We start from the raw sequence: 57671 nt of genomic DNA, 5'->3' as shown, positions 1-57671 counted from the left end.
CCTACTCTTTTGTCGATTGGATTTGCTCTGCTTCCTTGTGGTTCGAGAGTTGAAAAAGCCGCAAAAAGAGCAAAAAAGTACCGATTATTCATGCTGTTGCCGTCCAGTATCTGGCAGAGAGGTGTTTGAGCTCACAAAGAGGGGAAAACAGTGCTGACAGGCGGATTGAAGCTTGATTATTGCGTGACTTGGCCACATGTTAGAGAACCATGAAGAGCTGCTAAAGCGGTCTGTTCAAGACCAAACAAGAGGTAACCGGGATGAATAACCCTTTGCTGTCAATGGATTCGCTGCCCCCTTTCAGCCAGATCCAGCCTGATCATGTACAGCCCGCCGTGACGCAGGCCATCGCCGATTGCAAACAGAAGATCAAGGATGTGCTGGCGCACACCGAGCCCCACACCTGGGACAGCCTGATCGCCCCGCTGGAAGAGGTCAACGACCGTCTGGCGCGGATCTGGTCACCGGTCAGCCACCTCAACTCCGTGCTCAACAGCGAACCACTGCGCGCGGCCCACGATGCCTGTCTGCCGCTGCTCTCCGAATTCCAGACCTATGTCGGTCAACATGAAGGGCTCTATCAAGCCTATCTGGCGCTCTCCGAGAGCGATGATTTCCCGCGGCTTGGCGGCGCCCAGCGCAAGGAGATCCAGAACACCCTGCGCGATTTCCGTCTCTCCGGTATCGGTCTGCCTGCCGAGGCGCAGCAGCGCTACGGCGAAATTCAGGCTCGCCTCTCCGAGCTGGCTTCCCGCTTCAGCAACAACGTGCTGGATGCGACCCAAGGCTGGCACAAGCTGGTGGCCGATGAAGCCGAGCTGGCCGGTCTGCCGGAGAGCGTGCTGGCGGCGGCTCGCCAGATGGCCGAACTCAAGGGCAAGGAGGGGTGGCTGTTCACGCTGGATATTCCCTCTTACCTGCCGGTGATGATGTATGCCGACAACCGCGAACTGCGGGCCGAGATGTATGAAGCCTTCACCACTCGCGCTTCCGATCAGGGGCCCAATGCTGGCAAGTGGGACAACTCCGCCATCATGACCGAGCTGCTCACCCTGCGCAGCGAGCTCGCCAGGTTGCTGGGCTTTGCCAACTATGCCGAGCTGTCGCTGGCGACCAAGATGGCTGACAAGACCAGTCAGGTGGTGGATTTCCTCACCGATCTGGCGGCCAAATCCCTGCCGCAAGGTAAAGCCGAGCTGGAAGAGATCCGCGCCTTCGCCGCCGAACAACACGGCCAGAGCGAGCTGGCGGCCTGGGATATTGCCTACTACGCCGAGAAGCTCAAGCAGCACAAATTCTCCATCTCCGACGAGCAGCTGCGCCCCTACTTCCCTGCCAACAAGGTGGTGAAAGGGTTGTTCGAAGTGGTCAAGCGGGTGTTCGGCATGAAGGTGCGCGAGCGCCTCGGCATCGACACCTGGCATCCGGATGTGCGCTTCTACGACATCTTCGATAGCGAGGATGAGCTGCGCGGCAGCTTCTATCTCGACCTCTACGCTCGCGAGCACAAGCGGGGCGGAGCCTGGATGGATGTGTGTCTGGGTCGTCGCTACCGTCAGGATGGGTCGCTGCAAAAGCCGGTCGCCTACCTGACCTGCAACTTCAACGGCCCGGTAGATGGCAAGCCTGCGCTCTTCACCCATGACGAAGTGGTCACCCTGTTCCACGAATTTGGTCACGGCATTCACCATATGCTGACTCGGATCGATGTGGCTGGCGTGGCCGGTATCAACGGCGTGGCCTGGGATGCGGTGGAGCTGCCGAGCCAGTTCCTCGAGAACTGGTGCTGGGAGTCGGAGGCGCTGGCCTTTATCTCCGGCCATTACGAGACTGGCGAGCCGCTGCCTGCCGATCTGCTGGAGAAGATGCTGACCGCCCGTAACTTCCAGGCGGCGATGCAGATGCTGCGCCAGCTGGAGTTCGCTCTGTTCGACTTCCGTCTGCATCAGGAGTTTGACTCGGCCAAACCGGATCAGATCCCGGCGCTGCTGGGCGAGGTGCGCAGTCAGGTAGCCGTGATGACGCCGCCAGCATTCAACCGCTTCCAGCACAGCTTCTCCCACATCTTTGCCGGCGGTTATGCGGCGGGCTACTACAGCTACAAGTGGGCGGAAGTGCTCTCTGCCGATGCCTTCTCCCGCTTTGAGGAGGAGGGGATCTTCAACCCGGCGACCGGCCAATCCTTCCTGCAGAACATTCTGGAGAAAGGGGGCTCGAAGGAGCCGATGGAGCTGTTCCGTGCCTTCCGCGGCCGGGAGCCAAAGGTCGATGCGCTGCTGCGCCATAGCGGGATTGCTGCATAACCTTTATCCCCGCCGTAGCGGTGAGCTTCAAGCAGATACGCTTTTGCGGCATAGTGGGATCAAGGCGTGATTTTTGCCATAAAAAGGGACCTTTTGGTCCCTTTTCTCATGCCTTTTTAATATCTTGCTGAATGCATGTTTGCACTGCCCGCGCCTCTTAAGTAGAGTCGTGTTCTACATCTTCAAGGAGAGAAAGCCCCTTGCCATGAGGCGAGCACTCGATTCCGTCTATCAAATCATCTCCAGTCTGGCTCATTCGAGTGGTCAGGGATATTTCGATACCTTTGTGAGTGAAATCGCCGCGGTTGTGATGGCTGATGTCGTCCTGATCACAACATGGGAACCAAACGCTGCCCAATTCAGGGCGCAGGCCGCTTATCCTTCCTGCCTTGAACCCGAATCCCTGCAACTGCCGCTAACCGGCTCGCCCGATGCCATCACCTGGCATGAGGGGGAAGCCTGGTTCAGCGACCGTTTGCTCCAGCTCTTCCCCCATGTGCCCCTTGCGCAGGAGTGGCAGCCGCAGGCTTATGCCGGCATTGTGCTCAAGAACGCCGATGGCGAACCCATCGGTATCTGCAGCCTGCTCTATCGCCAGCCACAGGCCAACATGGGCAAGGTAATGGGGTTGCTCAAGCTGCTGGGGCCGCTGGCTGGCCGCGAGCTGGCCCTCCTGCTGCAGCGCGCGCAGCAGCCGCTGCCCGATTCGCCTCATATGCTGCAGAGCATGCTCTCCCATGCGCCGGTCGGGATCGGCAAGCTGGACCTTGCCGGCCGCATCCTCTGGGCCAACCCGGCCATCGAGAAGATGCTGGGATACCCGCTCGACGAGCTGCTCCATCGCACCATCTCCGACATCAACCATCCCGAAGACTGGATGCGCAGCGCTGAATACTACGAGCAGCTCTATCGTGGCGAGCGCAGCAGCTTCACTCAGGAGAAGCGCTACTTCTGCAAGGGCGGGGAAGTGCTGTGGGGGCGGGTAACGGTGACCCTTATTCGCGATGCTCTGCAGCAGCCGGATTATCTGATGGTGCTGCTGGAGAATATCGATCCCCTCAAGCGCCACGCTGAGCAGCTCAAGCTATCCCACCGGGTCTATGACAACCTCTCCGAGGCGATCCTGGTGTGTGATGACGACAGTCGCATCATCTCGGTCAACCCGGCGTTCGAGCAGATCACCGGCTACAGCAGCGAGGAGGTGTGTGGCCAGCGCCCCAGCATCCTCAAGTCCGGTCTGCACGATCAGACCTTCTATGCCGACATGTACCACGCGCTGGAGCGGGTGGGGGTGTGGCGTGGTGAGGTGTGGAACAAGCGCAAGAACGGCAAGCTCTATCCACAGCAGCTGATGATCAGCACCCTGCGCGAAGGGGGCAAGATCCAGCAATATATCGCCATTTTCAGCGATCTTTCCCAGACCAAGCTCGCCGAACAGAAGATCGCGGCACAGGCCAACTATGACAACCTCACCAGCCTGCCCAACCGCTGGCTGTTTGGCCGCTGTCTCGGTCGTTTCTGCGAGCGGGGCGAACGCTTCGCCCTGATGGTGCTCGACCTCAACAACTTCAAGGCGGTCAACAACAGCATGGATCACCATGCCGGTGACGCCCTGCTGCGGGAGGTGTCGGATCGATTGGTGAGCCGGGTGCGCACCGAGGATCTGGTGGCCCGCATCGGTGGTGACGAGTTCGCCTTTCTGGTGCCGGGCATAGTGACCCGCCGTCAGGCAGAGGTGTTTGCCAAGCAGGTGATCGGCAGCTTTGCCCGCCCCTTCATGCTGGCGAACCAGCACCTCTACGTGACGGCAACCGTGGGGATGACCCTCTGTCCCATCGATGGCAGTGAGAGCGACGAGCTGCTGCGCAACGCCGAGCAGGCGCTGTTTGCTGCCAAACGGCAGGGACGCCTGATCGGCACCTACTGCTCCTCCATGCGAGAAGAGGTGCGCCAGCGTCACCAGATGCAGCAGGATCTGGCGGAGGCGATCAAGCAGGAGCAGCTGACCATGGCCTACCAGCCCATCTGGGACAACCGCAGTGGGCGGGTGGCCAAGCTGGAGGCGCTGGTACGCTGGTATCACCCCCAGTGGGGACAGGTTTCACCGGCCGAGTTCATCCCACTGGCGGAGGAGGCGGGGCTGATCCAGGGGCTGGGTTCATTGGTGCTGTGGCAGTCGTGCCGGGATCTGGCGCGTTTGCAGCGCTCCGGTTTTCCGGATCTACAGATGTCGATCAACCGCTCCACCATGGAGTTCCAGACTATAGATCCGGAAGCGAGCGAGTGGCTCAAGGTTATCCACCATTTTGAGCTCGATCCTGCCGACATCGTCATCGAAATTACCGAATCTCTGCTGATGGAGAGCAGCGATCAGCATAGGGTGCGGATCGATGCCCTGCGCGAGGCGGGCTGCAAGCTGGCCATCGATGACTTCGGTACCGGCTACTCGGCGCTCAACTATCTGCGCACATTCCCGGTTGATCTGGTCAAGATCGACCGATCTTTCGTGCGTCATATCCCCTTCAACGAGCAGGATCGGATGCTGCTGGACGGCATCATCAACATAGTGCACAACCTCGGGATGCAGGTGGTGATCGAAGGGGTGGAGACTCGCGAGCAGCTCAACTTCCTCTGCCAGAAGGGGTGTGCCTTTACTCAGGGTTATCTGCTCAGTCGTCCACTCGCCTACGACGATCTCACCGAATACTTGCAGCTCAACGACAAGAACATGTTTTTGCAGGCTCGTTCCAGCTGACCGTCACTGCGCCGGTTTCAATTTCTCCTGCTTGCCCCGCAGCGTCCGGTAATCCTCCCCGAGATAGCGCAGATAGATGCGATCCAGCACGCCCTCGTCCAGCATCTGCTGCAGCGCCTTGTTGTAGGCGGGCAGCAGCTCTGCTCTCTGTTTGCCAAAGCAGAGATAGAGCGGGGTTGAATCGATAAAGGGGGTGAGGGCGCGGATCTTGACGTCCTGCTCCTTGGAGAGGATGGGGGCCGAGAAGTAATCCAGCACTATCATGTCGACCCGGCTCTTCTCCAGCATCAGCAGCAACTGTTTGTCGGAGTGGGCCTTGATGGGTTCCCAGCCGGTGAAGTTCTTGATTTTGTCCGTGTAGTCATAGCCCCTGACCATCCCCACTTTCAGTCCCTTGGCCATCTCCCACGAGAAAGTCTGCAGCGGGCTGTCGGTGCGTACATAGGCGGCCAGCGGGTAGAAGGCGGTGGCAAGGTCAGAGTGGTAGCAGCCGGGCAGGGGAGCGTTGTCGAGAATACCGTCCGCCAGCTCGGTGTTGACGTACTGTTCGCAGCGTCCCCACGGCAGTTCGAGCAGGGTGAGGCTCATGCCGAGGCGGTGCGCCACCTCCTGATGGATCTCGACCGATATCCCCTCTTTCAGGTTGCCCTGTTCGGCATAGGAGAAGGGGGGCCAGTCCACGCCACAGACCTTGAGATGGGGGCTGCTCTGGGCGGCGAGCAGCAAGGCGATGAGCAGGTTCATGGGGTTTCCTCCCTACAGCGACGCGAAGGGGCTGTGGTACACTCGGTTCACTGAACTTAGAACGCATCCAGAGACCATGCAAATCCTCCTCGAAGACCCCGCCAAGGCCGCGCTGGCAGACGCGCTGGCCAGCCAGCTTGCCCAGATAGATCTTCCCCAGTTTGCCTTGGTATTTACCCCGGAGCGGCTGGAGCTGCGCAAGCTGGATGAGCCCAAGCTGGGGGCTGTCTACGTGGATTTCGTCGAAGGGGCCGTCGCTCATCGCCGCAAGTTTGGCGGCGGTCGCGGTCAGTCCATTGCCAAGGCGGTGGGGCTCAAGTCGGGGGCGACACCGACCGTGGTCGATGCCACGGCCGGGCTGGGGCGCGATGCCTTCGTGCTCGCCTCCCTCGGCTGCCGGGTGACCATGATTGAGCGCAGCCCCGTGGTGGCCGCCCTGCTGCAGGATGGTCTGGCACGCGCCGCAGAAGATCTCGAGATCGGCCCATGGGTACGCGAGCGGATGCAGCTGCTGCATGGCCCTGCGGTGGATACCCTGCTGGGGCTGACCGAACGGCCCGAGGTGATCTACCTCGACCCCATGTTCCCGCACAAGCAGAAGTCGGCGCTGGTGAAAAAAGAGATGCGAGTGTTCCAGTCGCTGGTGGGGCCGGATCTTGACGCCGATGCCCTGCTGCCAGCAGCGATCCAGATGGCAGAGAAGCGGGTGGTGGTGAAGCGCCCCGACTATGCTGGCTGGCTCAACGAACAGAAGCCGAGCATGGCCATCGAAACCAAGAGCAACCGCTTCGATGTCTACGTTATGGCGGCACTGGCGAGTTAAGCGGCGACTGGCATATCGTCCGGGCGACCAAAAAAGAGGGCCAACCTGATCGGGTTGGCCCTCTTGCTATTTATTGGCTGTCTGACTGGGCTGGTGGGGCGAAGCGGATCAGCTTCTCCTCTCCCTGCCAGCTGAATCTCATGGTCGCCAGATCTGCCAGACTGAGCTGCTCGCCGCTGTGCAGCTGGAGATACTCCACCCCATCGCGGGCCTCTATGGTACGGATCCGAGCCGCCCACTGACGTCCGTCCCGACTGGTCAGCTCGACCGGCAACTGCCAGCTCGCGGCAATCTCCAGCCAGTCGTAGAGGTCACAGCTGATGGGTTGGTAATCCGGCATGGTCTGCTCCTTGAGAAGGCAGAGGGATCAGGCTTCCTGCAAACGGGTCGGCCAGCCCATCTTCTGCTGGCGCTCCACTTCAAAGCGCAGTTCGCTGGCGCGCAGGTAGTGCTCTTCGAGCCACCCTTTGGGCAGGGTCAGGGTGAGCGCATCCTCGTTCGCTTCCAGCGTGAAGCCGGGCACGGTTCCCTGGGTACGGCGCATGCAGAGGATCAGCGCGATACGCAGGATGCGGGCCAGCCGGATCGCCTGACGAGCGGTGACCGCCCCCTGCTTCTCCAGCGGTTCCAGCTTGAATTCATCCCGTTGGTTGAACAGCAGGGCCGACAGCAGCTTCTTCTGCGCAGGGGTAAAGCCCGGCATATCGATGTTGTCGATGATGTAGGCGGCGTGTTGCGGCGCCTTCTTGTACTCGATACAGAGACCGATTTCGTGCAGCAGTGCTGCGTAGCGCAGGATCGGGCGACCATAGCGCTTGGAGAGCCGCCAGGCCGGCTGCAACTGGGTGAACGCCTCGATGGCGGTATCACGCACCCGCTCGGCGTGCTCCTTGTCCAGCTGGTAGCGGTTGATCAGGCTGTCGGCGGTGCGGTCACGGGCATCGCAGTCGTGATTGTTGCCGAGCAGGCCGTAGATCAAGCCTTCGCGCAGGGCACCACCCGCCAACGTCATGCTCTCGATATCGAGGGTTTCAAAGATGGCGATCAGGATGGCGAGGCCGGAGGGGAACACGGTCAGCCGTTCGGCCGCCAGCCCTTCCAGTTGCAGCTGGTCGAGCTTGCCGCAGGCGATGGCCTGACCCATCAGCTCCTGCAGTTTCGGCAGGGTGACCCGCTCGCTCTTCCCCTGCGCCAGCATGATCTCCTGCAGCGCCTGTACCGTACCGGAGGCACCGACGCAGGTGCGCCAGCCAAGGGCACGGTAATCATCCGCCACCTTCTCCAGCACCGCCTTCGCAGCGGCAATCGCCTGCTCGAAACGGGCTTCGGAGAGCTCGCCATCACCGAAGTGATTGTTGAGCCAGGTGACGCAGCCCATGTGCAGGCTGTTGAGCAGTTTCGCTTCGCTATGCTCGCCGATCACCAGCTCTGTACTGGCACCGCCAATGTCGATAACCAGTCGGTTGCCTTCACCGGCAGAGGTCCAGGAGACCCCTTCATAGATGGTCTTGGCCTCTTCCTCGCCCGAGATGATCTCGATGCTGTGGTTGAGCACCCGTTCCGCTTCGCTGATGAACTCGTCGACGTTGGTAGCCAGCCGCAAGGTGGCGGTACCCACGACCCGGATGTTGTCAGCCGGGATGTCCTGCAGCTGTTCGGCGAACAGGCGCAGACAGTCCCAGCCCCGCTCCATGGCGACACGGCTGAGACGGAAGTCGGCATCAAGCCCGGCGGCGAGGCGAACCTTGCGTTTGACCTTGGCAACGGTGCGCAGGGCACCGGCGACCTCGCGCACCACCAGCATGTGAAAGCTGTTGGAGCCGAGGTCGATGGCGGCATAGAGAGGCGAGTTGTGCAACGGGCCTATCCTTTAGCTTTTGCGCGGCGGACGACGGCGGTTGTTGCTGTTGCCACCCTGGCGATCCCGCATGTTGCGGTTCACCGGCTGGCGGTTGCGGAACACCCGTTTCGGCGCGGTGACATCATCCAGCAGTGCTTCGCGATCATACTTGCTGACCGGGATCGGGTGGTGGATGTACTCCTCGATGGCCGGCAGGTTGAAGGCATAGTCTTCACAGGCCAGGCTGATGGAGTGACCGCTCTTGCCGGCACGGCCGGTACGACCGATACGGTGAACATAGTCTTCGGCGTCGTCGGGCAAGTCATAGTTGAATACGTGGGTCACGTCGGGGATGTGCAGACCACGGGCGGCCACGTCGGTGGCGACCAGAATATCGAGCGCACCCTTGGTGAAATCCTCGAGGATCTTCATCCGCTTCTTCTGTGGCACATCGCCAGTCAGCAGACCAACGCGGTGGCCGTCGTTCTCCAGCCAGGCATGAACGTCTTCACAGACATGCTTGGTGTTGGCGAAGACGATAGCTTTTTCCGGCCACTCCTCTTCCATCAGGGAGAGCAGCAGCAACATCTTGTCTTCGTTGGAAGGGTAGAACAGCTCTTCCTTGATCCGTACGCCGGTCATCTGCTCCGGCTCTACCTGCACATGTTCCGGGTGGTTCATGTGTTCGTAGGCCAGCTCCTGCACGCGCAGGGAGAGGGTGGCGGAGAACAGCATGCTCAGACGCTCGGTGGCGGGCGGCATGCGGCGGAACAGGAAGCGGATGTCCTTGATGAAGCCCAGATCGAACATGCGATCCGCTTCGTCCAGAACCACGACCTGGATGTTGCTCAGGTCGATCACCTTGGACTTGAAGTAGTCGATGATGCGGCCGGTGGTGCCGATCAGGATGTCGACGCCCTGCTCCAGTACGGCCAGCTGCTTGTCGTAACCTTCGCCACCGTAGGCGAGGCCGAGTTTCAGGCCGGTAGAGGCGGCGATGCTGTCGGCATCGTTATAGATCTGTACTGCCAGCTCCCGGGTGGGTGCCATGATGATGGCTCTGGGTTGATTTACCAGACGGGGTTTGGTCAGCGGGTGGGTAAGAAGATAGTTGAAGGTGGCGGCCAGAAAAGCGATGGTTTTGCCGGTGCCTGTCTGTGCTTGCCCGGCGAGGTCATGGCCCTCTACCAGCAGTGGCAGGGACAGTGCCTGGATGGGCGTACAATAGTGAAATCCCTTTGCTTCCAGACCAGCCAGAACTTCGGGTTCGAGGCCCATTTGGGCGAATTTGTCGGTCGTTAAGTGTGTTTTGCTCATGGCGGTAGGTTATCAGGTTAGGCTTGCAATAATAAACAGGATCATTTCAAATAGGGCAACTATTGCCTTTATTGACGTGTCAATAAAGCCTTATTTACTGACTGGAGTTGGAGATGAGTGACAAGATTGTTCAGCTGAGCGATGCCAGCTTCGAGGCAGATGTAATCAAAGCCGATGGCGCCGTTCTGGTCGACTTCTGGGCCGAGTGGTGTGGTCCGTGCAAGATGATTGCCCCGATCCTGGAAGAAGTTGCCCAAGAGTACGAAGGTCGCGTGACCGTAGCCAAACTGAACATCGACCATAACTCTGATACTCCGCCCAAGTACGGCATTCGTGGTATCCCGACCCTCTTGCTGTTCAAGAATGGCGAAGTGGCAGCGACCAAGGTCGGTGCACTGTCCAAGACTCAGCTGAAAGAGTTCCTGGACGGCAACCTGTAATAATCGAAGAGGAGCGCATTGCAATAATGCGCTCCTTCTGTTTTATCACCTAGACGCTCATCCCGATTGGTGCTAGTTTATCGCTCGTTTGCTAACCTTTTTGCCTGACTCCATTGCTAGCCTGGCAAGTCAAATCCGATCAGCATCAATCCAGCAGACTGTCTCCTCATTTCAATCCTTGCTTACAGACTTTCACCACTATGAATCTGACTGAATTAAAGAACACTCCTGTGTCTGAGCTGGTCAAGCTCGGCGAATCCATGGGGTTGGAAAATCTGGCTCGGGCGCACAAGAAAGACATTATTTTCGCGATCCTCAAGGCGCACGCCAAGGGTGGCGAGGATATCTTTGGCGACGGTGTGCTGGAAATCCTGACCGACGGTTTCGGGTTCCTGCGCAGTGCTGACGGTTCTTACCTGGCAGGCCCTGACGATATCTACGTCTCCCCGAGCCAGATCCGCCGCTTCAACCTGCGTACCGGCGATACCATCTCCGGCAAGATCCGGCCGCCGAAAGAGGGCGAACGCTACTTCGCGCTGCTCAAGGTCAACGAGGTCAACTACGACCGTCCGGAAAACTCCCGCAACAAGATCCTGTTTGAGAACCTCACTCCGCTGCACGCCAACGAGCGTCTGCGCATGGAGCGGGGCAACGGTTCTACCGAAGACATCACTGCTCGCGTTCTGGATCTGGCCTCCCCGATCGGTAAAGGTCAGCGTGGCCTCATCGTCGCACCGCCCAAGGCCGGTAAGACCATGCTGCTGCAGAACATCGCCCAGAGCATCGCCTACAACCATCCCGACTGTGAACTGATCGTTCTGCTGATCGACGAGCGTCCGGAAGAAGTGACCGAGATGCAGCGCATGGTTAAAGGTGAAGTGATCGCTTCCACCTTCGACGAGCCGGCATCCCGTCACGTTCAGGTTGCCGAAATGGTGATCGAGAAGGCCAAGCGTCTGGTCGAGCACAAGAAAGACGTAGTGATCCTGCTGGACTCCATCACCCGTCTGGCCCGTGCCTACAACACCGTTATCCCGTCATCCGGCAAGGTACTGACCGGTGGTGTGGATGCCAACGCCCTGCACCGTCCCAAGCGCTTCTTCGGCGCCGCGCGTAATGTTGAAGAGGGCGGCAGCCTGACCATTATCGCTACCGCGCTGATCGATACCGGCTCCAAGATGGATGAGGTTATCTACGAAGAGTTCAAGGGTACCGGCAACATGGAACTGCACCTCTCGCGCAAGATTGCCGAGAAGCGTGTCTACCCGGCTATCGACATCACCCGCTCAGGCACCCGTAAGGAAGAGCTGCTCACCTCCGGTGACGAGCTGCAGAAGATGTGGATCCTGCGCAAGATTGTCCACCCGATGGGCGAGATCGACGGTATCGAATTCCTCATCGACAAACTGGCGATGACCAAGACCAACGACGAGTTCTTCGACGCCATGCGGCGCCAACAGAAGTAAGTCAGGTCAGAAAATGACGAAACCGCGGCCAAGGTCGCGGTTTTTGTTTATCTAAATTTCGGCCGACTGGGTAGTATGAAGCTTCGATGTCACAAGGATAGGGACGTCATGAAACCCGTTTACTGGTTACTGCCGGGATTGCTGTTCGGTATCCCGGCCTTTGCGCAGAGCGTGCCAGAGCCTCCTTCGGTGGAGGCCGCCGAGCTGGGCACTGATTTGCGCTATCTGTCGAATTGCCTGCAACAGGGGCAGTTTGCCGCTGTCGATTCCCTGCTGGCGACCCAGAGCCGCGAGCAGCGTGAGTATCTGCTGCTGCAACTGTTGCGCAATATCAACGTGACCCGGCCGGCGTCACCCGAACTGCACGCCTGGGTGGCAGCCCAGGCAGACAAGGCACCCCGGTGGCTGGTCGAGCAGCGGGTGGACGGCTTTCTGGTACAGCAACCCGCCTACGATTTTGCCGCTCAGGCCCGGCTGCTGCTGGGTCAGTGGCAGCAACTGGCGTGGCAGGCTGATTATCGCCAGCAACTGGAGCAGGGCATTTTCGGTTTCAAGTCGATCTACTACCGCGGCAACCCCGAGCTGGCTCGTCAGCAACAAGCGCTGCTGCAGGCCCTCGAGCAGCTGCCGGTTTCCCTGCTGCAGCGCGAGAGCCGGACGCTGGCCGCCCAGAACATCTATTTGCCTGACAACCGTCTACTGAGTTACCTGCTGCAGCGTACCGGCGAGCCGGCACTCTACAGCCGCCTCTGGCGCCAACCGGTGGATCAGGATGCTCTGGCTGCGCTGGCCACCATCAACCGCTTTCATCAGGGTAATGAGGCCAGCGAGTTGCTGATCGCTGCGAGCACCAATCCCCATCTGAAAGAGCCAGCCCTGCGCCAGCTGAGCGCGCTTTCCCCCCTGCCGCAACAGGCAAGAAGCTACCTGCTTGGTGAGCTGGCCAACCGGCAGTATGGATCTCTGGTGGCCGATCTGTTGATGGAGGTGGATGAGCCATTGCTGTTGTCGGCGCTGGCCAAACGCCTTGGGCAGCATGATCAGAATCCCATGACTCCGACTCTCTTCCCCGATTCGGGTACACCGGAGAGGCGGCCAGGGTTATAATGCCTCACCTCCTGAATCTGGTTGGGAACCTGCATGAAATACAAGGACTTGCGTGATTTCGTCGCGCAGCTGGAACAGAACGGACAACTCAAGCGGATTACCCGCGAGATAGACCCCTATCTGGAGATGACCGAAATCAGCGACCGCACCCTGCGTGCGGGCGGCCCGGCTCTGCTGTTTGAAAATCCCAAAGGCTACACCATGCCGGTGTTGACCAACCTGTTTGGTACCCCGGATCGGGTCGCCATGGGGATGGGCCAGCCCGATGTGAACGCCTTGCGTCAGGTCGGGGTATGGCTCTCCTATCTGAAGGAGCCGGAACCGCCCCGTGGCTTCAAGGAGCTGATGGAGAAGCTGCCGATATTCAAGCAGGTGCTCAACATGCCGACCAAGCGGCTCTCTTCCGCCCCCTGCCAGCAGGTGGTGCAGGAGGGGGATGCGGTCGATCTCGACCAGATCCCGATCCAGCACTGCTGGCCGGGCGATGTGGCGCCGCTGGTTACCTGGGGTCTCACCATCACCCGCGGCCCCTACAAGAAGCGACAGAACCTCGGCATCTACCGCCAGCAGAAGATCGCCAAAAACAAGCTGATCATGCGCTGGCTGGATCATCGCGGCGGAGCCATCGATTTTCGCGAGTGGCAGGAGGCCCATCCGGGCGAACGCTTCCCGGTGGTGGTGGCGCTTGGTGCCGATCCGGCGACCATTCTCGGCGCCGTGACGCCGGTGCCGGATACCCTCTCCGAATACGCCTTTGCCGGTCTGCTGCGCGGCAGCCGTACCGAGGTGGTAAAAGCCATCAGCTGTGACCTGGAGGTGCCCGCCAGCGCCGAGATCGTGCTGGAAGGCTATCTGGAACCCGGCGAGATGGCGCCGGAAGGCCCTTATGGCGACCACACCGGCTACTACAACGAGGTGGACGAGTTCCCGGTCTTTACCATCACCCACATGACGATGCGCAAGGATGCCATCTATCACAGCACCTACACCGGCCGTCCGCCCGATGAGCCGGCGGTGCTGGGTCTGGCGCTGAACGAGGTGTTCGTGCCGCTGCTGCAGAAGCAGTTCCCCGAGATCGTGGACTTCTATTTGCCGCCGGAGGGGTGCTCCTACCGGATGGCGGTGGTCACCATCAAGAAGCGTTACCCTGGCCACGCCAAGCGGGTGATGCTGGGGGTCTGGTCTTTCCTGCGCCAGTTCATGTATACCAAGTTCGTGGTGGTGTGTGATGACGACGTCAACGCCCGCGACTGGAAGGATGTGATCTGGGCCATTACCACCCGGATGGACCCGGCTCGTGATACCACCCTGATCGAACACACCCCGATCGACTATCTGGACTTCGCCTCGCCCATCTCGGGCCTTGGTTCCAAGATGGGGCTGGATGCCACCAACAAGTGGCCGGGGGAGACCAACCGCGAGTGGGGTCAGCCCATCGTGCAGGATGAGGCGGTGAAGCAGAAGATCGATGCCATCTGGGATGAGTTGAATATCCTCGGTTGAGGCGAAAATAGCCCGTTTGCTGCAAAAATGGATGAGATCCGCAGCGATTTGGGTATCCTCGACGAATGGGGCCAGCAGTGCTGGTCATCACCTGACAGTGAAACAATGAGCGAAGCGGGTCGAGCGAACCCGCCACAAGGACAAGAATGCAACGTATCAAATGCCGCGTAGAGGAACTGCGCGAATATGTCGACACCATCTGGCATGTGGCCCTGACGCCGCAGCAAGAGGTCAGCTTCAAGCCGGGCCAGTATCTGCTGGTGGTGATGAGCGATTCGGACAAGCGTCCCTTCTCCATCGCCAACTCGCCGACCCGCCCGGGCGTGCTGGAGCTGCAGATTGGTGCGACTCCCGAAAACGCCTATGCCGGTCAGGTGCTGGCCCGCATGCGCGAACAGGGGGAGATCGAGGTCGAGCTGCCCGCCGGCAAGGCGTTCCTGCGCAACGAATCCCCCCGCCCGCTGATCCTGATGGCCGGCGGCACCGGTTTCTCCTATGCCAAATCGATTCTGGAGTACCTGATCGACAGCGGCAGCAAGCGCCCGGTCTTCTTCTACTGGGGGGTGCGTCAGGCGCACTGGCTCTACGAGCTGGAGCAGATGCAGCAGTGGGAGCGTGACTACGCGCCGCTCACCTTCATCCCGGTGGTGCAGGAGCCTGAGAGCGACTGGAGTGGCCGTACCGGTCTGGTACACAAGGCGATCATGGATGATTTCGTCAGCCTCCATGAGTACGACATCTATGTCGCCGGTCGCTTCGAGATGGCGGGGGCGGCCCGTGAGGAGTTCAAGATCCTCGGTGCCGAGCCGGAACGCATCTTCGGCGACGCTTACGAGTTCATCTGACAAGCCGTTTGTGCTGCCAAAACCCCCGGTCAAGCCGGGGGTTTTGCTATGGTGGCGCGACCAGTTCGGGATATTGTGGAGTTCGTCATTCAAGTCCAGTTTTTTTCGCAATTTCAGGTATGAATGGCTACTAATTCCCTGCAGCTGGTGGCATCTTTGTGCGTGATTGTCGGCGGCAGGATAAGGATATTCCGGGATGGGGCGAGGAGGCGCTGTGTTGAGCGAAGAGGGAAGATCATCGACAGAAGATGCAAGGGGAGAGCTGGGTTCTGCGGAGCCAGCGGCGACTCTGATCTCCTCCTCCCGTATTAGTGAACTGACCCGGCTGCAGGCAGAAATTGCCGCTCTGAAGCATGAAAACAGCTTGCTGCAGGAGAAGCTCAACGCCGCCCTCGATGGCACCGGCATCTGTCTCTGGCAGGGGATTATCCCGACCGGTGAATTGCGGGTGTTCAATCTGCAGAACTTTCAGGTTGGCGACATGGCTCCCCACTTCGACCAGTGGAGCGCCAAGCTCCACCCCGACGATCGCGCTCATGCCATGGGCAGCTATTTCGATCATCTCGAGGGGAAAACCCCCTTCTATGAAGTTGAATACCGCACTATCAACCCGCAAGGCGAGGTCACCTGGCTCTGGGATCGGGGGCGGGTGGTCGATCGCGACGCCGATGGCAAGCCACTACGGATCATGGGTTCCCATATCGATATCACCCAGCGCAAAGCCTATGAGCAGAGGCTGGCGGAGCGGGCCAACAGCGATGCCCTGACCGGCCTGCTCAACCGGCAGGGGTTTGGCAAGGCCTTTGCTCAGCAGCAACATGACGGAGCAGGAGCGCTGCTCTTTATCGATCTGGACGATTTCAAGGGGATCAATGACCAGCTAGGTCATGCCTGTGGCGATCAGGTTTTGCAGCAGATGGCGGAGTGGCTGCGTCTTATCATGCCGGGCTCGGCCCTGTGTGGTCGCTACGGTGGCGACGAATTTGTGGTGCACCTCAGCCGGGGGGTTTCGAGCCATGCCCTGGCCGAGCTGGCCGATGCCCTGATTGGCCGGATGCAAAGCTATGTGCCCAGACCCGGTTGTTCGCAACGGGTCGGGCTCAGTATCGGTATCGCTTTGTGGGAGGGGGCATCGCTGTCGTTTCGGCAGGCGCTGGAGGTGGCCGATCAGGCGATGTATGAGGCGAAGGCGCGCGGCAAACGGGCCTGGCACTTGCTGCGGGTGTGACGACAACTCGAGTCCCGTAAAGCAGAAACCCCAGCCATGCTGGGGTTTCCGTTATTCGCCTTTGGCGCCGAGCTGCTCTTCGAGTTGAGCCAGCTTGCTTTCGAGGGCGGCCAGTTTTTCCCGGGTACGCAGCAGAACCTTGGTCTGCACATCGAACTCTTCACGGCTTACCAGATCCAGCTTGTTGAGCTGTGCCTGCAACACCTGACGGATCTTCTTCTCGGCCTCTTCGCCCATACTGCGGATGCCGGGCGGCAGGGAGTTGTGTACCTGTTTGGCGATCTCTTCCAGTTTCTTCGGGTCGATCATGATGTCCTCCTTAAGCGTTGGTGGACATTCTACCGACAATTCCCTCATTTTGCCGAGATCGCGGCAGCTTTTTACACCGCGCTGCCCGTTATTGCTGGTCGGGTCTGGTGATGTGCCAACTGCTGCTACCCTTGCGCCCCCTTGTTGACCTGAAACCATGATGCAGAGCACAAACCTGATTGGAATATGACCGGTGTGAGTCTGTGTGTTGTTGTTATTATGTTAACTTTGTGCGGTCGAAGTGATGATTGCTTCGTTGGTTTGTGATGGATAACAACCTGATAAAGAGAACAAAAAATGAAGAAGAAGCTAATTTATGCAGCCGTCATCAGTGCCTTGCTGGCCGGATGTGGTGGTGAGAATGACAAGATGGGGGATACCACCAGTACCCTCGACTACGCCCTGAGTGGGATGAGTGGTGCGCGCCCCAGCGTACTGGCGCCCCGTGCCAGCGATGGCACCCTGAAGTTTTCGACCGAGACTCAGGATCTCTCCAACCCGGTATCCGCTCTCTCCACGCTGGATGGCTGGTCTACTACCCAACCCATTCAGCTGAACCCGGCCACTGTGAGTGGCGTGTCGGTTCCTGCTCCTGCTGACGCAGACTTTGCCACCTCTGTCGCCCCCATCTATCTGCTGGAGCTGACACTGGATCCGACGACTCTGCAGCCAAATGGCGTGAAGAATAACCAGCCGCTGGTCTATGGTACGGATTTTGTTGTTCGTGCTGCCGGTGGTACTCTGAATCTGGTACCGCTCAAGCCGCTGAATCCCTCCTCCTATTACATGATTGTCGCCACCGATTCGCTCAAAGACAGTCGCGGAACACCGCTCAAGGCTGGCAGTGACTACAGCACCTACAAGACAAACAGTGGCACCACGACTCAGGAGCAGAGCATCAGCAATCTGGTTGCGCTGCAAGAGGGGCTGTTCAAATCTGCCACCGGCATTACCAGTGATCGGGTGATCTTCTCCGACTGGTTTGCCACCCAGTCCGGCGCAGATGTGCTGCTGGCGGTGAAAGGGGCTGCAGCCAAGGTGGCACAGAACGGTCTGGACGCCGCCAAGGTATGGAAACAGGATGCCAAGGGCAATACCAGCCTGCCTGGCGCTTATACAATTAATGGCCTCAATGGTGGGGTGCCCTTCCTGACCCAGCTGGCCGGTGAGCCGTTCCTGCCGCAGGATCAGAAAGATGCACTGACTGCCGCCTTTGGTTCTGGCACGCCGCTTAACGGGGTTGCCCAGCTGACCAAGGTGTACACCGGCACCGTCAAGCTCCCTTATTTCCTCTCTACACCGTCAGTAGCCGGGTCATGGGACAAGGCCAAGACCCAGTCCTGGCATGGTGCCATCCCCAGCCTCTATGCCATAGCCAACGCCCTGAAGGCCGGTGATAGCGAAGTAATCGGCGGACTGGTTGGTGCCGGTGTTGACCCGACTCTGCTGGCAACACTGATCGCTGACCCGACCCGCCAGAGCGAGCTGCTGACCGAGGCGAGCAAACTGATTGGGGTGACTCTCACCTCTGGTGGCAAGCCGCTGGATGCCGAGCGCAATATCGGCCGCTTCAATCCCCTGCCGGCATTGACCGAAGTACAATCCGTGCCGATGCGAATTTTTGCCCCGACGACAAACCTCAGCACTGTCACCGATGTGGTCATCTATCAGCATGGGGTTACCTCCATCAAAGAGAATGCCTATGCGCTGGCGCTGAGTCAGATTGGTGCAGGCTTAAACCCGTCAGTGAACAAGGTTGTTGCGGTGGTGGTGATCGATCATCCGCTGCATGGTGAACGTGGCTTCGCTCTTAGCGGCAGTATGGCGACGGTGACCACCTCGGCAAACCCGACTCCCTACCTGAATCTGGGTTATCTGACGGTAGCGCGGGACAACCTGAAACAGAGCGTGGCCGACCTGCTGGGCCTGCGTCTGGCGGTGGGTTTGGCCAACAGCGGCAACGTGATCGGCAGTGCTGGCAATATCAAGGTGCACTTCCTCGGTCACTCTCTCGGTGCCATTACCGGTGCCAATCTGCTGGCGGTCGCCAACCAGACAACCGGAAATACCCAGGCTGATGCCCTGTTCAAGTTCGATACCGGTGGTCTGGCGATGCCGGGTGGCGGTATTGCTCCATTGCTGCTCGACTCCCCCAGCTTCGGGCCGACCATCAAGATGAGCGTGCTGACAGCAGGCAGCCCCGAGTTGAAAGCGGGCTTTGCGGCCTATGAACCCAACTGCAAGACAGTCAAGGCAACCTGCTTCGTCAACGAGTTCCTGCCCAGTCTGAATGCGACCACTCAGGCGGCCGCAGCCACGACGCTGCAGAGCTACAGCTTTGCTGCCCAGACAGTGCTCGACTCTGCCGACCCGATCAACCTCGGTCGCGGCATCAAGAGCAACTTCCCGCTGTTTGCTACCGAAATCGTGGGCGATGGTGCACTCAATCTGCCGGATCAGGTGATCCCGAACCGCATTGCCTCTGCACCGCTTGGTGGCACCGAGCCGCTGTTCAAGGTGTTGGATTTGCAGGCGTTGCAAGGCGGGCCGGGTGTGATCCCTGCCAGCCACCATGCAGCCCGCTTTGTGGCCGGTGGTCACAGCTCGCTGTTGGCGCCTGATGGCAATGACAGCAACGCGCTGGTGACCAGCGAGATGCAGACCGAGTTTGCCAGCTTCTTTATGAGCGGTGGCGCGGCAGTGCAGGTGACTGACAATACCCTGCTCAAGCAGTAACTGCGCAGACCATAAAAAACGCCGCCCTTCGGGGCGGCGTTCTCGTTTCTGCAGCAGCTGAAAAATCAACCCGGCTGGTGGTTGCGATCCAGCCAGCCTTGCAGCAGGCCGACCAGCAGACCGGTCAGGTGGGCGATATTGGCGGTGCTGGTGCCGAGCATGTCGAAGAAGCCGAGCACCATCCAGAACAACATAAAGCCCATCAGCGCCGGTGGCAGAGTCAGGCCACAGGCCGGTTGCAGCTTGCTGCGCAGCCAGCAGTAGCCGAGCAGGGCATAGACCACGCCGGAGAGGCCGCCAAACAGCGGGCCGCTGGCGAAGAACTCGGCGATATTGGGCAGGGCGGCGCCCACCAGCAGCAGGATCAGCAGCTTGCCGCTGCCAAGACGCTGCTCGATCTGGCCACCGAGATACCACCACCACAGCAAGTTGAACACCAGATGGAGCACCGAAAAGTGGATGAAGGCCGGGGTAAAGTAGCGCCATGCCTGCCAGTCGGTGAACTGTGCCAGGGTCGGGTGGAATGCCAGTTCGTCGTAGATGGGCAGGCCGATGGCATCGATGCCGTAGACGGCGAGACAGGCGATGATGACCACCAGCGTCAGTGGCCCCGCCTGATGGAGGAAATCAGTGACGGGATCCGTCATCCCCTTGCTGTAGTCGATGCGGGCATCGGCCCGGCCGGATTGCCAGGAGGCCTCCATATAGCGAGGGTGGTTCGGCTCGGCGAGGAAGCGTTTCACCTCCAGCTGGGCCTGAGCAAGGCGCGGCTCGTCAGCCAGCCAGATGGTGACCCCCAGCTCGGACTGGGTCAGCTCGCAGGAGATGCCCAGCGTCGCCAGATAGTCCACCAGCGCCTGCGCCATGCGGGCGTTGTCGAGCACCAGCAGCTGGATCATGCTTCGCCTGCCTCGATGGGAAACTCGCGGCGCCACGCCTCGAAGCCGCCATCCAGACTGTAGACCTCGTCGTACCCCTGTTGCAGCAGGTACTGGGCGGCGCCCTGACTGCTGTTGCCGTGGTAGCACATCACGATGACCGGGGTGTCGAACTCCACCTCGTTCATGAAGCGCACCAGAGTGCCGTTGGTGAGGTGGAAGGCGCCGACCGCGTGGGCTGCCGCGAAGGATTGCGGGTCGCGAATGTCCACCAGGCGGGCTTCGCCTGCACTCAGTTTCTGGTGGGCATCATGGGCATTGATATGGGCAAACTGGTCCATCTGGATGTCCTGCGAATAGGTTGATTGCCGGTCAGTGTACCGCAAGCTTGGGCGCAAACTAACCCCACAAAAGATAAGGGAGCCTGTGGCTCCCTTGTCGATATGGCATGCGGGTCAGTGGGTTAACCGCCGAGATAAGCCTGTCGCACCGCCGGGTTGGCCAGCAGTGCTGCTCCCGTGTCCTGCAGCACCACACGGCCGTTCTCCAGCACATAGCCGCGATCGGCCAGCTTGAGCGCCTGATTGGCGTTCTGTTCCACCAGAAAGATGGTCATTCCCTTCTGGCGCAGCTGCTCTATGGTGTCGAAGATCTGCTGGATGACGATGGGGGCCAGCCCCAGCGAGGGCTCATCCAGCAGCAGCAGGCGCGGCTTGCTCATCAGGGCGCGGCCGATGGCCAGCATCTGCTGCTCGCCGCCGGACATGGTGCCGGCGCGTTGCTCCAGTCGCTCATGCAGGCGCGGGAACAGGGTAAACACCTGATCCAGCAGGCCATGCTGCTCGGTCTTGTCGACGAAGAAGGCGCCCATCAGCAAGTTCTCTTCCACCGTCAGGCGGGCAAAGATGCGGCGCCCCTCCGGCACCACGGCAATATCCTTGCGCATGATGCGGGCGGTGGAGAGGTCGCTGATCTGCTCCCCCTCGAACCAGATGGAGCCGCTGCTGGGCTTGGGCTCGCCGCAGAGGGTCATCAGCAGGGTGGTCTTGCCGGCGCCATTGGCACCGATCAGGGTGACGATTTCCCCCTCTTTCACCTCGACGCTGACGTCGTGCAGTGCCTGAATTTTGCCGTAGTGGGTCGATACGTTGCGAAGTTCTAACATCTTGTGTTCCTTACGACTCGCCCAGATAGGCCTTGATCACTGCCGGATTGTTGCGGATTTCGTCCGGCTTGCCGTGGGCCAGCGGGGTGCCCTGACTGACCACGAAGATGCGGTTGGAAATACCCATCACCAGCTTCATATCGTGTTCGATCAGCAGCACCGAGACCCCGAATTCATCCCGCAGGCTCATGATGAGCTCATCCAGCTCGTCGGTCTCCTTCGGGTTGAGGCCGGCAGCCGGTTCATCCAGCATCAGCAGCTCGGGGCGGGTCGCCATGCAGCGGGCGATCTCGAGCCGGCGCTGCTGACCGTAGGCCAGATTACCGGCGGCGCGGTTGGAGAGATCCTTGAGCCCCACCTTATCCAGCCAGAAGGCGGCCTGCTCCAGCCCCTCCTCTTCAGCACGGCGGAACGAGGGGGTCTTGAACAGCCCGGCCAGAAAGCCGGTGTTGAGGTGCCTGTGCTGGGCCACCAGCAGGTTCTCCACCGCCGTCATCTCCTTGAACAGCCGGACGTGCTGGAAGGTACGCACTATCCCCTTGCGGGCGATGAGGTGACCGGGCAGCCCCTGGATCTCCTCACCCTTGTAGCGGATGGTGCCGCCGCTCGGGCGGTAGAAGCCGGTCAGGCAGTTGAAGATGGTGGTCTTGCCTGCGCCGTTGGGGCCGATGATGGAGATCACCTCGCCCTTGTCGATATCCAGCTTGACCCCGTTGACTGCCAGCAACCCTCCGAAGCGCATCGACAGATCAGAGACTTCCATTAACTTCTGATGAGTACTCATTTCTTCAACTCCAGATGCGGACGGGTCATCGGCAGCAATCCCTGTGGCCGCCAGATCATCATGAACACCATCAAGAGGCCGAACATCAGCATGCGGTACTCGTTGAACTCGCGGGCCAGCTCGGGCAACACAGTCATCACGATGGCCGCCAGCACCACCCCGATTTGCGAGCCCATGCCGCCCAGCACCACGATGGCGAGCACGATGGCCGACTCGATAAAGACGAAGGATTCCGGGCTGATAAAGCCCTGCCGGGAGGCAAAGAAACTCCCCGCAAAACCGGCAAAGGTGGCACCTATGGTGAAGGCGGTCAGCTTGATGATGGTGGGGTTGAGCCCCAGCGATTTGCAGGCGATCTCGTCTTCCCGCAGCGCTTCCCAGGCGCGGCCCAGCGGCATGCGCAGCAGGCGGTTGATGACGAACAGGGTGGCGATCACCAGCACCAGCGCCATCAGGTAGAGGAAGATCACCTTGTGGTTGGCGTTGTAGGCGATGCCGAAGAACTCGTGGAAGGTCTCGAAGCCGCCATCCTTGACGGTGCGGTTGAATTCCAGACCGCCCAGGGTCGGTTTGGGAATGCCGGAGATACCGTTGGGGCCGCCGGTCAGGCTGGTCATGTTGTTGAGCAGAATCCGGATGATCTCGCCAAAGCCGAGGGTGACGATGGCCAGATAGTCCCCCCGCAGCCGCAGCACCGGGAAGCCGAGCAGGAAGCCGAACAGGGCCGCCAGCCCACCGGCGATGGGCAGACACTCCCAGAAGCTCAGTCCGAAGTAGTTGTTGAGCAGGGCGTAGCTGTAGGCGCCGACCGCATAGAAGCCGACATAGCCGAGATCGAGCAGACCGGCGAGGCCGACTACCACGTTCAGACCCAGCCCCAGCATGATGTAAATCAGGGTGAGGGTGGCCAGATCGATGGCACCGCGAGAGGCCATAAAGGGCCAGCTCACCGCAAACAGCAGTACCAGAATGGCGGTGGTGTTGTAGAGGCGCGGAGCTTCTTCCTGACTCGGCAGCACCAGCTTGCCGAAGCCGACCGAGAAGCCGCTGATGGATGCCTGGAACAGCTTGGCAATCTGGCCGCGCAGCAGCTGGAACCAGAACACCAGAGTTGCGCCGCCCAGCAGCCAGGCCAGCGACACATCGAGGCGACTAACCACCAGCAGACGGGAGCCATCGGTCTCCAGCTTGAAGCCGAGCAGCCAGAAGGAGAGCACCAGCAGCACCAGGCTGGCGATGCAGGCATGGATGAATTGGCGTTTCATCATACTTTCTCCACTTCCGGGCGGCCCAGAATGCCAGTAGGCATAAAGAGCAGCACAAAGATGAGCAGGGCGAACGCCATCACATCCTTGTATTCGGTGCTGAGATAGCCGGCGGTGAGCGCTTCCACTACGCCGAGCAGCAGACCGCCCAGCACAGCGCCGGGAATGCTGCCGATACCGCCCAATACCGCGGCGGTGAAGGCTTTCAGCCCGGCCATAAAGCCGAGATAGGGGTTGATGACGCCGTAGTACATGCCGAGCAGCACTCCGGCGACGGCGGCCAGCGCGGCCCCCAGCACGAAGGTGATGGAGATGACCACGTGGGTGTCGATCCCTAACAGGTTGGCCATCTTGATATCTTCCGAGCAGGCGCGGCAGGCGCGTCCCATGCGGGAGCGGCCGATGAACTGGGTCAGCGCCAGCATGGTGACGAAGGTGATGACGAAGATGATGAGCTGCATATAGGAGAGGCTGGCCTGAAAGCCGTCAGCCTCGCCCAGGGTCCAGCCACCGGAGATGAGGCTGGGCATGGCGATATCCCGCGAGCCCTGCGCCATTCGCATCATATTCTGCAGGAAGATCGACATGCCGATGGCGGAGATGAGGGGGATCAGCCGGTTGCCACCGCGCAGCGGCCGGTAGGCGACCCGCTCTATGGTCCAGCCATAGGTACCGGTGATGACGATGCTGACCAGAAAGGCGCCGCCCAGCAGCAAAACGGTGCTGTCGATGCCCATCATCATGAGCCCCGCCATCACCATGAAAGCGACATAGGAGCCGATCATGTAAACCTCGCCGTGGGCGAAGTTGATCATGCCGATGATGCCATAGACCATGGTGTAGCCGATGGCGATCAACGCATAGGTGCTGCCTATGGTTAACCCGTTCAGCAACTGCTGAACGAGATAAAGGAGGTGTTCGGACATACTGCGTTCCCTGTACTTGCCCGCAAAGAGAGGAGGGGGCGAGTTGGCTCGCCCCCGATCGGCAGATTATTTGAGTTGGGTAGAGGTACCGTCAGCGTGCCACTGGAACACACCGAATTCGAAGCCTTTAAGGTCGCCGTTCGGTGCCCAGTTGAGCTGGCCCATCACGGTATCGACCGGTGCAGCCTTGATGGCGGCAGCAACGGCAGCCGGATCATCTTCACCCGCCTTGGCGATACCGGCCGCCAGGGTTTGCACCGCGGCATAGGTAGTCCAGACGAACGGGCCGGAGGAGTCCTGACCCTTGGCCTTGAACGCCGCAACCAGCGGGGCGTTGGCCGGCACCAGATCATACTTGTTCGGCAGGGTCACCAGCAGACCTTCGGAAGCCGGGCCACCGATGGCGGAGATGTCCTTGTTACCCACCCCTTCCGGGCCCATGAATTTTGCCTTCAGACCCTTCTCGCCAGCCTGACGCAGGATCAGACCCAGCTCCGGGTGATAGCCGCCGTAGTAGACGAAATCGACGTTCTCTTTCTGCAGCTTGGCGATCAGGGCGGAGAAGTCCTTGTCACCGGCAGTGATGCCTTCAAACGCCACCACCTTGACGCCAGCCTTGTCCAGCGCCGCTTTCACGCTGGAGGCGATGCCTTCGCCATACTGCTTCTTGTCGTGGATAACGGCGACGCGCTTGGGTTTGACCTGCTCGATGATGTATTTGGCGGCAGTCGGGCCCTGATCGCTATCCAGACCTATGGTGCGCAGGGTCAGCTGGTAGCCACGCTCGGTGATCTTGGGGTTGGTGGAGGCGGGGGTGATCATCAGGATCCCCTCGTCTTCATAGATGTCGGAGGCGGGCAGGGTGTTGTCGGAGCAGAGGTGGCCGACCACGAATTTGACGCCGTCGTTCACTACCTTGTTGGCTACTGCCACCGCTTGTTTGGGATCGCAGGCATCGTCATAGACGATCGCTTCGATCTGCTTGCCCTTGATGCCGCCTGCCTTGTTGATCTGCTCGACCGCCATCTTGCCGCCGGTGAACTGCATGTCACCGTACTGGGCGACCGGACCGGTGACCGGACCGGCGATGCCGATCTTGATGGTATCGGCGGCATGGGCCATGGAAACTGATCCAAACAGAGCCAAAGAAACCGCTGCCTTTACTGCCATTCTTCCAAAATTATTCATTGATTCATCCTTTAATCAGTGGATTGTTTCATTCCCGTGTGCCTTTCCGGATCCAGGTCCTGCATGTCCGGCAGTAGATAAGGTTCTATCATTCCTCGCGGGGCAATAACAAGATGTTAAAGATACTAACCAGAGGGGGTTGTGAGCGGGTATTTTGAAAGAAATGACCTGTTTTAAAACACCATTTAGAGTTTAATTTTGAAAGTTGATATTAACATCTCGATAACCAGAGGCGGTGTGGATAAACGCCAGAGGATTAATCTGACGATATTTTACCCTGATGCTGCTCCCATTTTGACCACAATCCGTTTGCGCAAACAAAAATGAGCGCCTAAATTAGCCAGCATTGACAATTCCGTGGCAGAGCTCGTTAAAACCAAGCCTTTATTCGGGAAATCTGCTAATGTTCCGCCTTTGAAAGTCAGGAGACAGAGATGGCAACAATCAAGGATGTCGCCTCCCGTGCAGGCGTATCCATCTCCACCGTCTCACATGTGCTCAACCACACTCGCCGGGTCAGCGAAGACGCGACCCAGAAAGTGATTGAGGCGGTGGCAGAACTCAACTACGCGCCCAACTCGGTAGCGCGCAGTCTTAAAATAAATTCGACCAAAACCATCGGCATGCTGGTCACCACCAGCGTGAACCCCTTCTTTGCGGAAGTGGTGCAAGGGGTGGAAGCCTACTGCTTCGAGCAGGGCTACAGCCTGATCCTCTGCAACACCGAAAACCAGCCGCCCCGTCAGCAGCACTATCTGCGCATGCTGATGGAGAAGCGGGTGGATGGCCTGCTGGTGCTTGGTACCGACATCGACGCTCAGCTGCGCGACATGCTGCGCATCCACAAGAACGTGCCGCAGGTGGTGCTGGATTGGGGAACCGAGTGCGATTTCGCCAACGTTATCAATGACAACGCCCGTACCGGTGCGCGCATGGCCATGCGCTATCTGATGGAGCAGGGCCACCGCGACATCGTCTGCATCACGGGTCAGCTCTCCAAGCCGACCACCCAGCAGCGACTGGACGGGGTGCGCGATGCGCTGGGCGAACATGGTCTGACCCTGAAAGAGGAGCAGATCTTTGAAGGGGATTACGAGAGCCAGAGCGGTTTCGATGCCATGCAGCGCATCCTGACCCTGCAGCCTCGCCCGACTGCGGTGTTTGCCTTCGACGATCCCATGGCGATCGGCGCCATCTGCGCTGCCTGGGAAGCCGGGATCAAGGTGCCGGACGATATCTCCATCATCGGCTACGACGACGTGGAGATGGCGCGCTTCTCCAGCCCGCCGCTGACAACCATCCGCCATCCGAAGGCCGAACTGGGCCAGCTGGCGGTGAAACATCTGGTCAGCCGGATCCGCAACAAGGAGCTGGAAGTGGAGTCGATGACGGTACAGCCAGAGCTGATCGTCCGTCGCTCGGTCAAGCCGCTGCGCTGATCCTGCCCTGTTTGCAACGAGAAACCCCCTCCATCGCGAGGGGGTTTCTGTTTATGGGCGGTTTACTTCAGTTCCGGCCAGTAGGCTTTGTTGGCCTCTATCAAGTCATCGAGAATGGACTTGGCTACCGATGCACTGGGCACTGTCTTGGATAGGGTGATCGCTTGCCACAGCTTCTGGTAAGAGTGCTCGACCCAGGCTTCGACCACCAGTTTCTCGACCGCGACCTGCTGGCCCATCATGCCCTGCTGGAACAGCGGGATGCTGCCCACTTGCAACGGCTCTGGCCCGCTGCTGCCGACTAGGCAGGGGATCTCGACCATGGCTTCCGGGTCAAAGTTGGGGATGGCGCCGCGATTCGGAACGATCAGCAGCATCCGCTCCTGGGTGTTGAAGGCAATGGCGGTTGCCAGGTCAACGATATAGGAGGCGTGCTCATCTATCTCCAGCTCGCCCGCTGCTGAATTACCTGCCTTGACTATGTCGCTACAGGCGGTGAAGACCTGCTTCTCGCGGTGCTCCATCACCTCGTTGGCACGGGTGTGTTCCGGGTTGGAGTGTGCCACCACATAGTCCGGGTAGAGGTAGTACTTCAGATAGGTGTTGGGCAGGGTATCCGGGTCGAGCGCCCATACATCCCTGGCCTTGGCGAAGGTATCGTTCCAGCTTGCTTCGGCATGGCTGGCGCTATTGGGCACATAGCCGTGGCGGGCGACGTGCTCCTTGATCTTCGGCATCAGGTCGTTGCCTTCCAGATCCTCGATGCGGGTCCACCAGCCAAAGTGGTTGAGGCCGTAGTAGCGTACCCGCATCTCTTTGCGGGATTTGAGACCGGCAATCTGGGCCATGCGCCCCTCGATCCCGATCGGCATGTCGCAGATGTTGAGGATTTTGGCGTTGGGACGCAGGCGACGGGTCGCTTCAGCCACAATGGCGGCCGGGTTGGAGTAGTTGAGCATCCAGGCATTGGGTGAGTACTGCTCCATATAGTCGACCAGCTCCAGCACCCCGCCGATGGAGCGCATGCCATAGGCGATACCGCCCGGGCCGCAGGTCTCCTGACCGACCACGCCATGACGCAGCGGGATCTTCTCGTCCAGCTCGCGCATCGGATATTTGCCAACCCGGATATGGGCCATGACGAAATCTACATCGCTAAACGCTGCTTTGGGGTCGGTGCCATAGCTGAAGGCGATCTCGGGAGCCTTCTCTTTCAGCAGGATTTTGCAGGCTTCGGCGATGATCTCCTGGCGGGCACCATCGTTGTCGTAGAATTTGATCTCCTTGAGTGGGAAGCGATGCTGATTTTCCAGCAACATCAGAACGATACCAGGAGTAAAAGTGCTGCCACCACCGGCAATGACTACAGAGAATTTTTTCATGATCATGACTCCATTACTAAAGACGATTGTTGATGACTGTTGTTCATAATCGATTCCATATTTTCACGTACCTGAGGTACATGCAGACCGATAATTACCTGGATACTATCGCCATGGCGGACGACCCCATGGGCACCCAATTTAATAAACTCCTCATCTGCTGCGGACAGCTTGCTGTTAGCCAAAGATATTCTTAAGCGGGTAGCGCAATTATTCAGGCTGCGTATATTTTTGACTCCACCAAGCGCTTCGATAATTTGCGCTGCGCTATCACTACCACGCTGTTTTTTGGCTGCCTGATAATCTGATTTTGAATAAAGCTTTATTTCACTGTCTTCCCGCCCCGGTGTTTTTAGATTGAGGCGGATAATCAGTGCGCGAAATACCAGGAACCAGATTCCGGTAAAGACCAACCCGATTGCGATCTGAGTGAACATCATTCCCGCATGGTTGTGGAACATGGGTATCCAGTTCTGCGGCAGGAACTGGTCGAGCAGCCCCCCGCCCATGTTGCCGACCACACCAAACAGATACATTACCGTCGACATGGTTGCTGCCAGCAGGGCGTGGATGGCAAACAGCAGCGGTGAGATGAAGAGGAAGGTGAACTCCAGCGGCTCGGTGATACCGACCAGAATGGCGGTCAGGGTGGCCGGGATCAGCAGGCCTGCTACCTTGGCCTTGTTCTCTTTGGCTGCTGTGGCGTAGATGGCCAGAGCAATCCCCATGGCACCGAAAATCTTCGAGTTGCCATGCAGGGCAAAACCACCCTGAGGGAACTGCTCAATCAACGGGCGAGTGCTCTGGCTGAACTCCAGCATGTGCTGTGCCCAGTAGAGTTGAATGCCACCCTCCACTGCTGCAGGGCCGAAGATGAAGGGGCCGTAGATAAAGTGATGCAGGCCGGTCGGGATCAAAATTCGCTCGAGGAAGGTGTACACCCACACCCCGACCGGACCCGAAACCAGCATGAAGTTCTGCAGGGAGGCGATGCCCATCTGTACTTTTGGCCAACCGAGCAGTGTCAGCCAGGCACAGGGGATCATCACGAAGAAGGCGACAATGGTGACAAAGGAGCTGCCCTGAAAGATGCCGAGAAAGACCGGCAGTTGGCGATCAAACAGACGGTTGTGCAGTGCCGTCACGATGCCGGAGATGGCGATGGCCCCTATGATGCTGGTATCCAGGGTCTTGATTCCCGCGACCATGGCGAGGCCACTTTCGCCCCCTACATCTTGACTGAAGTCGACCCCAAAATAATTTCCCCAGGTCATCCCCATGGCGTTGATAAAATAGTTCCAAGTCATGAAACTGACCAATACAGCCAGACAGGCTCTGGCTTGTGCCTTATTTGCCAGGCCGATTGGCAAGCCAATTGCAAATATTAGCGGCATATTTCTGAATACTGTCCAGCCACCCTCTTCAATAATATGGATTATCTGGAAAAACAGTCCTTGTGGATTTGCCAGTGATTCACCGACAAACATCGGGTTTTTCAGCATAATTGCAATGCCTACTACCATACCTGCAAAAGGAAAAAGCAGTACAGGAGTGAACATTGCTCCGCCAAAGCGTTGAATTTGACTGAGCATATATTATCCCTTGGTTGAAATAGCTAATCGAATCCTTGCCGGTGTTGCCAGATGCAAATTAGCAACGATAAAAAGATACCTCATGAAATATCTTGGAATTATGTGATCTGACGCATGCAGTTATTTAGACAAAGATGTCTAACTTTTGAGATATTGTTGTACCTCTTTATTTGGTAGTGTTTTTACAGCTTTTTTTGAACGATAAGTGGTTGTTTTAACTTGCTTATATAAATTCATAAAAGGGAAGGTGGTGGGTGTCAGTGCAACAGGGGATGTCTAGCAGTGATCTATAAATCGGTGGCTGATCGACTCAGGATCAGGGTAAACGGTGCCGAGTGCCGGGTGGGAGATGTGTTGCCAGGCGAAAAAGCGCTGGCAGAACAGTATGGAGTCTCCCGCATGACCATCCGCAAAGCGGTAGACATGTTGATCGAGTGGGGATTGGTCGAGCGGCGCCACGGCAGCGGCACCTATGTGACGAAAAAGGATGTCCAGCATGAGACCAAAGGGCTGAGCGGATTTACCGAACTGATGCGCGAGCAGGGGCGCACTTTGACCAGCCAGGTGTTGGAATTTCGCACCATGCCTGCGCCACCAGCCATCGCCAGTCAGCTGCGGGTGAAGGTGAATGAACCCGTCTATTACTCCAGCCGGATCCGCTCGGTGGATGGCCGAGCTCTGCTGCTGGAAGAGAGCTACATGCCGGTCAGGCTGTTTCGCAATCTGTCGGTCGCCCATCTGGAAGGGTCAAAATTCGACTATATCGAACGGGAGTGCGGCATCGCGATTGCGGGTAACTATGAGTGCTTCAGTGCCGTGCTGGCCGATCGGGTGACTGCCGAGCTGCTCCATATTGAGCAGGGAGCCCCTATCCTGCGGCTCACCTCACTCTCATACAGCGAGAGCGGAGAGTTCCTCAACTACTCCATCATGTTCCGCAATGGTAACGACTACCATGTCGACTACCACCTGCATCGTTTTCGTTAATCTGCTCGCCAGCCTGCGGGCTGGGTATTGCAGGGATGCCTGGTACCTTATGAAGCAGGAGATGACCGGGCTAGAACGTTAGTCATGGCGCTGATAATCAAAGGGCTGACAGCGATGTCAGCCCTTTTTCATTGCGTGGTTACTCGGTCATAGCTGAGCCGGAAAGAATTACTGGATAGAGACCGACAGGGTATGGGGCACCTGCTCGCCACGGCGGGCGGAGGCGCGCATCTGATAGACCTGGATCAGATATTTGCCGGAGGCAGGCAGCTTGCCCTGCCACTGCTCGCCGACTGCGCCCGAGCTGAGCGCTTCGGCCTGACCGGGCACCGCGCCGGGGGCAAAGACGTTGAAGTTGGCATTGCTGCTGCCGGAGATGCCGACAGTCATGGTCTGGCCCGCTTTGGCGACCAGCGTGTAGTTGATGGTGTCATAGCCTGCGAAGGTGCCCTTGATCTGGGCACTGTGGGCCCCCTTGGTGAACTGCACCGGCACGGTCGTCACCTTGTCGGCCGCCTGAGCACCGGTTGCCATGGCCAGAGTCAGCAAGACGGCCATTATGGATCTCTTCATCTCTCAACCCCCTGTTTATTAACTTTTTAATCAACAAAGCCTGCGGTTTTACGCCGGTAGCTTACCAGATGCTGCGTCATGACCCGGTAACATCACCAAGTGTGGTCGTTTATGGTCAACGGGTCGCGATCTTTATGCGGCCAGTTATCCCATGGAGGCAAACGGATATGTGATCAGGGCCGTGCTCCTGATACAGGCCGATCCGCAAAAAGGTCGTTTGGCCGCTAAGATGAGGTGAAGAGGAAAAATGGGAAATTAACCCTCTAAACTCAACACTGACACCGAACATGGACATGGACTCAACCTGACGAGGACGTTGTATGCTGTATCGCTGGCTTGCCCTCTACTCCCTGCGAACCTTCACCCTGTGGTGCGTTGCCCTGATAGTGTTCACCCTGTTTGCGACCAGCGCGCTGGATCAGCGCTTGAGTCGACAGATGGCCGCCATGGATGAAGAGACCGCCCACCTCAATAGCACCCAGAACCTGTTGCAGGAGCTGCGCTACCACACCACCCAGATCCAGCAGTTTCTGACCGATGCCTCCCTGACCGGCGATGCCGGCTCAATGTCCGAGGCACGCAGCCACTCAGAAGCTGCGCAGGCTCTGTTGCCTTCACTGGCGGAGGACAAGCTTGATCTGCAGCAACTGCTACAACAGCAGATGGCGGTGGGCCAACAGATGGTCACCGCCTATCAGCAGCAGGGGGCCGAAGCGGGCAACCGGGTGATGAAAGCAGAGGGGAGCGGGTTTGACGTGATCTCCGCGTCCATTGCCGATCAGGTTGGCGGGGCGTTGCAGCGCCACGGGCAGGAGTTGGCAGCCGACCGTGCCTCCAACCTCGCGCTGCAAGATAGTTTCGAGACCCAGATGGTGGCGCTGCGTCTGCTCACCTGCCTGCTGGTGCTCGCCATTCTGGGCGTTCTGCTGCTCAAGGTGCTGGTGCCGCTCAAGCAGCTGGATCGCAACCTCGAGAACCTGGCTCACGGCAGCAAGAACCTCACCTTTCGCCTGCCGGTGATCGGGCGGGATGAATTTGCCAAGCTGGCGCTCACGTTCAACCACTTTATTGGTGATGTGGACCACATCATAGCCACAGTGCAGGGTGTGGCGGAGCAGAACAACCACAGGATCGGTGGCCTGAAAGAGCAGACCGATCGCACCCGACAGGGGATGGTTCAGGTGCAGACCAATACCGACATGCTGGCCACCGCCATCAACGAGATGGCCAGCACGGTGCAGGAGATCGCCCGCAACACCGAAGAGGCGCGGCTGGAGACCGAGCAGACCCAGCGTGAGGCGCTGACCGGGCAGGGTCGGGTCGAAGAGGCGATGGAGATGATCCACAAGGTCGCCAGCGGTATGGAGCAGGCGGCTGGCACCATCAACCGGCTGGAGCAGGAGAGCAACCAGATCGGCGAGATCGTCAACGCCATCCGCGCCATCTCCGAACAGACCAACCTGCTGGCCCTCAACGCCGCCATAGAAGCGGCCCGCGCTGGCGAGCAGGGACGCGGCTTTGCGGTGGTGGCCGACGAGGTACGCACCCTGGCGAGCCGTACCCAGAACGCCACCGTCGAGATCCAGCAGAAGATTGAGCAGCTGCAGCGGCGCACCAGCGAAGCGGTCAGCACCATGCACGAGACCACCCGTCAGAGCGAACAGGCGGTGGTGCAGGCGGGCGAAGCGGGGCAGACCCTGCACGCCATCGTCTCGGCGGTCGAGCGCATCACCGGGCTCAACACCCAGATTGCCACCGCCGCCGAGCAGCAGTCACAAGTGGCTGAAGAGACCAACCGCAGCGTGGTACAGGTGGCCGACATCGCCCACCAGACGTTGGCGCTCACCCTGCAAAGCTCCCGCAGCACCAAGGAGGTGGGCTTTGGCAGCGAAGAGATCCGCCTGCTAGGCAGCCAGTTCCAGGTCAGCCACCGCACCGAGCACGCCAATAACGAGGATATCGTCCACTGGAGCGAGGCCTTCAGCGTGCAGGTGGCCGAGATAGATCGCCAGCATATCGGCCTGTTCGATGCCATGAACCAGCTCTACCGCGCCATTCAGGATGGCAGCGGCAGCGATCAGGTGAAACAGCGGCTCGATCGGCTGGTGGGGCTGGCCAAACAGCACCTGCTGGACGAAGAGAAGCTGATGGAGCGGGCTGGTTACAGCCAGCTCACTCCCCACAAGGGGGTTCATGTCAAACTGCTGCAGGATCTGGAGCGCCACCTCGGCAGCTTTGCCCGCGGCGAGCCCGATGCCGACCTCAATATCGTCATGTTCCTCAAGAGCTGGCTGATCGACCATATCTTCCGGGTCGACAAGCAGTATGTCACCGAGCTCAACGCCGCCGGGATCCACTGATCCCGCCGCTTGCCCAACAACCAAACGAATCGAGGTGCCCATGGCGCCTCGATTCGTTGATGGCAAAGCAGGAGTAGCAGCAGCCGCTTACAGGCTGGCGAAATCCACCTCGGGCAGGGTTTCGAAGCCGGGGCGGGCAAACAGATAGCCCTGCATCAGGCTGACGCCCATCTCCCGCAGGCAGGTCATCTCTTCGCGGGTCTCGACCCCCTCCGCCAGCGGGGTGATCTGCAACTCTGCAAGCAGGGCCAGAGAGTGGCGCACTATGGCTTGCCGGGTCGGGTCATGGTCGATGCCGCGCAGCAGGTGCATGTCGAGCTTGACGATGTCGGGGCGAAAATCGGCCAGCAGGCTGAGGCCCGAGTAACCGGCGCCAAAGTCATCGATCGCCGTCTTGAAGCCGAGCGCCTGATAGTGATCGACGATGCCGCGAATATGGCGGTTATCCAGCACCTGCTCCACCTCGGTGAACTCGAACATGATCTGCTCGATGGGAAAGAGATGCTCACGGGCCGCCTGCAGGGTGGTGCGGATGCAGCGCTCCGGGCGGTAGACCGCATTGGGCAGAAAGTTGATGCTCAGCATGCCCCGCATATCGAGCCGGGCGGCCAGTGCGATGGCCTTGATCCGGCACAGCTGGTCGAAGCGGTAGCGATTGCCGTCGTTGACCCGGGCAATCACGCTCTGCGCCGGCTCATTGTTGAGCCCCCGCACCAGCGCCTCGTAGCCGAAGATGGTGCGCTTGCTGCAATCGACGATGGGCTGAAAGGCCATGGTGAAGTCGAAGTCGAGATCTGCTTTCTCCTGACACAGCTGGCAGATGGCGGGGGACGGGGCGGCAGGTATATCCATGACTCTCCTCTCGGGGCGTGGCGGCGCTGGGAACTGACTCAAATGATAACAGCTCGGCTTCGCCAGCAGGGTAATTTCCCGGTAATACGCAGCCACTCCCCCTGAGGTACCAAACGTTACCCCGTTTTCTGCAAGATATGCGGCAAGGGCGGATGAGTGGGGGCTCCGCTTATTTGCCAGAGATCGGGCGATGCCCCGCAGGCACCCGTTATCGCCGCTGGTGGCCGCCAACTCCGCCAAGGTAGTCGGTATAAACAGAATTTATGGGTTTTCGGATAATGACCCAATTTTTACTTATGCAAGCTTGCGGCTTGCTCTGATGCCGCAGTTTGGCCCGTCCACGGCCCGCAAAGGGCAATGGCCGATCTTGATCAACCGGCATAGAGCGCCAGCCAATGCCCTGTTGGTTCGATTAGCCCTGTAGGTTCGATTAGCGCAGCGTAATCGGACGATAGAGAGGCTTTGATTGCGGTTGTTGCCGTGCAACAGGAGCGGCCAGTCGGAGGGGGAAATTCGGCTGGCCGTGATGGCGGGAGAATCTATTTACGCGAACGTCCGATTACGTCGAACGGCTAATTGAACTAACATGCTATAAGCTAAGCGTTTGAAATTTTAATGTGGAGATATACCACGGAGATCATTTTTAATATCCACCCATGCTTTTTCTAATGTCTGACTGACTAAAATCTGTAGGTTATTCATTTCGTTAGTAAAGGCATCGCTATCAATACCTTGAGCAAGAGTTAATACTTTTTCTATGGACTGCTCAATCTTTTTATTATCATCCTTATTTTTATCGAGCATTAATTCCATCCTGACTTGACAGTGTGTTAGCTCGCTAATTTTTTCAGGTGTTAATGTCTTGTTTGCATGTGTTATGTCATAGTGGACACGCATAGCGCAAGAGAAAAACTCAGCAGAAGCACTACGTAACTCTTCTTGCCACTTTTGTCTAAAAGCTGCAATGTTAGATCTTATTTGACTGCGTTGGTTTATGTAGCTTATCCGTGCCACAATGGCGCTTGTAAGAATACTCCCAAAACCTACTATAAGAGTCGCAATTACAATGGGCCAATCAGTGGCTGTTTCTACTGAAATCTTAAGGGGCTGACCGTTATCGTCTACAACGTTTAAAAGAGCCTCTGTTTTATATGATGGTTTTTCATATATTAGTTTTACATCACCATTGCCTTTTAATAAAAGATTAACTTTTTCTTCAGAGTCGTCACTCATATATATTTTTCCCTTTTCAAAAAACGGCGCCTTTACGGCGCCGTTTTTAATATCACTGATTCAACCAGAATCACTGCAGCAGCGAGATATCCGCGACTTGCAGGAACAGGTTGCGCAGGTTGTTCAGCAGCGCCAGACGGTTGGCCTTGAGGGCCTCGTCATCGGCCATCACCATCACCTCGTTGAAGAAGGTGTCGACCGGCTCGCGCAGGGCGGCCAGACGGGTGAGGGCAGCCTGATAGTCACCGGCAGCGAACAGCGGGGCCAGTTCGGCTTGCAGTTCGGCAACCTGGGTGGCCAGTGCCTTCTCGGCGGCATCGACCAGCAGTTCTGGTTTGACGGCAGTCGGCAGTTCGCCTTCGACCTTGGCCAGAATGTTGCTCACGCGCTTGTTGGCGGCAGCCAGTGCCAGCGCGGCATCCAGCGTGCGGAAATGGCTGACGGCCTTGACGCGACGATCGAAGTCGAGCGGACGGGTCGGGCGGCGGGCCAGTACGGCCAGCACCACGTCGGCACCGATGCCTTCGTCCTGATAGGCGGCGCGGAAGCGGCCCAGCATAAAGTCGACCACGTCGGTAACGACGGTTTTGTTGGTCAGCTTGTCGCCGTAGACGCGTACCGCTTCTTCAACCAGTTCAACCAGATCCAGATCCAGCTGCTTCTCGGTCATGATGCGCAGGGCACCGATGGCGGCGCGACGCAGGGCGAACGGGTCTTTGTCACCCTTCGGCAGCATGCCGATGCCGAAGATACCGGCCAGGGTGTCGAACTTGTCGGCCAGCGCGACGGCGCAGGCAACCAGACCGGACGGCAGGGCATCACCGGCAAAGCGCGGCATGTACTGCTCGTTGAGGGCCACAGCTACTGCTTCGTCTTCGCCATCGTGACGGGCGTAGTGCATCCCCATGACACCCTGGGTGTCGGTGAACTCGCCGACCATGTTGGTCATCAGGTCACACTTGGAGAGCAGACCGGCACGCTTGGCCTGAGCCACGTCGGCGCCGATGCGCTCGGCGATAAAGCCGGCGACGGTCTCGATGCGCTCGACCTTGGCCTTGACGGTGCCCAGCTGTTGCTGGAACAGCACGGTTTCAAGGCGCGGCAGGCGGGAGGCCAGGGTTTGCTTGAGGTCGGTCTTGAAGAAGAACTCGGCGTCAGAGAGACGGGGGCGAACCACCTTCTCGTTGCCGCTGATGATCTGGCTCGGGTCTTTGGACTCGATGTTGGTGACGAAGATGAACTTCGGCAGCAGCTTGCCGTTCTTGTCGTAGACCGGGAAGTACTTCTGGTCACCCTTCATGGTGTGAACCAGCGCTTCAGCCGGAACGGCCAGGAACTTCTCTTCGAAGTTGGCGGTCAGCACCACCGGCCACTCGACCAGTGCGGTCACTTCTTCCAGCAGGGCGTCGTCCAGATCGGCTACGCCACCGAAGGCGGCAGCGGCCGCTTCGACGTCAGCCTTGATCTTGGCCTTGCGCGCCATGAAGTCGGCAATCACCATGCCGCGCTCCTGCAGGATCTGCGGGTACTGGCTGGCGTTGTCGATGGTGAACTCGCTCTCGCCCATAAAGCGGTGACCGCGAAGGGTGCGGGCAGAGTCGATACCCAGAATGTGAGCAGGAACCAGCTCGCCATCCAGCAGCAGGGTCACGGTGAAGACCGGACGCACGAACTGGATGGTCTTGTCGCCCCAGCGCATCATTTTCGGGATCGGCAGTTTGGCCAGTGCGGAGGCGACCAGTTCGCCCAGCAATTCTTTGGCCGGACGGCCTTCGACCTTGGCGGTGTGAACCAGCCACTCACCCTTGTCGGTGACCAGACGCTCGGCCTGCTCAACGCTGATGCCGTTGCCACGGGCCCAGCCTTCGGCAGCCTTGGTCGGCTTGCCTTCGGCATCGAACGCCTGAGCCACGGCCGGGCCGCGCTTCTCGACGCTCTTGCTCGGCTGTTCGCCAGCCAGCTCGCTTACCTTCAGCGCCAGACGGCGCGGTGAAGCAAACCACTCAACGTCGCCAAAGGCCAGATCGGCCTTGGTCAGTTCGGCTTTGAAGTTGTCGGCAAAGGCTTCGGCCAGGGAGCGCAGGGCTTTGGGCGGCAGCTCAGCAGTACCGATCTCTACCAGAAATGTATGTTGTGCCATGTCCGTTCCTTAACCTTGCTTGTTCTCACTGCGCTGACACATAGGGAAGCCCAGCGCTTCGCGGGAGGCGTAGTATGCCTCTGCCACGGCCTTGGTCAGGGTGCGAATGCGCAGGATGTAGCGCTGACGCTCGGTGACCGAGATGGCCTTGCGGGCATCCAGCAGGTTGAAGGAGTGAGCGGCTTTGAGAATGCGCTCGTAGGCAGGCAGCGGCAGCGGTTTTTCCAGTGCCAGCAGATTCTGGGCTTCCTTCTCGTACTGCTCGAAGCAGTGGAACAGGAACTCCACATCGGCGTGTTCGAAGTTGTAGGTGGATTGCTCCACTTCGTTCTGGTGGAACACGTCGCCATAGGTGGTCTTGCCCAGCGGGCCGTCAGACCAGACCAGATCGTAGACGCTGTCGACGCCCTGAATGTACATGGCCAGACGCTCGAGACCGTAGGTGATCTCGCCGGTGACCGGCTTGCACTCGAGGCCGCCAACTTGCTGGAAGTAGGTGAACTGGGTCACTTCCATGCCGTTCAGCCACACTTCCCAACCCAGACCCCAGGCACCCAGAGTCGGGTTTTCCCAGTTGTCTTCCACGAAGCGGATGTCGTGGATTTCAGGATCCATACCCAGCTCTTTCAGGGAGCCCAGATAGAGTTCCTGAATGTTGTCGGGGGAAGGCTTGATGATCACCTGGAACTGGTAGTAGTGCTGCAGGCGGTTCGGGTTTTCACCGTAGCGGCCGTCAGTCGGACGGCGGGACGGTTGCACGTAAGCGCAGGCGATGGGCTCCGGGCCCAGGGCACGCAGACAGGTCATGGGGTGGGAAGTACCGGCACCCACTTCCATATCCAGCGGCTGAATGATGGTACAGCCCTGGCGGGACCAATAGTCCTGCAGCTGCAGGATCAGGCCCTGAAAGGTTTTGACATCGAATTTTTGCATAATTTTTTTCGCGCGAAATGAAAATCAGAGCAAGATTTGCTGAATGTGAACCGAGGGAGTATACCGTCTGGCATGGTCGGATAATAGGCGAAATTGCAGCGGATTCGCGGGATGGTGCTGCGCTCTGGCTGGTCGGGCGGGCTGTCCGGTATATGATGTGAGCAGTGCCGCCTGCTGAGTGGGCAGGGTCGGGCAAACCGCTGAAATAACAGGGGAGAGGAAATGGAACTGCGCTGCGCCTGGGTGACCAAAGACCCGGAATATATTGAATACCATGACAAACAGTGGGGCAGGCCGGTCTATGACGCCCGCGAGCTGTTTGCCAAGCTCTGCCTCGACGGCCAGCAGGCGGGACTGTCGTGGATCACTATTCTCAAGCGCACCGAGAGCTATTACCGCGCCTATGCCGACTTTGATCCGCAGCGTATCGTGCAGTTCGACGAGCAGGATGTGGAGCGGCTGATGCAGGACAGCGGCATTATCCGCAACCGGCTCAAGGTACAGTCGATCATCAAAAACGCCCGCGCCCTGCTGGCGCTGGAGGCCGAGGGCATCGACTTCGTCGATTATCTGTGGGGCTTCGTGGGCGGCGCCCCCATCGTCAACCAGCGCCAGGGCAATGGCGATATTCCGGCGACCTCGCCGGAGTCGGATGCCATGTCGAAAGCGCTCAAGAAACGCGGCTTTACCTTCGTCGGCAGCACTATCTGCTACGCCTTTATGCAGGCGGTGGGGATGGTCAACGATCATCTGGTCAGCTGTCCTTGCCACGCCGAATGCCAGCAGGCCACCCGTCAGCCCCGCACATAGTTCTGTCAAACCGGCCCCGAAAACAACAATGCCAGTCATGGCTGACTGGCATTGTCCGGTTGCTGGCAAGGTGAAGGAGGGTTACTTCACCCCCGCCTTGATCATGCAGTCGCTGTACTGCTTGTCCACCCGGAAGATGTGGTTGAGCAGCCAGTTCTTGAGGAAGATGATCATCTCCATATTGCGCTCCTGCTCGTCGCCCCCTTCGCGGCGGATCAGGGCGCCCAGCTCGGCCAGCAGCTTGGCATGCTCCTGCTTGTGGCGTTGCAGGTCGGGGTAGCAGGCCTGCTCCATGCTCTTCTCTTCATCGGCAAAGTGCTGGGTCGCCAGCTTGAGCAGCTCGTCCAGCCGCTGTTTGCGCTGCTGGGGCGAACTGTTGTCACGGACGGCGTGGTAGAAGCGGTTCATCGCCTCGAACAACCCCTGATGCTGGCGGTCCACGCTCGGTACGTTGACCATAAAGGACTCGTTCCAGTGCAGCAGGTCTTGCTCGTTACCATTGTGGGGGTTTGAGTTGACCTCGAACTGATCGCTGACCAGACGGATCTCCTCATTGGCCTGATTGAGATCCCGGGTGTGGGTGCGGCTCTCGCGCGAAAGGTCCAGACACTCGCGGGCGATGTTGGCGACCAGCATTACGTTGCGGTTGGTCTCTTCGGTCACCTTGGCCTGCTGCTCCGCGGCGGTGGCGATCTGGCCGTTCATGTCGGCTACCCGGGTGATCGCCTCGACGATGGCTCCCAGAGTTTCGCCGGTGCCGGCCGCCTGATTGACCGCCTGCTCGCTGACATTGCGGGTAGTGTGCATGGTGTTGACCGCATGGCGGGTGTTGTTCTGCAGCGCCTCGATCCGCTGCTGGATATCGACGGTAGCCGCCTGGGTACGAATAGCCAGCTGGCGCACCTCGTCGGCCACCACCGCAAAGCCGCGCCCCTGTTCGCCGGCCCGGGCCGCCTCGATGGCGGCGTTGAGGGCCAGCAGGTTGGTCTGTTCCGAGATGGTGCGGATCACCTGCAAGATGTTGCCGATCTGGGTGCTCTCCTGATCCAGCTGGGTTACTTCTCCGGCGGATTGCTCAATATGGTCGGCGACCTGACGGATCAGGGCGATGGTCTGGCTCACCTGCTGTTGGCCATCGTGGGCCTGCTGTTGGGTGAGCAGGGTATCCTGACTGGCCTGCTCGGTGTTGTGCTCGATGTTGTGGACGGTGGCGGTCATTTCGTTGATGGCGGCCGCCAGCATGTCGGTGTTTTGCTGAGCCTGCTGCATGCTGTTGAAGGTGCTGCCGGAGTGGTTCATCAGCAGAGCCATCTTGTCATGAGTCTTGTGGGAAACCTGCTGCACCGAGCCGATCAGGCTGTCGATATTGTCGAGGAAGCGGTTGAACACCTTGGCCAGATAGGCGAATTCGTCCTGCCCCTGAATGCGCAGCCGGAAGGTGAGGTTGTGGCTGTGATTGGCCAGCTCGACCAGCTGGGCCATCAGTTGTTGTAACGGTTTGACGGTTTTGAAGTGGATCAGCAGCAGCATCAGCATGATAACGGCCAGGCTGACGACCAGCAGGATCATATCCTGGCTCTGCAGGGTATGGTTCTGATTTTCAATGACGAGCTCCTGCTGCTGCAGTTGTTGCCGCTGCTGTTCGAGCGCCTGTTCGACCGCGCTGGAGATGCTGTCGGTCAGCGCATCGAAGCCCTGATCCGGCTCCTTCATCAGGCGGTTGCCCGCCTCACGCCCCTCTTTGAGATAGGCATCGACCATCCGCTTGCCCACATCCAGCTGACGGGTCAGCAGGGGGGTCAGGGCACTCTGCAACCGCGGCAGGGTGTCGAGTAGCTGACGAGCCGCCTGGGCATGCTGCTCTGCCTCGCCGATGGAGTCCTGCTCCCCCGATACGGCGGCATCGGTGAGGAATTGTTGTACCTGGGTGGTGTGGTAGCGCAGCTCCTGCAGCGTTATCTGGGCGTTGGTGATCTTGATGACTTCGCCCGGTAGCAGTCCGAGCTGGCTGGTCAATGTGCTGCGCCAGATGTTGCTCAGTACCATGGTCAGCAAGATGATGAGGCTTGCCCCCAGCAGCAGGCGCCGGATCGATATATTGCGAAGCAGTGAAGACATGGAACCCTCGGATGCCCTATTGACAGTACCTTCAATAGTAGTCAATGGAGCCACCCAACGGCCTGCCTTTCATCACATATCCTGTCTTGTCATCAGGTTTTCCCCTCTGGTTCAGGGAAGAGCAAGTTCAATGACCGATACTGCCCTTTTCTGCCCGGTGTCACTCTCTTTCTGCTGACGTCACACCTTGGCACACCTCTGGGGTAGAATGCCGCCCTTCAGTTTATCGAGTTGTTTCTTTGAGGTTTTTTCATGCATTTCAAGACTCTGGTTCCCGCTGTTGCCCTCGCCGTTGCCCTGAGTGGCTGTACCACCAACCCCTACACTGGTGAATCCCAGACCTCCAAGGGCGCCTGGGGCGCACTGGCCGGTGCCGCTGCCGGTGCCGCAGTAGGCGCGCTCTCCTCCAGCAAGGGTGACCGCAAGAAGGGTATCCTGACTGGCGTGGCCGCCGGTGCCGCGCTGGGTGGCGGTATCGGTTACTACATGGATGTGCAGGAGGCCAAGCTGCGCGAGAAGCTGCAGGGCACTGGTGTCAGCGTTACCCGTAATGGCAACGATCTGATCCTCAACATGCCGAACAACGTCACCTTCGACAGCTCCAGCTCCCAGCTGAAAGCGGCCGGCGCCAACACCCTGTCCGGCGTGGCTATGGTGGTTGCCGAGTTCGACAAGACTCGCCTGAACGTAGTCGGTCACACCGACAGCACTGGTTCCCGCGATCTGAACATGAAGCTCTCCCGCGAGCGCGCCGACGCCGTTGCCGCCCAGCTGATCGGTCAGGGTGTTGCAGGCAGCCGTATCTCCACTACCGGTGTTGGCCCGGATCAGCCGATTGCCAGCAACAGCACCGCAGCCGGCAAAGCCCAGAACCGCCGCGTCACCATTACCCTGACCCCGACTGCCTAAGTCGTTCAGGTTTCGGTAACGAAAAGGCCCCGCCAGTGATGGTGGGGCCTTTCTATTGGCGCCGTTGCGAGCAATGGCTCCTTGTTCTTTGCTCCCCTTGTGGGAGAAGGGCCGGGGATGAGGGGAAGAACCGCCTCTTAGACAGCTGCAGTCAGCTGCACTTCCACCTTGTAGCCTTCGTGGGCCAGACGGGCCTGTACACAGGCTCTAACCGGCGCGGTGCCGGCAGGGATCCAGGCATCCCACTGCTCGTTGAAAGCGGCGATGTCGCCAATGTCTTTCAGATAGATGTTGGCCATCAGGATCTTGTCGACGCCGGAGCCGTTGGCTTCCAGCAGGCGTTGCAGACTGGTCAGCACTTCGCGGGTCTGCTGGTGGATGTCGGCCTCTTCGCTGACGGGGACTTCCACCACATAAAGGGTGCCGTTGTGAATGACGACGTCAGACCAACGCTGGGTGGTGCCGATTCGGGTAATGGTTGTCATGGCGTGCTCCGGAAACGGGGAATTATTGACCCTTGCGGATCAGATAACGGTAGGGGGCCTGCTCTGTCTCGCTGGCGACCAGAGTGTGATCCATAAAGCGGCAGAAACTGGGGATGTCGCGGGTGGTTGAGGGATCGTCGGCACTGACCAGCAGGGTCTCCCCGTCAGCCATCAGCCGCACTTTTTTACGCACCATCATCACAGGCTCCGGGCAACGAAGCCCGATTGCGTCCAACTCGTGAGTTGCATCGCAGAATAAATCACTCATCTATCATCAACCTTCAACCTATTCGGCTGCCAATGATACTCAGGGCTAAAAAATAAGCAAACCATTGGCCTGTCTAACAGCATATGTAACCAAAATGTTATTGCGGACTATCCAGCGCCTGCCGGACGAGTAATATAAAAATTGAACCATATTCAACAAGGAGGTGAATATGCAGGTCTCCTACGGCAGATTGCAGGCCTATGCAGGCATGGGGTTCTTGTCCTTCGCAATGATAGTGATGGGCAGCCCGATCGGGAATACCGGTACCTGGTTCGGTTCCATGGTGATGGTCGGGCTGGGGCTCTGGATCGAGCTCAGCGATTACTATGACGAGGATGAGGACGAAAACGATCAATCCTGACTTGATGACGATTCAACAACAAAGGCGGAGCAATCCGCCTTTGTCATTTCTGTCGATTGGCCAGTAGACCGGATCAGCGGGTCGAGCGCATTGCCCGCTCCAGATGCAGCGCTGTCTGCTGCGGGCTGGCTTTGGGGTCGTTGAAGAAGTTGCTCAGCACATCCAGAATCGCCTGACGCATATTGGTGGGAGTGGCCATCCCCTCTGCCATGCTGGGCAGCAGATTGTCCTGTTGTTCGGCGTGGAGGAAATCCTGATAGGAGCGGATGGCGCAGCGATCAAACTTGCTCATGTTTGGCTTGGTCAGCGCCGGGATCGACCCCTTCACCCGGTTGAACTCCTCCTGAAACTTCGGCGTCATCAGCAGCTGGGCCAGCTCCCCCTGCGCCTGCAGCTGGGCCGGATCCCGCTGTTTGAACATGGCGATGGAGTCGAGGTTGTAGCTGAACAGCCCGGTGCTGCCAGGGCTCGGCAGGCATTCGATATCTTCGCCCGGCCGGTAGTTGCCGGCGAGCAGCTCCCCCTTCACCCAGTCACCCATCACCTGCATGGCTGCCCCGCCGCTTTCCAGCAGATTGGTGGCCTGATGCCATTTCAGTCCGGCGTACTTTTGCGGGACGTAGGCGCGCAGCTGCTGGAAGCGGGTCAGGACCCGTACCATGTCAGGGCCGGTCAGGGTGGCGCTGTCCTGTTCCACAAAGGCTTTGCGATAGAACTGCTTGCCCCCTTCACCGAGCGCCACCGTTTCAAACAGGACGGCCAGCTGCCAGGGCTCGTTACCGATGGCGAGCGGAGTGATGCCCCGTTTTTTAAGCTTGTCGGCGACCGTCACGAACTGGGCCCAGTCGGTGGGAGGGGTGAGTTTTTGTTGCTCGAACACCTTGCGGTTGAGCCATAACCAGTTGACCCGGTGGATACCGGTAGGCACCGCCATCAGGGCGCCGTTCTGGCTGAGGGTGGCCCGCACCATAGGCGGCATCTGGCTGTACCAGCCGAGGTGCTCCGCCATGGGGGTGAGGTCGCGCAAAAAACCGAGCCCGGCCCACTCCTTGAGCTCAAACCCCTTGAGATGGGCCGCCTCCGGCGGGTTGGCTGCCAGCGCCCGGCTTTTCAGCACCGTCATGGCGCTCTTGCCACCACCGCCCTGTACCGCGAAGTCATTCCACTGGTTGCCCTTGGCGATCCACTCCGATTTGAGCACTTCGACCGCCTGCGCTTCGCCGCCGGAGGTCCACCAGTGCAGCACCTCCACCTGGGAGGCACAGACAGAACCGGAGAGCAGGGCGAGCAGGGGGAGAGGGAACCACTTCATGAGAAGACTACCTTGGCAGTGAGAGGGTGGCCTGCAGACCACCTTGCGGACGATTTTCCAGCACCAGATCGCCGCCGTGGGCGTGGGCGATGTTGCGGGCGATGCCGAGCCCGAGGCCGGTGCCGGCCTGATCCGTGCTGAGTCGGTAATAGGGCTCGAAGATGCGCTCGAACTGGTCATCCGGCAGGCCGGGGCCCTCATCCATGATGAAGAGGATCAGCATCTCCTCGTCATCCATGATGATGATGCGTACCCGCTGGCCATATTTGATGCCGTTGTCCACCAGATTGCCGATGCAGCGCTTGAGAGCCAGCAGCTTGCCGCGGTAGGGCCACTTGCAGTGCCCCTCGATGGTGAGACGTTCGTCGTGGAGGTTGAGCGACTCGGCCATCTGCTCCAGCAGGGCGTTGATGTCGATCTCTTCGATGTTCTCGTGGATGTCGGTCTCTTTGACCGTCTGCAGCGCCCCTTTCACCATCAGCTCGAGTTCGTCGAGGTCCTTGTTGAACTTGGCGATCTGAACCTCGTCGTCGAGCAACTCGACTCGCAGCCGCAGCCGGGTGATGGGGGTCTTGAGGTCGTGGGAAATCGAGCTGAACAGCCGCTCCCGATCATCGATATAGCGGCGGATTCGGTGCTGCATGATGTTGAAGGCGCGGGTCGCTGCCACGATCTCGGAGGCGCCCTCCTCCTTGAGCGAAGGCTGGTCGATATCCTTGCCGAGGTTGACCGCCGCTTTGGCCAGCCGGCGCAGTGGCCGGGTCTGCCAGCGCACCAGCATAAAGGTGAAGAAGCAGAGGAACACCGTCATCAGGGCGATGAAGCGCACCTGGTTGCTCGGCATGACGGTGTCATCCAAGGTCATGTAGGGGGCGGGCAGCAGGGCCGCCAGATAGAGCCACTCCCCCTTTTCGATCTCGATCTGGGTCACCAGCACCGGCGGATTGATGGGCTCGAGCGACAGGGTGTAGCGCGCCCAGGAGGAGGGAAGATCCGCCAGCAGGGTGTCGTTGTTGAATACGTGGAGATCTTCGGGTCGCGAGAAGTCCACCTTTATCGCCATGGCATCGGAGAGCTTGCGGGTCAGCACTCCCTGCACCTCCTCCAGCACCTGCGTCTTGCGTTCGCTGTCGGGGATGGCGTTGATGTGGATCTCCTCTTCGTTCAGCGAGACGAAGAAGCGGCTGCCGCCCATGTTGCGCAGCTGGTCGAGGGCGATGTGGCGATATTGCAGCGGCAGGGATTTGAAGAAGTTGACGGTGGAGGCGGCAGACATGGCGAGGTTGCGGGTGGTGCTGAGCATCCCTTCCAGCTCCCGCTTCTGGATCTGCTGCATCCAGATGCCGGTCAGTATGGTCTGGGAGAGCAGGATGGCCAGCAACAGCAGCAGGATCATCCGCGACAGCAGAGAGCGGGGCACCAGCGCCCCCCAGGACCACTTGTTGCTCATGGCAGTTCGTGTACCTCGGCGATCAGCATGTAGCCGCTACCGCGGATGGTCTTGATGATGCGCGGGCTCTTGCCATTGTCGCCCAGCTTCTGGCGCAGGCGGCTGATCTGTACGTCGATGCCACGTTCCATCGGCAGGCTTTCGCGGCCGCGGGTGGCATCGGAGATGGTATCCCGATCCAGCACCACGCCGGGCTGTTGCAGGAACATGCCGAGCAGCATGGCATCGCTGCCGGAAAGATCCAGCAGGCTGCCATCTTCGTGGGTCAGCTGGTGGCTCAGGGTATCCAGGGTCCACTCGGCGAAGCGCAGGCGACGGCTTGGCTCTTTCTCTTTTTCCGGCTGGCGAAATTCGGCGCGGCGCAGCAAGGCCTTGATGCGGGCCTGCAGTTCACGCGGGCTGAAGGGCTTGGCGATGTAGTCATCGGCGCCGAGTTCGAGGCCGATCACCCGATCCGCCTCGTCGGAAGCCGCAGTCAGCATGATGATGGGCACCTGGGAGGTGCGACGGATCTGCTGGCAGAGGGTAAAGCCATCCTCGCCGGGCATCATGATGTCCAGAATGATCAGGTCCGGGCTGTGCTGGGCGAGTTGCTCGCGCATCTCGTTACCCTCTGCCGCCGTCAATACCTGAAAGCCCGCCCGGGTCAGGTATTCATTGAGCAGCTCGCGGATCTCTTGGTCGTCATCGACGATCAGCAGTTGTTTGCTCATTGACATATGTATGTGCATCCACCCATTTTTTTGTGCAGATTGAACCTGTCGGGGGAGCAAAAAGCAAGCAAGCCCCCTATCTAATGTGAGGTTTGGAGCAATAACCACCCATTGCCGGGTTTAAAACGAAAAAAGGCCGACCCAAACGGGACGGCCAATACCCAGCATCCGACTACAGGCCAGTACCCCGTGTGGCGATGGCCTCAGATTTGAAAAGGGGCCGGTCATGCCGGCCCCGAAAACGTTGATATTCGATCGAGTTGCTTGTGGATTACACTCGCTCGAATACGGTGGCGATGCCCTGACCCAGACCGATACACATGGTGGCAACCCCCAGCGTGGCATCCTTCTCCTCCATCAGATTGATGAGGGTGGTGGAGATGCGCGCACCGGAGCAGCCGAGCGGGTGACCCAGCGCAATGGCGCCGCCGTTCAGGTTCACCTTCTCGTCCACCTGATCCTGCAGACCCAAATCTTTCACGCAGGGCAGGGACTGGGCGGCAAACGCCTCGTTCAGCTCGAACAGGTCGATGTCACCGATGGTCAGACCGGCCCGTTTGAGCGCCTTCTGGGTCGCCGGAACCGGGCCGTAACCCATGATGGCAGCGTCACAGCCAGCGATGGCCATGGCACGTACCTTGGCGCGCGGCGTGAGGCCGAGGGCCTTGGCGCGATCCGCGCTCATCACCAGCATGGCGGCGGCGCCATCGGACAGGGCCGAGGAGCTGCCAGCGGTGACGGTGCCGTTGACCGGGTCAAACACCGGGCGCAGCTGGCTCAGGGTTTCGACCGTGGTCTCCGGGCGGATCACCTCGTCGTAGTCGTAGAAGAAGCGGGCGCCGCTGGCGTCATGGCCTTCCAGCCCGACGATCTCCTTGGCAAAACGTCCTTCCACGGTGGCCGCGTGGGCACGGCGGTGGGAGCGGGCGGCAAACTCGTCCTGCTGCTGACGGCTGATGCCGTGCAGCTTGCCGAGCATCTCGGCAGTCAATCCCATCATGCCGGAGGCTTTCGCCACCGATTTGGCCATGCCGGGGTGGAAGTCGACGCCGTGGCTCATCGGTACGTGACCCATGTGCTCGACGCCGCCGATGATGAAGATATCCCCATCACCTACCTGAATGGCGCGAGAGGCGTCATGCAGCGCCTGCATACTGGAGCCGCACAGACGGTTGACGGTGACCGCCCCCACCTGCTTCGGAATGCCGGCCAGCAAGGCGGCGTTGCGGGCGATGTTGAAGCCCTGCTCCAGGGTCTGCTGCACGCAGCCCCAGTAGATATCCTCGATCTCGTTCGGGTCGAGGTTGGGGTTGCGCAGCAGGATGGATTTCATCAGGTGCGCGGACAGATCTTCTGCACGCACGTTGCGGAAGGCGCCGCCCTTGGACCGGCCCATCGGGGTCCGGATACAGTCGACAATGACTACGTCTTTCATGAATGGATCTCCTTTCCGCAATCAGTAGAAGGTTTTGCCCTGGGCGGCCATCTCGCGCAGCTTGTCGCTGACGCGGTAGAGCGGGCCCAAATCGGCATACTGGTCGGCCATGGCCACGTAGCGATCCAGACCGATAGTGTCCAGATAGCGGAACACGCCGCCGCGGAAGGGAGGGAAGCCCAGACCGTAGACCAGTGCGATGTCGGCTTCGGCTGGCGTGGCGACAATGCCCTCTTCCAGACAGAGCACCACCTCGTTGATCATCGGGATCATCATGCGAGCGATGATGGCGTCCTTGTCGAAATCCTGTTTCGGCTTGGCGATGGGGGCCAGCAGCTCGTAACTGGCGGCGTCAGCCACCTTCTTCGGCTTGCCCTTCTTGTCCTGCTCGTAGGCGTAGAAGCCCTTGCCGTTCTTCTGACCGAAGCGGTTCACTTCGTACATCACGTCGATGGCGGTGCGGCCTTCCTTGCTCATGCGTGCCGGGAAGCCCTGCGCCATCACGTCACCGGCATGGTGACCGGTGTCGATGCCGACCACGTCCAGCAGGTAGGCGGGGCCCATGGGCCAGCCGAACTCCTTCTCCATTACCTTGTCGACGGCGGCGAAGTCGGCGCCATCGGCGACCAGCTTGTTGAAGCCGAAGAAGTAGGGGAACAGCACCCGGTTGACGAAGAAGCCCGGGCAGTCGTTGACCACTACCGGGGACTTGCCCATGGCGGCGGCATAGGCCACCACGCGGTTGATGGTTTCATCGGAGGTCTGCTCGCCGCGGATGATCTCCACCAGTGGCATGCGGTGCACCGGGTTGAAGAAGTGCATGCCGCAGAAGTTCTGCGGGCGCTTCAGCCCCTTGGCCAGCAGGGAGATTGGGATGGTGGAGGTGTTGCTGGCGAGCACGGCGTCTTCGCCGATCACGCCTTCCACTTCACCCAGCACGGCGGCCTTCACTTTCGGGTTCTCGACCACGGCTTCGACCACTACGTCCACGCCTTTGACGTTGTCATAGCTGAGGGTCGGGGTAATGGCAGAGAGCACCTGGCCCATCTTGATGCCGTCGATGCGGCCCTTTTCGAGTTGACCGTTGAGCAGCTTGGTGGCTTCACCCATGCCAAGTGCCAGTGCCTTCTCGTTGATATCCTTCATCACCGCCGGAATGCCCTTGCTGGCAGACTGGTAGGCGATGCCGCCCCCCATGATGCCGGCACCCAGTACGGCGGCATGGTCGGTGGCCTTGCTCGCCTGCTTGGCAGCCTTTTTGGCCAGTGCCTTGATGTGCTGATCGTTCAGGAAGATACCGACCAGCGCCTTGGCCACGTCGGTCTTGGCCAGCTTGATAAAGCCCTGTGCCTCAACGACCAGCGCTTCGTCACGGCCCATGCCGGCGGCGGCCTCGACGGTTTTCACCGCGGTCATCGGCGCCGGATAGTGTTTGCCCGCCACGGCGGCAACCATGCCAGCGGCGGTGGTGAAGCTCATCATGGCTTCCAGTTTGGAGAGGCGCAGCGGCGCTTTCTTGGCGGCGCGACGGCTCTGCCAGTCCAGTTTGCCCGCGATGGCGTCCTTGATCATCTGCAGCGCAGCGCTCTGCAGCGCGTCAGGGGCGACCACGGCATCGATGGCACCCACCTTGAGGGCGTCATCGGCACGATAATCCTTGCCGGTGGTGATCCACTCGAGCGCGTTGTCGGCGCCGATCACCCGCGGCAGACGGACGGTGCCGCCAAAGCCCGGCATGATGCCGAGTTTGGTCTCGGGCAGGCCGATTTTGGCGGTGGTGTCGGCCAGACGGAAGTCGGTGGAGAGGATGGTCTCGCAGCCGCCGCCGAGGGCGTGGCCCTTGATGGCGGAGAGGGTCGGCACCGGCAGATCTTCGATGGCGTTGAAGATATCGTTGGCCTTTTTCAGCCAGCCGAGCAGATCTTCCTGCGGCAGATCGAACAGTTCCAGGAATTCGGTAATGTCGGCACCGACGATAAAGGCGTCTTTGCCGGAGGTGAGGATCAGACCTTTTAGTTCACGTTCTTGTTGTAATGCGGCGATCGCTTCGCTCAGGGAGAGCAGGGTAGCGCGATCCAGCTTGTTGACTGAACCCGGGGCATCAAACCTCAGCTCGGCAATGCCGTTTTCGAGGTAGCTGACCGACAGGGTTTCGCCTTGGTAGATCATGAGAGTGTCTCCTTGTTCCCACTCAGTGGGGAGTGGTGCTCCTTAATCCCCAGCAGGGGGCGAGGCTCACTATTGATCCAAAAGGAGACATTTTCAACACCTATTTAAAACATTTGTTTAACAGTTCTCGAGTAAAAGCTCCTCATCACAAAACGGGCAAAAGAGAGGCGCCTTGCGGCTCCCCGGATGGATGTGAGTTTGTTATCAACTGGCCAGTTCCGGCCGGTTGCGATACTGGTTCAGCACCTCGGGATCGGCGAGGGCATGAGTATTGTTGACGGGTCTGTTGTGTACCACCTCCCGCACCGCCAGTTCGACGATCTTGCCGGACTTGGTGCGTGGGATGGCATCCACCTGCAGGATGCGGGCGGGCACGTGGCGGGCGGTGCAGTGCTGCTTTATTTGCTGGCGGATCCGCTCGCGCAGCGGCTCATCCAGCTTGCAACCCGCCTTGAGCTTGACGAACAGCACCACCCGCTCGTCCTGCTGCCATTGCTGGCCGATGACGATGCTCTCTTCCACTTCGTCGAGCCGTTCGACGTAGCGATAGATCTCGCTGGTGCCGATACGCACGCCCCCCGGGTTGAGGGTGGCGTCGGAGCGGCCGTAGAACAGAATGCCGCCGGTCGGGGTCAGCTCAATCCAGTCGCCGTGACACCAGATGTTGTCGAACCGCTCGAAGTAGGCGGCGTGGTACTTGTCGCCGTTCTCGTCACCCCAGAAGTAGATGGGCTGGGCCGGGAACGGCTTGGTGCAGACCAGCTCGCCTTTCTCCCCCTGCACCGGCTGACCCGCTTCGTTGAATACCTGCACCGCGAGACCGAGGCCACGCCCCTGACTTTCGCCACGATAGACCGGGCTGAGCGGGTTGCCGATGACGAAGCAGGAGCAGATATCGGTGCCACCTGAGATGGAGCTGAGCTGCACATCCTGCTTTATCTGCTGGTAGACGTAGTCAAACCCCTCCGGCGACAGCACAGAGCCGGTGCTGCAGATCAGCCGCAAGTGCGGCAAGTCGTGGCTGTTGATGGGGGCATAACCCTGTTTGTGCAGAGCATCGAGATACTTGGCCGAGGTGCCGAACAGGGCGACCTGCTCGTCGCGGGCGAGATCCCACAGCACATTGCCATCCGGATAAAACGGTGAGCCGTCGTAGAGCACCAGAGTGGCGCCGGAGGCGAGGGCGCTTACCAGCCAGTTCCACATCATCCAGCCACAGGTGGTGAAGTAGAAGATGCGCTCCCCGGGCTTGATGTCGCAGTGCAGCTGGTGCTCTTTCAGATGTTGCAGCAGGGTGCCGCCGATGCCGTGCACGATACACTTGGGTTTGCCGGTGGTGCCGGAGGAGTAGAGGATGTAGAGCGGGTCATTGAAAGCCATCGGCTCGAACTGGAGGCCGGCGTCCGGTTGACTTGCCAGCAGTTGCTGCCAGTCGTGACCAAGCTGCAGCGGGTTGCCGAGCAGGGAGATCATCACCGTCTGCTCTATGCTGTCGATCTGGCTGACGACCCCTGCCACTTTGTCCTGAATATCAATGGCCTTGCCGTTGTAGCGATAGCCATCCACCGCAAACAGCACTCGCGGCCGTGTCTGGCCGAAGCGCTCTACCACGCTGGCCTCGCCAAAGTCGGGGCTGGTGGAGGTCCAGATCGCCCCCAGACTGGTGGTTGCCAGCATGGCTACCACGGTTTCCGGGATATTGGGCAGATAGGCGGCAACCACATCGCCACGACCAATCCCCTGATTGCGCAGCCATTGAGCCAGCCGGGCAACCTGTTCCCCAAGCTCACGCCAGCTCAGGGTGTGGCTTGGGCTCCCTTCGATGCGGGAGATGATGGCCGGGCTCTCGTCCTGGCGGCGCAGCAGGTTTTCGGCGAAGTTGAGGCGGCTGTCGGGGAACCAGCGGGTGCGCTGCATATCCTGACGATTCTCCGCCACTATGTTGCCGAGTTCGCCCTTGACGCCGCAGTGCTGCCACACCAGCGGCCAGAAGCGGGTGGTCTTTTCCACCGACCATTGCCACAGCTGCGGATAGTCCTGCAGTTGTAGGCCGTGGAAGCGGTTCACCTCTGCCATAAAGCGGTAGAGGTTGGATTGCTGCATCCTGAGCGGATCCGGTTGCCACAGGCAGAGGTTGTCCATGAGTAATCCCTGACTTCATGTATCTACCGGCAGTGTATTGAATTGTTCTTGATTTGTTAACGGCTGGTTCTCTGTTGATAACAAACACGTTTGTAACGTATGCGTTACCTCACGAAGCGGCAGCTTGACGGGTCGAGCCGCCAAGCGCTTGATGTTATGCTGCAATCACATTCACCTCGGAGCAGGACGCCATGAGCAGCTACAGCCAACTTTTTGCCCAGCATCTCGATACTTTGCAGCAACGCACCCGCGATATCCTGCAGCAACAGGGACTTGGCGGGCTGGCCATCCACTCCGGCCAGACCCACCGTATATTCCTCGATGATCAGGATTACCCGTTCAAGGTAAACCCGCACTTCAAGGCCTGGTTGCCGGTGCTGGACAATCCCCACTGCTGGCTGCTGGTGGACGGGGTGAACAAACCAATCCTGCTGTTCTATCGTCCGGTCGATTTCTGGCACAAGGTGGCGGATCTGCCCAATGCCTTCTGGGTCGAGTTCTTCGATATCCGCTTCCTGACCCGACCGGAACAAGTCGCCGATCATCTGCCGGGCAACAAGCAGGAGTGGGCCTATCTGGGCGGTCATCTGGAAGTGGCCGAGCTGCTGGGGCTGACCCAGCCCAATCCGGAGGCAGTGCTCAACTACCTGCACTATCACCGCGCCTACAAGACCCCCTACGAGCTGGAGTGTCTGCGCGAGGCGAACCGCATCGGTGTCCGTGGTCATATCGCGGCCAAGGACTCTTTTATGGCAGGGGCGAGCGAGTTCGAAATCAATCTGGCCTACATGAAGGCGGTCGGGCAGGGGGCCAATGAGGCGCCCTACGGCAATATCGTCGCCATCAACCGCAATGCGGCCATTCTTCACTACACCCATCTCTCGGCCGTGCGGGTGCCTGATGCCGAGCGTTACTCCTTCCTGATCGATGCGGGCGTCGATTTCCACGGTTATGCCTCCGATATCACCCGTACCTGGGCGTGGCGGCGTGGCGAGTTTGCCGATCTCATCGCGGCGCTGGATGCGCAGCAGCAGGAGATCATCGGCGAGATCAAACCGGGTCGTCGCTACAGTGAGCTGCATCTGCAGATGCACCACAAGCTGGCGCGCCTGCTGCAAGCGACCGAGTTGGTGGATATGTCGGTGGACGAGATGATCCACACCGGGGTGACCAACGTCTTCTTCCCCCATGGTCTCGGTCATTTCCTCGGTTTGCAGGTGCACGATGCCGGTGGTTTCATGCAGGATGAGCGCGGCACCCATCTGGCGGCTCCCGAGCAGTTCCCCTATCTGCGCTGCACCCGGGTGATGGAGGTGGGTCAGGTGTTCACTATCGAGCCCGGTCTCTACTTCATCGACAGCCTGCTGGAGCCGCTGCGTCAGGGCGAACAGGGCAAGCGAGTCAACTGGAACAAGGTGGAGGCACTGCGTCCGTTCGGCGGCATCCGCATTGAGGACAACATCGTGCTGCATGCCAATGGGGTGGAGAACATGACCAGACAAGCAGGGCTATGATGGCGGCAGCGTACTCCATTCCGGCCGCTCCATTGGAGCTCAGCGAAGAGATCAAGAAGAGTCGTTTCATTACCCTGATTGCTCACACCCCGACCGTCGAGGCGGCCAAGGGGTGGGTCAACGAAATCAAGCGTCAACATCCGACAGCTCGCCATCACTGCTGGGCCTTTGTGGCGGGCGCACCGCAAGATAGTCAGGTCTATGGCTTCAGTGATGATGGCGAACCCTCCGGTACTGCGGGCAAGCCGATCCTGGCCCAGTTGATGGGGTCGGGGCTCGGTGAAATCTGCGCCGTGGTGGTGCGCTACTACGGCGGCATCCAGCTTGGCACCGGTGGACTGGTCAAAGCCTATGGCGGCGGCGTGGGGGCAGCCCTCAAGCAGCTGGTGACCGAACTCAAGGTGCCGCGTACTCCTTCCTCCATTCATTGCGACTATGGCGACATGGGCGTGGTCGAGTCACTGATAAGCAGTCACAACGGCGAACTGCTGGCTGCCGATTACGGCCAGCAGGTCACCCTGCAGGTGGCGTGGGAGTCTGCGGTCTGGGAGCGGGTTGACCGCGAATTGACCGACAGAACCCATGGGCGGGTATCCCTTCAGCCTTTAGATGGCTAGAATCCATCGCTCTTTATCGTTTTGAAGTAGGAGCCGGAATGCACACCCTGAGCATTATTCGCATCGTTGGCCTGCTGGTTGCGCTATTCAGCTCGACCATGCTGCTGCCAGCGCTGGTTGCGTTTGGTTATCGGGATGGTGGCGGCGCCGAGTTCATCAAATCTTTCCTCATGGCCCTGTTGCTCGGGGTCGCGCTCTGGTTTCCCAACCGTTATCACAAGAAGGAGCTCAGAGCGAAAGAGGGTTTCCTCATTGTGGTGCTGTTCTGGGTAGTGTTGGGTAGCGTGGGGGCTGTGCCCTTTATTCTGAGCGATACCCCGCATATGTCGGTTTCCGAGGCATTCTTTGAATCTTTCTCCGGCCTGACCACCACCGGCGCCACCGTGCTGACCGGGCTGGACAATCTGCCCAAGGCGTTTCTGTTCTACCGCCAGCTGCTGCAGTGGCTGGGGGGGATGGGGATCATCGTGTTGGCGGTCGCTGTGCTGCCGCTGCTGGGGATCGGGGGCATGCAGCTCTATCGGGCGGAGATCCCGGGCCCGGTCAAGGATACCAAGGTGACGCCACGCATCGCCGAAACGGCCAAGGCGCTCTGGTTCATCTACCTGCTGCTGACCGCGCTCTGTGCACTGGCCTACTGGCTGGCCGGGATGACGCTGTTTGATGCGGTGTGTCATTCGTTTTCGACCCTGTCGGTCGGTGGTTTCTCTACCCACGATGCCAGCATCGGTTTTTTCAACAGTCCGGTCATCAACCTGATTACCGTGGTGTTCCTGCTGCTGGCCAGCGTGAACTTTGCGCTCCACTTTACAGTCTTTTCCCATCGACCGGTTCGGCTCGGGCGCTACCTCTATGACGCAGAGCTCAAGGTCTTTCTGGCCATCCAGGTGACCCTGGTGATGATCTGCTTTATCGCCTTGCTGACCCACGGGCACTACGCCACTTGGCAAGAAGCACTCAACCACGGTCTGTTCCAAGCGGTCTCTCTGGGCACCACCACCGGCTATAGCACCACTACGTATGCAGACTGGCCCTCTTTCCTGCCCATGCTGCTGATGTTTTCTGCTTTTATCGGCTGCTGTGCAGGCAGTACCGGTGGCGGCATCAAGGTGATGCGCTTCATGATCCTCTTTATGCAGGGGATGCGTGAACTGAAACGGTTGGTTCACCCCAGAGCTATCTATACCCTGAAGCTGGGGAAGCGGGCTGTGCCCGAGCGCATCGTTGAGGCGGTGTGGGGCTACTTCGCTACCTATATCATCCTCTTCTTTATATTCATGTTGCTGTTGCTGATGACGGGGTTGAACGAAGTGACCGCATTCACCGCCGTGGCGGCTGCTTTTACCAACGTAGGCCCAGGTCTGGGAGAGGTCTCTGCCAACTTCGGGAATATTTCACCCGCTGCACAATGGGTGCTGGTGTTGGCCATGTTGTTTGGCCGATTGGAAATTTTTACGCTTCTGGTACTGTTTACCCCTGCATTCTGGCGTAGTTGAGGTTGTTATGGACAAGATTCTGGTGCTTTATTCCTCTCGGGACGGTCAAACCCGCAAAATCATCGATGTCATGCTGAAGGAGATGCCGGGATGTGAAGTGGTGATGCACGATCTGCATACCCTGCCCAAGTGCAATCTCAGCAAGTACAAGAAGGTGTTGATCGGTGCCTCTATCCGCTATGGCAACTTCCACCCCAGCCTGCTCAGCTTTATTCATGCCCACCATGAGCAGCTGGAGGTCGCCAATGCCGCCTTCTTCTGCGTCAACCTGACTGCTCGCAAGCCCGAGAAGCAGACACCGCAGACCAATGCCTATATGAAGAAGTTTCTGCGCCTCTCTCCCTGGAAGCCGAAAACCCTGGGGGTGTTTGCCGGTGCGCTGCAGTACTCTCGCTATAACTGGTGGCAGACCCGCATTATCCAGCTGATTATGAAGATTACCGGTGGTAGTACCGATACCAGTAAAGACCTCGAATTTACTGATTGGGAAAAGGTGCGCAGCTTTGCACGCGAATTCTGGTCAAAAAGATAGCAATTCGATGTGAATATAGGGTTTATTGCCCCATAGAGCCCCGCCGATGCGGGGCTTTTGTTTAATAAAACAACGGTTGAAGCGGAAATCAGTAAAAAATGCCATTTTTTGCAATTTCCATCTTGTCATCCCAGCGCGGCTCCCTATAATGCGCCCCTACCAGCACGGCGGAACACGCCGGACTGATGAGCCAGCTTCCCTAGCGAAGTGGGCGCCGAAAGAAAAGC

48 protein-coding genes are annotated in these 57671 nt (G+C 59.3%); 20 read left to right on the top strand and 28 right to left on the bottom strand.

Translation table 11 applies throughout. The annotated features are described in order from the left end of the window. Nucleotides 1–260 precede the first annotated feature (260 nt). Together prlC and BS300_RS19465 are read left to right on the top strand one after the other, a co-directional pair. Nucleotides 261–2303, top strand: a complete 2043-nt coding sequence (gene prlC / locus BS300_RS19470) for an oligopeptidase A (protein ID WP_071914747.1) — start codon at nt 261–263, stop codon at nt 2301–2303. 205 nt (nt 2304–2508) lie between these two features. After that, nucleotides 2509–5058, top strand: a complete 2550-nt coding sequence (locus BS300_RS19465; protein WP_041210578.1) for an EAL domain-containing protein — start codon at nt 2509–2511, stop codon at nt 5056–5058. A gap of 3 nt (nt 5059–5061) precedes the next feature. Here the strand turns inward: BS300_RS19465 and BS300_RS19460 are convergent, their stop codons facing one another. Further along, nucleotides 5062–5802, bottom strand: a complete 741-nt coding sequence (locus tag BS300_RS19460) for a transporter substrate-binding domain-containing protein (RefSeq protein ID WP_071914745.1) — start codon at nt 5800–5802, stop codon at nt 5062–5064. A gap of 76 nt (nt 5803–5878) precedes the next feature. On the opposite strand from BS300_RS19460, the gene BS300_RS19455 reads away from it, so the two are divergent. After that, nucleotides 5879–6625: a class I SAM-dependent methyltransferase gene (locus BS300_RS19455; protein WP_071914743.1), complete on the top strand. Its 747-nt coding sequence runs from the start codon at nt 5879–5881 to the stop codon at nt 6623–6625. Between the two features lie 70 nt (nt 6626–6695). Here BS300_RS19455 and BS300_RS19450 read toward each other — a convergent pair whose 3' ends face one another. From BS300_RS19450 to rhlB, 3 genes are read right to left on the bottom strand one after another with little or no spacing between them, the layout of a single operon-like run. Beyond that, nucleotides 6696–6965, bottom strand: coding sequence for a Rho-binding antiterminator (locus BS300_RS19450; RefSeq protein ID WP_071914741.1), 270 nt, complete (start codon nt 6963–6965; stop codon nt 6696–6698). A gap of 27 nt (nt 6966–6992) precedes the next feature. Beyond that, nucleotides 6993–8483: a guanosine-5'-triphosphate,3'-diphosphate diphosphatase gene (gppA, locus tag BS300_RS19445; protein WP_071914739.1), complete on the bottom strand. Its 1491-nt coding sequence runs from the start codon at nt 8481–8483 to the stop codon at nt 6993–6995. A gap of 12 nt (nt 8484–8495) precedes the next feature. Further along, the gene (rhlB, locus tag BS300_RS19440) at nt 8496–9782 is read right to left on the bottom strand and encodes an ATP-dependent RNA helicase RhlB (protein ID WP_071914737.1); all 1287 of its coding nucleotides are present in this window, start codon (nt 9780–9782) and stop codon (nt 8496–8498) included. A gap of 113 nt (nt 9783–9895) precedes the next feature. Between rhlB and trxA the strand changes: the two genes are divergently transcribed. The 6 genes from trxA (at nt 9896) to BS300_RS19410 (ending at nt 16371) form a co-directional block, all read left to right on the top strand. Beyond that, nucleotides 9896–10222 (top strand): thioredoxin TrxA, encoded by a 327-nt coding sequence (gene trxA / locus BS300_RS19435; RefSeq protein ID WP_005339416.1) that lies wholly within the window; start codon nt 9896–9898, stop codon nt 10220–10222. Nucleotides 10223–10422: 200 nt separating this feature from the next. After that, nucleotides 10423–11688, top strand: coding sequence for a transcription termination factor Rho (rho, locus tag BS300_RS19430; protein WP_005339417.1), 1266 nt, complete (start codon nt 10423–10425; stop codon nt 11686–11688). Between the two features lie 108 nt (nt 11689–11796). Beyond that, complete coding sequence (locus BS300_RS19425) at nt 11797–12795, top strand: hypothetical protein (protein ID WP_071914735.1); 999 nt, start codon at nt 11797–11799, stop codon at nt 12793–12795. 33 nt (nt 12796–12828) lie between these two features. Beyond that, nucleotides 12829–14298 carry a 4-hydroxy-3-polyprenylbenzoate decarboxylase gene (gene ubiD, locus BS300_RS19420; RefSeq protein ID WP_043850509.1) on the top strand — a complete coding sequence of 490 codons (1470 nt, stop codon included), beginning with the start codon at nt 12829–12831 and terminating at the stop codon, nt 14296–14298. 146 nt (nt 14299–14444) lie between these two features. Continuing rightward, nucleotides 14445–15143: an NAD(P)H-flavin reductase gene (gene fre, locus BS300_RS19415; protein WP_041210586.1), complete on the top strand. Its 699-nt coding sequence runs from the start codon at nt 14445–14447 to the stop codon at nt 15141–15143. Nucleotides 15144–15357: 214 nt separating this feature from the next. Further along, the gene (locus BS300_RS19410) at nt 15358–16371 is read left to right on the top strand and encodes a sensor domain-containing diguanylate cyclase (RefSeq protein ID WP_083593548.1); all 1014 of its coding nucleotides are present in this window, start codon (nt 15358–15360) and stop codon (nt 16369–16371) included. Nucleotides 16372–16422: 51 nt separating this feature from the next. Here BS300_RS19410 and BS300_RS19405 read toward each other — a convergent pair whose 3' ends face one another. Then, nucleotides 16423–16680, bottom strand: coding sequence for an accessory factor UbiK family protein (locus tag BS300_RS19405; protein WP_033112871.1), 258 nt, complete (start codon nt 16678–16680; stop codon nt 16423–16425). 297 nt (nt 16681–16977) lie between these two features. Between BS300_RS19405 and BS300_RS19400 the strand changes: the two genes are divergently transcribed. After that, nucleotides 16978–19416: a VolA/Pla-1 family phospholipase gene (locus tag BS300_RS19400; protein WP_071914734.1), complete on the top strand. Its 2439-nt coding sequence runs from the start codon at nt 16978–16980 to the stop codon at nt 19414–19416. Nucleotides 19417–19481: 65 nt separating this feature from the next. Here BS300_RS19400 and glpG read toward each other — a convergent pair whose 3' ends face one another. The 7 genes from glpG to BS300_RS19365 all read right to left on the bottom strand — a co-directional run bounded on the left by glpG (nt 19482) and on the right by BS300_RS19365 (nt 25622). Beyond that, a complete protein-coding gene (gene glpG / locus BS300_RS19395; RefSeq protein ID WP_071914732.1) occupies nt 19482–20315 on the bottom strand; it encodes a rhomboid family intramembrane serine protease GlpG in 834 nt (277 codons plus the stop codon). Then, on the bottom strand, nt 20312–20635 hold the full coding sequence (gene glpE / locus BS300_RS19390; RefSeq protein ID WP_043850512.1) for a thiosulfate sulfurtransferase GlpE: 324 nt from the start codon (nt 20633–20635) through the stop codon (nt 20312–20314). The genes glpG and glpE overlap by 4 nt, the downstream gene beginning before the upstream one ends. A gap of 122 nt (nt 20636–20757) precedes the next feature. Beyond that, nucleotides 20758–21459, bottom strand: a complete 702-nt coding sequence (locus BS300_RS19385) for an ATP-binding cassette domain-containing protein (protein WP_071914731.1) — start codon at nt 21457–21459, stop codon at nt 20758–20760. 10 nt (nt 21460–21469) lie between these two features. Then, nucleotides 21470–22243 (bottom strand): high-affinity branched-chain amino acid ABC transporter ATP-binding protein LivG, encoded by a 774-nt coding sequence (livG, locus tag BS300_RS19380; RefSeq protein ID WP_041210591.1) that lies wholly within the window; start codon nt 22241–22243, stop codon nt 21470–21472. Beyond that, nucleotides 22240–23508: a high-affinity branched-chain amino acid ABC transporter permease LivM gene (locus BS300_RS19375; protein WP_033112866.1), complete on the bottom strand. Its 1269-nt coding sequence runs from the start codon at nt 23506–23508 to the stop codon at nt 22240–22242. Before BS300_RS19375 ends, livG begins: the two co-directional genes overlap by 4 nt. Next, nucleotides 23508–24434 (bottom strand): high-affinity branched-chain amino acid ABC transporter permease LivH, encoded by a 927-nt coding sequence (livH, locus tag BS300_RS19370; protein WP_033112865.1) that lies wholly within the window; start codon nt 24432–24434, stop codon nt 23508–23510. The genes BS300_RS19375 and livH overlap by 1 nt, the downstream gene beginning before the upstream one ends. Before the next feature lie 66 nt (nt 24435–24500). Further along, nucleotides 24501–25622, bottom strand: a complete 1122-nt coding sequence (locus BS300_RS19365) for a branched-chain amino acid ABC transporter substrate-binding protein (RefSeq protein WP_071914729.1) — start codon at nt 25620–25622, stop codon at nt 24501–24503. 434 nt (nt 25623–26056) lie between these two features. Here BS300_RS19365 and BS300_RS19360 point away from each other — a divergent pair, with 434 nt between their 5' ends. Then, nucleotides 26057–27061 (top strand): substrate-binding domain-containing protein, encoded by a 1005-nt coding sequence (locus BS300_RS19360; protein WP_033112863.1) that lies wholly within the window; start codon nt 26057–26059, stop codon nt 27059–27061. A 62-nt stretch (nt 27062–27123) separates the two neighbouring features. Here BS300_RS19360 and BS300_RS19355 read toward each other — a convergent pair whose 3' ends face one another. Together BS300_RS19355 and BS300_RS19350 are read right to left on the bottom strand one after the other, a co-directional pair. Continuing rightward, entirely contained in the window at nt 27124–28449 is a 1326-nt protein-coding gene (locus BS300_RS19355; RefSeq protein ID WP_216994919.1) for a 6-phospho-alpha-glucosidase, read from the bottom strand. Next, nucleotides 28446–30035: an alpha-glucoside-specific PTS transporter subunit IIBC gene (locus BS300_RS19350; RefSeq protein ID WP_071914725.1), complete on the bottom strand. Its 1590-nt coding sequence runs from the start codon at nt 30033–30035 to the stop codon at nt 28446–28448. The genes BS300_RS19355 and BS300_RS19350 overlap by 4 nt, the downstream gene beginning before the upstream one ends. A gap of 282 nt (nt 30036–30317) precedes the next feature. Here BS300_RS19350 and BS300_RS19345 point away from each other — a divergent pair, with 282 nt between their 5' ends. Next, entirely contained in the window at nt 30318–31022 is a 705-nt protein-coding gene (locus tag BS300_RS19345) for a GntR family transcriptional regulator (protein WP_005357335.1), read from the top strand. A 168-nt stretch (nt 31023–31190) separates the two neighbouring features. On the opposite strand, the gene BS300_RS19340 is transcribed toward BS300_RS19345, so the two are convergent. Further along, nucleotides 31191–31595: a g-type lysozyme inhibitor gene (locus BS300_RS19340; protein ID WP_071914724.1), complete on the bottom strand. Its 405-nt coding sequence runs from the start codon at nt 31593–31595 to the stop codon at nt 31191–31193. 320 nt (nt 31596–31915) lie between these two features. On the opposite strand from BS300_RS19340, the gene BS300_RS19335 reads away from it, so the two are divergent. Beyond that, nucleotides 31916–33955: a bacteriohemerythrin gene (locus BS300_RS19335; protein ID WP_071914723.1), complete on the top strand. Its 2040-nt coding sequence runs from the start codon at nt 31916–31918 to the stop codon at nt 33953–33955. Nucleotides 33956–34042: 87 nt separating this feature from the next. Here the strand turns inward: BS300_RS19335 and BS300_RS19330 are convergent, their stop codons facing one another. The 4 genes from BS300_RS19330 to glyQ all read right to left on the bottom strand — a co-directional run bounded on the left by BS300_RS19330 (nt 34043) and on the right by glyQ (nt 39113). After that, nucleotides 34043–34807, bottom strand: coding sequence for an EAL domain-containing protein (locus tag BS300_RS19330; RefSeq protein ID WP_071914721.1), 765 nt, complete (start codon nt 34805–34807; stop codon nt 34043–34045). Between the two features lie 612 nt (nt 34808–35419). After that, nucleotides 35420–36040 carry a hypothetical protein gene (locus BS300_RS21230; protein ID WP_143241858.1) on the bottom strand — a complete coding sequence of 207 codons (621 nt, stop codon included), beginning with the start codon at nt 36038–36040 and terminating at the stop codon, nt 35420–35422. 70 nt (nt 36041–36110) lie between these two features. Next, a complete protein-coding gene (glyS, locus tag BS300_RS19320) occupies nt 36111–38180 on the bottom strand; it encodes a glycine--tRNA ligase subunit beta (RefSeq protein WP_071914718.1) in 2070 nt (689 codons plus the stop codon). A 9-nt stretch (nt 38181–38189) separates the two neighbouring features. Next, nucleotides 38190–39113, bottom strand: a complete 924-nt coding sequence (gene glyQ, locus BS300_RS19315) for a glycine--tRNA ligase subunit alpha (protein WP_005339464.1) — start codon at nt 39111–39113, stop codon at nt 38190–38192. A 222-nt stretch (nt 39114–39335) separates the two neighbouring features. Between glyQ and BS300_RS19310 the strand changes: the two genes are divergently transcribed. After that, nucleotides 39336–39923 (top strand): DNA-3-methyladenine glycosylase I, encoded by a 588-nt coding sequence (locus BS300_RS19310; RefSeq protein ID WP_071914716.1) that lies wholly within the window; start codon nt 39336–39338, stop codon nt 39921–39923. 81 nt (nt 39924–40004) lie between these two features. Here BS300_RS19310 and BS300_RS19305 read toward each other — a convergent pair whose 3' ends face one another. Further along, the gene (locus BS300_RS19305; protein WP_071914714.1) at nt 40005–42041 is read right to left on the bottom strand and encodes a bacteriohemerythrin; all 2037 of its coding nucleotides are present in this window, start codon (nt 42039–42041) and stop codon (nt 40005–40007) included. A 252-nt stretch (nt 42042–42293) separates the two neighbouring features. Here BS300_RS19305 and BS300_RS19300 point away from each other — a divergent pair, with 252 nt between their 5' ends. Then, on the top strand, nt 42294–42950 hold the full coding sequence (locus BS300_RS19300; protein ID WP_071914713.1) for an OmpA family lipoprotein: 657 nt from the start codon (nt 42294–42296) through the stop codon (nt 42948–42950). A 137-nt stretch (nt 42951–43087) separates the two neighbouring features. Here the strand turns inward: BS300_RS19300 and BS300_RS19295 are convergent, their stop codons facing one another. Both BS300_RS19295 and tusA read right to left on the bottom strand, forming a co-directional pair. Further along, nucleotides 43088–43435 (bottom strand): RidA family protein, encoded by a 348-nt coding sequence (locus BS300_RS19295; protein ID WP_033112855.1) that lies wholly within the window; start codon nt 43433–43435, stop codon nt 43088–43090. 22 nt (nt 43436–43457) lie between these two features. Next, on the bottom strand, nt 43458–43703 hold the full coding sequence (gene tusA / locus BS300_RS19290; protein WP_005342448.1) for a sulfurtransferase TusA: 246 nt from the start codon (nt 43701–43703) through the stop codon (nt 43458–43460). A 169-nt stretch (nt 43704–43872) separates the two neighbouring features. Between tusA and BS300_RS19285 the strand changes: the two genes are divergently transcribed. Then, on the top strand, nt 43873–44064 hold the full coding sequence (locus BS300_RS19285; RefSeq protein WP_005339471.1) for a hypothetical protein: 192 nt from the start codon (nt 43873–43875) through the stop codon (nt 44062–44064). A gap of 73 nt (nt 44065–44137) precedes the next feature. On the opposite strand, the gene BS300_RS19280 is transcribed toward BS300_RS19285, so the two are convergent. The 6 genes from BS300_RS19280 to BS300_RS19255 all read right to left on the bottom strand — a co-directional run bounded on the left by BS300_RS19280 (nt 44138) and on the right by BS300_RS19255 (nt 53285). Then, nucleotides 44138–45376, bottom strand: a complete 1239-nt coding sequence (locus tag BS300_RS19280) for an ABC transporter substrate-binding protein (protein ID WP_071914712.1) — start codon at nt 45374–45376, stop codon at nt 44138–44140. 7 nt (nt 45377–45383) lie between these two features. Next, on the bottom strand, nt 45384–46826 hold the full coding sequence (locus tag BS300_RS19275) for an ATP-binding protein (protein ID WP_041210601.1): 1443 nt from the start codon (nt 46824–46826) through the stop codon (nt 45384–45386). Further along, nucleotides 46823–47545 carry a response regulator transcription factor gene (locus tag BS300_RS19270; RefSeq protein ID WP_033112852.1) on the bottom strand — a complete coding sequence of 241 codons (723 nt, stop codon included), beginning with the start codon at nt 47543–47545 and terminating at the stop codon, nt 46823–46825. Before BS300_RS19270 ends, BS300_RS19275 begins: the two co-directional genes overlap by 4 nt. A gap of 265 nt (nt 47546–47810) precedes the next feature. Then, nucleotides 47811–48995, bottom strand: coding sequence for an acetyl-CoA C-acyltransferase FadA (gene fadA, locus BS300_RS19265; protein ID WP_201915687.1), 1185 nt, complete (start codon nt 48993–48995; stop codon nt 47811–47813). Further along, nucleotides 48996–51143: a fatty acid oxidation complex subunit alpha FadB gene (fadB, locus tag BS300_RS19260; protein WP_071914709.1), complete on the bottom strand. Its 2148-nt coding sequence runs from the start codon at nt 51141–51143 to the stop codon at nt 48996–48998. Nucleotides 51144–51347: 204 nt separating this feature from the next. Then, nucleotides 51348–53285, bottom strand: a complete 1938-nt coding sequence (locus BS300_RS19255) for an acetoacetate--CoA ligase (RefSeq protein WP_071914706.1) — start codon at nt 53283–53285, stop codon at nt 51348–51350. 191 nt (nt 53286–53476) lie between these two features. On the opposite strand from BS300_RS19255, the gene pepQ reads away from it, so the two are divergent. Genes pepQ through hemG form a run of 4 tightly spaced genes read left to right on the top strand, consistent with a single transcriptional unit; the run spans nt 53477 to nt 57444 of the window. After that, complete coding sequence (gene pepQ / locus BS300_RS19250) at nt 53477–54799, top strand: Xaa-Pro dipeptidase (protein ID WP_071914704.1); 1323 nt, start codon at nt 53477–53479, stop codon at nt 54797–54799. Beyond that, the gene (locus tag BS300_RS19245) at nt 54799–55416 is read left to right on the top strand and encodes an IMPACT family protein (protein ID WP_071914702.1); all 618 of its coding nucleotides are present in this window, start codon (nt 54799–54801) and stop codon (nt 55414–55416) included. Before pepQ ends, BS300_RS19245 begins: the two co-directional genes overlap by 1 nt. Nucleotides 55417–55454: 38 nt before the next feature. Next, on the top strand, nt 55455–56912 hold the full coding sequence (locus BS300_RS19240) for a TrkH family potassium uptake protein (RefSeq protein ID WP_071914700.1): 1458 nt from the start codon (nt 55455–55457) through the stop codon (nt 56910–56912). Between the two features lie 7 nt (nt 56913–56919). Further along, nucleotides 56920–57444 (top strand): menaquinone-dependent protoporphyrinogen IX dehydrogenase, encoded by a 525-nt coding sequence (gene hemG / locus BS300_RS19235; protein ID WP_071914698.1) that lies wholly within the window; start codon nt 56920–56922, stop codon nt 57442–57444. Nucleotides 57445–57671 lie beyond the last annotated feature (227 nt).

It is taken from the genome of Aeromonas sp. SCS5 (assembly GCF_001887375.1).
In the GTDB taxonomy this organism is placed as follows: Bacteria; Pseudomonadota; Gammaproteobacteria; order Enterobacterales; family Aeromonadaceae; genus Aeromonas; species Aeromonas jandaei.
Note: the sequence above shows the minus strand (reverse complement) of the source record. Positions and strands in the feature narration are given on the sequence as shown.

Bases quoted from the DNA above. Each gene is read 5' to 3' on its own strand.
- prlC (WP_071914747.1), top strand. From the start codon at position 261: ATGAATAACCCTTTGCTGTCAATGGATTCGCTGCCCCCTTTCAGCCAG.
- BS300_RS19465 (WP_041210578.1), top strand. From the start codon at position 2,509: ATGAGGCGAGCACTCGATTCCGTCTATCAAATCATCTCCAGTCTGGCT.
- BS300_RS19460 (WP_071914745.1), bottom strand. From the start codon at position 5,802: ATGAACCTGCTCATCGCCTTGCTGCTCGCCGCCCAGAGCAGCCCCCAT.
- BS300_RS19455 (WP_071914743.1), top strand. From the start codon at position 5,879: ATGCAAATCCTCCTCGAAGACCCCGCCAAGGCCGCGCTGGCAGACGCG.
- BS300_RS19450 (WP_071914741.1), bottom strand. From the start codon at position 6,965: ATGCCGGATTACCAACCCATCAGCTGTGACCTCTACGACTGGCTGGAG.
- rhlB (WP_071914737.1), bottom strand. From the start codon at position 9,782: ATGAGCAAAACACACTTAACGACCGACAAATTCGCCCAAATGGGCCTC.
- trxA (WP_005339416.1), top strand. From the start codon at position 9,896: ATGAGTGACAAGATTGTTCAGCTGAGCGATGCCAGCTTCGAGGCAGAT.
- rho (WP_005339417.1), top strand. From the start codon at position 10,423: ATGAATCTGACTGAATTAAAGAACACTCCTGTGTCTGAGCTGGTCAAG.
- BS300_RS19425 (WP_071914735.1), top strand. From the start codon at position 11,797: ATGAAACCCGTTTACTGGTTACTGCCGGGATTGCTGTTCGGTATCCCG.
- ubiD (WP_043850509.1), top strand. From the start codon at position 12,829: ATGAAATACAAGGACTTGCGTGATTTCGTCGCGCAGCTGGAACAGAAC.
- fre (WP_041210586.1), top strand. From the start codon at position 14,445: ATGCAACGTATCAAATGCCGCGTAGAGGAACTGCGCGAATATGTCGAC.
- BS300_RS19405 (WP_033112871.1), bottom strand. From the start codon at position 16,680: ATGATCGACCCGAAGAAACTGGAAGAGATCGCCAAACAGGTACACAAC.
- BS300_RS19400 (WP_071914734.1), top strand. From the start codon at position 16,978: ATGAAGAAGAAGCTAATTTATGCAGCCGTCATCAGTGCCTTGCTGGCC.
- glpG (WP_071914732.1), bottom strand. From the start codon at position 20,315: ATGATCCAGCTGCTGGTGCTCGACAACGCCCGCATGGCGCAGGCGCTG.
- glpE (WP_043850512.1), bottom strand. From the start codon at position 20,635: ATGGACCAGTTTGCCCATATCAATGCCCATGATGCCCACCAGAAACTG.
- BS300_RS19385 (WP_071914731.1), bottom strand. From the start codon at position 21,459: ATGTTAGAACTTCGCAACGTATCGACCCACTACGGCAAAATTCAGGCA.
- livG (WP_041210591.1), bottom strand. From the start codon at position 22,243: ATGAGTACTCATCAGAAGTTAATGGAAGTCTCTGATCTGTCGATGCGC.
- BS300_RS19375 (WP_033112866.1), bottom strand. From the start codon at position 23,508: ATGAAACGCCAATTCATCCATGCCTGCATCGCCAGCCTGGTGCTGCTG.
- livH (WP_033112865.1), bottom strand. From the start codon at position 24,434: ATGTCCGAACACCTCCTTTATCTCGTTCAGCAGTTGCTGAACGGGTTA.
- BS300_RS19365 (WP_071914729.1), bottom strand. From the start codon at position 25,622: ATGAATAATTTTGGAAGAATGGCAGTAAAGGCAGCGGTTTCTTTGGCT.
- BS300_RS19360 (WP_033112863.1), top strand. From the start codon at position 26,057: ATGGCAACAATCAAGGATGTCGCCTCCCGTGCAGGCGTATCCATCTCC.
- BS300_RS19355 (WP_216994919.1), bottom strand. From the start codon at position 28,449: ATGATCATGAAAAAATTCTCTGTAGTCATTGCCGGTGGTGGCAGCACT.
- BS300_RS19350 (WP_071914725.1), bottom strand. From the start codon at position 30,035: ATGCTCAGTCAAATTCAACGCTTTGGCGGAGCAATGTTCACTCCTGTA.
- BS300_RS19340 (WP_071914724.1), bottom strand. From the start codon at position 31,595: ATGAAGAGATCCATAATGGCCGTCTTGCTGACTCTGGCCATGGCAACC.
- BS300_RS19335 (WP_071914723.1), top strand. From the start codon at position 31,916: ATGCTGTATCGCTGGCTTGCCCTCTACTCCCTGCGAACCTTCACCCTG.
- BS300_RS19330 (WP_071914721.1), bottom strand. From the start codon at position 34,807: ATGGATATACCTGCCGCCCCGTCCCCCGCCATCTGCCAGCTGTGTCAG.
- BS300_RS21230 (WP_143241858.1), bottom strand. From the start codon at position 36,040: ATGAGTGACGACTCTGAAGAAAAAGTTAATCTTTTATTAAAAGGCAAT.
- glyS (WP_071914718.1), bottom strand. From the start codon at position 38,180: ATGGCACAACATACATTTCTGGTAGAGATCGGTACTGCTGAGCTGCCG.
- glyQ (WP_005339464.1), bottom strand. From the start codon at position 39,113: ATGCAAAAATTCGATGTCAAAACCTTTCAGGGCCTGATCCTGCAGCTG.
- BS300_RS19310 (WP_071914716.1), top strand. From the start codon at position 39,336: ATGGAACTGCGCTGCGCCTGGGTGACCAAAGACCCGGAATATATTGAA.
- BS300_RS19305 (WP_071914714.1), bottom strand. From the start codon at position 42,041: ATGTCTTCACTGCTTCGCAATATATCGATCCGGCGCCTGCTGCTGGGG.
- BS300_RS19300 (WP_071914713.1), top strand. From the start codon at position 42,294: ATGCATTTCAAGACTCTGGTTCCCGCTGTTGCCCTCGCCGTTGCCCTG.
- BS300_RS19295 (WP_033112855.1), bottom strand. From the start codon at position 43,435: ATGACAACCATTACCCGAATCGGCACCACCCAGCGTTGGTCTGACGTC.
- tusA (WP_005342448.1), bottom strand. From the start codon at position 43,703: ATGAGTGATTTATTCTGCGATGCAACTCACGAGTTGGACGCAATCGGG.
- BS300_RS19285 (WP_005339471.1), top strand. From the start codon at position 43,873: ATGCAGGTCTCCTACGGCAGATTGCAGGCCTATGCAGGCATGGGGTTC.
- BS300_RS19280 (WP_071914712.1), bottom strand. From the start codon at position 45,376: ATGAAGTGGTTCCCTCTCCCCCTGCTCGCCCTGCTCTCCGGTTCTGTC.
- BS300_RS19275 (WP_041210601.1), bottom strand. From the start codon at position 46,826: ATGAGCAACAAGTGGTCCTGGGGGGCGCTGGTGCCCCGCTCTCTGCTG.
- BS300_RS19270 (WP_033112852.1), bottom strand. From the start codon at position 47,545: ATGTCAATGAGCAAACAACTGCTGATCGTCGATGACGACCAAGAGATC.
- fadB (WP_071914709.1), bottom strand. From the start codon at position 51,143: ATGATCTACCAAGGCGAAACCCTGTCGGTCAGCTACCTCGAAAACGGC.
- BS300_RS19255 (WP_071914706.1), bottom strand. From the start codon at position 53,285: ATGGACAACCTCTGCCTGTGGCAACCGGATCCGCTCAGGATGCAGCAA.
- pepQ (WP_071914704.1), top strand. From the start codon at position 53,477: ATGAGCAGCTACAGCCAACTTTTTGCCCAGCATCTCGATACTTTGCAG.
- BS300_RS19245 (WP_071914702.1), top strand. From the start codon at position 54,799: ATGGCGGCAGCGTACTCCATTCCGGCCGCTCCATTGGAGCTCAGCGAA.
- BS300_RS19240 (WP_071914700.1), top strand. From the start codon at position 55,455: ATGCACACCCTGAGCATTATTCGCATCGTTGGCCTGCTGGTTGCGCTA.
- hemG (WP_071914698.1), top strand. From the start codon at position 56,920: ATGGACAAGATTCTGGTGCTTTATTCCTCTCGGGACGGTCAAACCCGC.